We start from the raw sequence: 55,649 nt of genomic DNA, 5'->3' as shown, positions 1-55,649 counted from the left end.
GTCCAGCCGCCCACGTTCGAGCTGGATCTCCGACACTTCCAGCCCCTGCTCGCGCAACAGCGTCTGCACCGGCTCCAGGATGCGTATGCCGGGCTTGGGGAACACGGTGATGCGGCCGTCCAGCGGGTCGACCTCGATCGCGGCGACCTGCGGCAACCGCCCCAGCATCTCCTGCGATACGCCGCTGCCCGGCGCGCTGAACGATACCGCGCCGTGGTAGCGCGACCGCGCCTCCAGTTCCGCGGGCGTGGCATCGGCCAGCAAGGTGCCCTGGGCGATGATCACCACGCGGTTGCACAATGCGTGCACTTCTTCCAGCAGGTGCGTGGAAATGAGGATGGTGCGCTCGCGCGCCATGGTGTCGATCAACTGGCGCACGGCGTGCTTCTGGTTCGGATCCAGGCCGTCGGTGGGTTCGTCCAGCATCAGCACCGGCGGGTCGTGCAGGATGGCCTGGGCCAGGCCGACCCGCCGCCGCAAGCCCTTGGACAACGTGTCGATGCACTGCTCCAGCACGTCATCCAGTTGCAGCAGGTGCACGACCTCGTCGACGCGCCGATAACCGACTTCCGGTTTCAGTTGGCGCATGCGCACGATGAACTGCAGGAATTCGCGTACCGTCAATTCACCGTAGCTGGGTGCGCCTTCGGGCAGATAGCCCAAGGCCCGCTTCGCCTTCAACGGTTCGCGCCGGATATCGTAGCCACACACCCGCGCGGTGCCGGAGGTCGGCGCCAGGAAACCGGCGATCATCCGCATGGCGGTGGATTTGCCCGCCCCGTTCGGGCCCAGCAGCCCCAGCACCTGGCCCGGTTCGGCGCGGATGCTCAACGCATCCACCGCGGTGAGGTGGCCATAGCAACGGGTGAGCTGGTCGGTTTCTATCATGTCCGGTCGACGATCGGGAACAGTGGCTGCGCACGAAGCGCTGCCGTACATCGGAACAATGTACCGCAAGCGGCGAAGTGTCCGGCGATGGCGGGGCCAGCCGCCAAAAAAGAAGGGCTCCTCCGTCAGGAAGAGCCCTTCTTTGCGTGTTGCGGTTGCTGCTTACTCGCCAGCGGGCGCTTCGCTGCTGCTGGCCGGCGCGACGCTGCTTGCGCTGGCCGGGGCTGCCGCCGAGCCGGCGCTGGCCGGAGCCTCTTCCTCAAGCGACGGCGGCTTGATGCCGGCAGCCTGCTCCGGAGTCTGGTCCGGCGCGTTGCTCAGCGGCAGGTAGATCTCGAACTGCGAGTAGGTCTCGACGTTGTCGCCGATCTTGGTCTGGATGTTGTACGGGCGGTTGACCACGTCATCGAACGCGTAGCCATGCGTCTGCGCATAGGCCTTCAGCATGTCGCGGGTCTGCGGCACGCCGGCGAAGGTACCGTTCCACACGCCCTTCAGGGCCGGGCCACCAAAGGCCAGCGTGGCGCGCACATTCCCGTCGACAACCAGGCGACCGAAGCGGTCACGGCTGTCCACGGCCAGCGGGACGCTGTCCGCATCGGCGGCGGCGCTGCTGGACTCGGCGGGTGCACCAGGGGCATTCAGTGCCGGCGGCGTGGGCGGCGTCAGCTGCTCGACCTGACCGTTGACGGTGAGGCTGCCGTTGTCGATCGGCATCGCCACGTCGAAGGTGTAGGTCTGGTCGCCGTAGTTGGTGGTGAACACGACCCGCGGGCCGGTGACGTTCACGCCCAGCTTCTTGGCGGTGGCCTGGATCTGTGCAACCGCCTTGCTGGTCGCCGCCTCGAAGCCTTCCAGGCCGTCCTTGCGGGCGATCGAGGTGGGCACCAGCAGCACCGGGGTCTGCTGCGTCTGCACGATGTACGGGATCAGGTCGGCGTAGTCGATGTTCGGCACCGTCGCCATCACGTTCTGCAGGTTGTTCAGCGTCACGTCCACGAAGGAGTCCGGATCGCCGTGGATGTACAGATTGGCGAAGCGGTTGACCAGGTTCCAGCCGTAGGCAACGTCATAGGACCAGGTCACTTCGGTCAGCTGACCGCGGCTGCCCTGGCGCTCCAGGTCCAGCGTGAAGTGCTTGTCCTGCCCGCGCCAGCTGTTGTCCAGGTTCCAGACGATGCTGGCGGTCTTGGTGGTGCTGGTGATCTGGTCGAACGACGGGGTGGCGCTGGCGATGGTCAGCTTGCCGTTGCCGACCTTCTCGTTGTCGCTGCTCCAGCTCAACTCGGCACCAGGGCCGTAGGCATTGCCCGAGAAGCTGAACTTCGTGTTGCGATCGTACGAGCGCAGCACCGAGTACTCGGGCACGCGGCGAAGATTGTCGAGCACGTCATAGACCTGCCGCATGTCCTTGCCGATTACCAGCGACCGCTCCACGTGACCGTGGCCCGGCATGACCACACCCGCCACCACGCCGACCACGGCGACGATGATCAGGGCAACAAAAAATTCAAGGACACGCATCATTCCAAGGGTCTCCGAACGTCTCTACGCAGTACCAGGATGGCAGTACCAGGATGGTCTCCCCAACCGCGTGGCGCGGTGCCTCCCATGGGTTGCTGCAGGGATGCAAAAGGGGGGTCGGCAATTGCCGAAGCTACGGATGTTACTTGCTCGCGAGCTGGAACGCTATTGCCGGGAACATCCGTATGGATGGCTACGTGAAACGACCGCGCGGCGCCATTCCTGCGGCCGTGGCGAGCCGCGTTCCGGCTCAGACGATGCCCAGCTCCAGCGCCTTCAATACGGCACGGGTGCGGTCGCGGACGCCCAGCTTGGAGAGGATGTTGGATACGTGGTTCTTCACCGTGCCCTCGGCCACTTTCAGCGAATTGGCGATTTCCTTGTTGCTGTAGCCGCCGGAAAGCAGCCGCAGGATCTCGGTTTCGCGCTCGGTCAGCGGGTCGGGCTGCTCCAGGCTGGTGAACTGGTTCTGCATGCGCGCCACCCCGGCCATCAGGCGCTGGGTGACCATCGGCGCCACCAGCGAGCCGCCGCCGGCCACCACCCGCACCGCCTCGACCAGTTGCTCCAGCGACACATCCTTCAGCAGATAGCCGCGCGCACCGGCCTTCAGCCCCTGCAGCACCAGCTGGTCGTCGTCGAAGGTGGTGAGGATGATGGTGGGCGGCAGTTCATCGCGGGACGCCAGCGTCTGCAGCACTTCCAGCCCGCTCATGTTGGGCATGCGCAGGTCCAGCAGCACCACGTCGGGCTTGATCCGCGGAATTTCGCGTATCGCCTGGGCGCCGTCGGCGCATTCGGCCACGACGCGGATGTCAGCAGCGAGATCCAGCAGCGAACGTACGCCCTGGCGCACCAGATTCTGGTCGTCGACGAGACAAACGGAAATCATCGCGCATCCTCAAGCAGTAAGGCCCATGGGGCGGTATCGGCACGACGCATCGCCCCCGTCAGCAGTGCATTCTTGCATGTCTGCGCGGGCCACGGAAAACCCGCGGCGCTGGCCACAATCCCCATCGCCGGCATCGGCGTTCAGGGCATTCGCAGCGCCGGCGGGTCGAATCGCGTGGGCGCATGCGCCAGCGCCGGGTGCTCCCCCAGCGGCAATCGCACCGACAGCGCAAAACCCCGGCTGACGTCGGCATGCAGCGTGACGGTACCGCCAAATTCGGCCAGCCGCTCGCGCATGCCCGACAGCCCGTTGCCTGGCTTGACCTGGGCCGCGCCACGGCCGTCGTCGCGCGCCTCCAGGCCGACCTCGCTGGCTTCGGCGTAGGCGAAATCCAGCCACAGGTTGCGCGCACCGGCATGCCGGGCGGTGTTGGTGATGATCTCCTGCGCGCAACGCAACAGAACGTGTGCCCGCCGCGGATCTTCCACCGTGAAGCGTGGCGGCATCTCCACGTGGATCTTCAGCCCCGGCACACCGTCGGTCAGCGTGCGCAGCGCGCGGGTGAGGTCGATCGCATCGTCCTGGCGCAGCTCGCTCACCGCCTCGCGCACGTCGGAAAGGAGATGCCGCGCCGTGCTCTGCGCCTTGCGCACGTGGGCGCCCGCCGCCTCGTTGGTGAGGTGGCTGGCCACTTCGAGGTTGAGGCTCAGCGCGGTGAGGTGGTGGCCGATCACGTCGTGCAGATCGCGCGCAATGCGCATGCGCTCGGCGATGCGGCTGGACTCGGCCAGCAAGGCCCGCGTGGCGCGCAGTTCCGAGTTGAGGCGGCGCTGCACCTCGCGTTCCTCCGCCTGCTGGCTGGCGATCGCGGAGGTGGTGAATACCAGCACGGAAATACCCAGGTAGACACTAGCCTGCACGAAACCGATCGTGATGCTGTGGTCGTACTCCGGGAACGTGGCGAACACCGCCACCAGGCTCAGATGCTGCAGCACCAGCCACAAGCCGCCCATCCAGAATGGCAGCAGCCAGGGCAGGACCACCGACGCCACCACCATCAACATGGCCGACAGGCCGCTGTGGCTGTACCAGCCCACCGCCACCGCCGCCGCCGTCATCAGCGCCAGCCCCAGCAACTTCAGCGCGGGGTAGCGGCGCGAGCCCAGGTTGCTGGTCAGCAACCAGTACATCAGCCCGAACACCAGGTAGCACAGCGTCCACAGCAACAGCGAGAAACTCGGCCGCTGCAACTGGTTCAGGCGCTCGGCCGCCCAGGTGGTGACCAGCGGCGTCCCGGCCGACAAATAGGTAAAGAACCCCGCGTAACGGAGCAGCAGGCGGATATGGTTGAAGAATGGCCATCGCATGGCGCGCATCATTGGCCGTGCGGGCGCCCAGCGCAATCCACGATAGTCGGTAGAAGCGTGCCGGCCATCGACTTTACAAAGGTTTTACATGGGCTTTCGCCGGTGTACGGGGCATGGCCGCATGGCATAATGGCGACTTTGCGAGGCCGTGCGTTGGCCTTTCCCCGATTCCATCAAGCGGAGCAACGAATGGTTCTTGCCATCCGCGACGTGCGCGAGCACGACCTGGATGCGGTGCTGGCGCTCAACAACGCCGCCGGCCGCTCCATCCTGGCACTCGACTCCGCGCGGTTGCGCTATTTCTACGAGCACGCGGAATACTTCCGCGTGGCCGAGGTCGACGGTCACCTGGCCGGCTTCCTGATCGCCCTTCGCGATGGCGGCGAGTACGACAGCCCCAACTACCGCTGGTTCGGCGAGCATTACCCGCAGTTCATGTATATCGATCGCATCGTGATCGCCAACGCCTACCATCGCCACGGCCTGGGCCGCGTGCTGTATTGCGACGTGCACAGCTACGCCGAAGTGCGCGTGCCGCTGCTCACCTGCGAAGTGCTGCTTGAACCACGCGACGACGTGGTCGTGCTTTTCCACGGCACCTATGGCTTCCAGGAAGTCGGCCAGCAACGCATGGGCAAGGATGGCCCGCAGGTCAGCCTGCTCGCGCTCGACCTGCCCAGTTACGCCTACGTGCGCGAAACCTGGCTCGACAAGGGCGGCCTGCCCGACGTGCCCTGGTTGAGCGAGCGCACCGTGCCGGCATTGGCAGCCACCCCTGCGCGCACATCGGCGGGAAAACAACATTCATGAACGCAAAAACCGAATCAACCGACGCCTGCGACCTGCGCTTCGGCCAGGTAGGCATCGCCTGCGTGCGCGTGCGCCGGGTCGATGCGGCCGCACTGTGCGAGGAGCTTGAGCGCCGCGTGCGCGCCGCGCCGCAGATGTTCTCCCGCGCCGCCGTGGTGCTGGACCTCAGCCACCTGCTGCACCTGCCGGATGACGGCACGGTCGACGCGCTGCTCGAAGCGGTGCGCAGCGCCGGCATGCTGCCGGTGGGGCTGGCCTACGGCACCAGCGAAACCGAGGCTTTGGCCAGCCGCATGGGCCTGCCGCTGATCGCCAAGTTCCGCGCCGCCTATGAGCCGGCCGCGGCCACGCCGGCGGCCGAGACCCGTGCGCCGGAACCCGTGGCGCGGCCGGAGCCGATCTTGGCGCCGCCCGAAGCGGGCCACCCGCTGGGCGCGCAACACCACGACGGCTCGGTGCGCTCCGGCCAGCAGATCTACGCCCGCGACCGCGATCTGATCGTCACCGGTGCGATCGCCAACGGTGCCGAAGTGATCGCCGATGGCAATATCCACATCTACGGTGGCCTGCGCGGACGCGCCATGGCCGGTGCGCAGGGCGACGAGAAAGCGCGCATCTACGTCTCCGATTTCCGGGCGGAACTGGTGGCCATCGCGGGCCAGTACCGCGTGTTCGAACAAATTCCCGACGACCTCGAGGGCCGGTCCGTGCAATGCTGGCTCGAGGGCGAAAAACTGTTGATCGCAAAACTGTGATCAGCTGCAACAACAACCTTGCGGAGATGGGCTCTTGACTGCTGAGATTATCGTTGTCACTTCCGGCAAGGGCGGCGTCGGCAAGACGACCACCAGCGCCTCGCTCGCCACCGGCCTGGCCATGGCCGGCAAGAAAGTCGCCGTGATCGACTTCGACGTCGGCCTGCGCAACCTCGACCTGATCATGGGCTGCGAGCGACGCGTCGTGTATGACTTCGTCAACGTGGTGCACGGCGAAGCCACCCTGAAACAGTCGCTGATCAAGGACAAGCGCTACGAGAACCTGTACGTGCTGGCCGCCAGCCAGACGCGTGACAAGGATGCGCTGACCCAGGAAGGCGTCGAGAAAGTGCTCGACAGCCTGTCCGAGGACGGCTTCGACTACGTCATCTGCGACTCGCCCGCGGGCATCGAGAAAGGCGCCCACCTGGCCATGTACTTCGCCGACAAGGCCGTCGTGGTGGTGAACCCGGAAGTGTCGTCGGTGCGCGATTCCGACCGCATCCTGGGCCTGCTGGCCAGCAAGACGAGGCGCGCCGAGCGCGGCGAAGGCCAGGTCACCCAGCACCTGCTGCTGACGCGCTACAACCCCGCGCGCGTGGCGATCGGCGAAATGCTCAGCGTCACCGACGTGGAGGACATCCTGGGCATCAAGGTGGTCGGCGTGATCCCGGAATCGGAGAACGTGCTCACCGCGTCCAACAACGGCATCCCGGTGATCGTCGACACGGCCTCCCCGGCTGGCCAGGCCTACAGCGACACGGTGGCCCGCATCCTCGGCGAAGAGCGTCCGCTCCGCTTCATCGATGTGCCCAAGAAGGGCTTTCTCCAGCGCGTGTTCGGAGGTTGATCACGATGGGTATTCTTGATTTCCTGAAGCGCCGGCCCGAGCCGACCGCCACCGTGGCCCGTGAGCGGCTGCGCATCATCGTGGCGCAGGAGCGCTCCTCCCGCGGCGCGCCCGACTACCTGCCGATGATGCGCAACGAATTGCTCGAAGTGATCAAGAAATACGTGCACGTCGACATCGAGGCGATCAACATCAACCTGGAGCGTGACAGCGGCCATGAGATCCTCGAGCTGTCGGTGACGCTGCCGGACGGCAAGAAAAAACCGGACGCCGGCGACGCCGCCACGGCCAGCTGAGCGTTCCAGCGGCGGGCCGGCGCATCCGCCCGGCCCTCCCCGCCTCTCGTCACCAAGCCCCCAACATGTCATCCGCACATCCCTCGCCCGCCGGATCGCCTGATACCGTGTTGCGGCTGGCCCAGCTCGGCTTCGACGCGCCCACCGCGCTGCTTGGCCGCTACGGCCTGACGTTGCAACGCGTTGACGATGGCGCGGCCATCCCCGGCAGCTTCTGGGGCGACGAGGAGGCCGGCATCATCGGCACCACGGTCTACGCGCGGGCGGATACGCCGCTGCATTCGCTGCTGCACGAGGCCTGCCACCTGATCGTGATGCCACCGGACAGACGTCTGGACGTCCATACCAACGCCACCGATTCCATCGAGGAAGAGGACGCCACCTGCTACCTGCAGATCGTGCTGGCCGATGCCTTCCCCGGCGTGGGCCGCGAACGCCTGATGGCCGACATGGATGCGTGGGGCTATACGTTCCGATTGGGTTCGACCCGGGCCTGGTTCGAAAACGACGCGGCTGAAGCGCAGGCGTTCCTCGTCGCGCGCGGGCTGGTCTGACGATCAGTCGTCACCGCCAAGGCCACGCGGCTTACCTGACGTGCCACTTGTCGTCGTCGCCTTTCCTGTAATCCTTCTTCACGGCCGACCACGCCACCTTGTGCGCCGTCTCCTCGCGCGACGCATCGCCGCGGCGATCGTCCTTGTCGGCGTACTCGTCCCAGGCGTTGTTGAACGCCTTCTTGTAGATCTCCTGCGCATGCTTCGGCACGTTGTCGCGCACGGAATCAGGCAGGTCGCTAATGGATTTGTAAGGCATACCGAACCTCCAGCAATGCGGTCGCGGCAGTCCGGAAACACCGGACCGATGGCGTCCGCAAAGTCTGGATCGGTCGCGGTCAAGCAGCCGTCAAAAGGCCCGCCCCAACCGACCGAAGCTCACGCAACCGTTGCCGGCATATAACTGCCCACCTCGGTACGGCAGGCCTTCACCAAACGGTTCCAGCCGTTGATGGCGATGATCGCCAACGTCAATTCGACTGTCGCCTTTTCATCGAAGTGCTCGCGCACCTCGGCATACAGCTCATCGGGCAGGTCGTTGGTGGAAACCTGGGTCACCGCCTCGACCCAGCTCAACGCGGCGCGCTCGCGCGGCGAATAGAACGGCGCCTCGCGCCAGGCCGACAGCAGGTACAGCCGCTGCTCGGTTTCGCCGGCGGCGCGCGCCTCCTTGATGTGCATGTCCAGGCAATAGCCGCAGCCGTTGATCTGCGACACCCGCACCTTCACCAGCTCCAGCAGCGAATGCTCCAGTTCACTGCGATGCACAACGGCTTCCAGGCCACGCATCGCCTTGAATGCGTCGGGGACGGCGGTGCGGAAATCAATGCGTGCTTTCATGCGGCTCCTCGCGGCAACGAATGGAATGGAAAGAAAGACAGCTGGACCGCGACGTCAGCGCGGCTCGGTGATCTGCGCCTGCAGTTCGACATCCCGCGCCAGACCCGGCGCCTTCGGCACGCGGCTGATCCGCCCGTACCAGTACCACGACAACACACCGATCAGGGTCAGGGTCGATGAGCCCAGCGACAGCGACAACATGGTCGACGACAGCAGCGGCGACAGCACGCCCGCGACCAGGCTGCTGAGCAGCAGGCTGGCAAACGCCTGCACCGAGGAAATGCCGCCACGCAGGTGGGGGAAGCGATCCAGCAGCAGCAAGGTGAGCGTGGGGAACGCCAACTGCACGCCCACGCCGTGCAGCACCAGCGGCAACATCGACCACGGCAGCCGTGGTTGCGGCAACGCCAGCGCCAGCGATACATGCAGCACGCACGCCAACAGCATCACCGCATAACCCAGGTTGACCGTGAAACGCACGCTGCGCCGATCGGCCAGCCGCCCGGAAAGCCAGGCGCCGCTGATCAGCCCGACCACCACCGGCACGAACAACCAGGGGAAATCCTGCGCCGACAGATGCAGCAGTTCCAGCACGATGCGCGGCGCCGAGGCGATGAACAGGAACAACCCCGCGAAGTTCACCGAGCTGGAAATCAGCAACGGCCAGAACGGCCGGTCACGACCGAACGACAGATAGCCGGCCAGCAGCGGACGCACCGCGAACGTGGTGCGCCGCGCAGGCGGGTGACTCTCCTCCAGCCAGATCGCGACGGCCGCCGACAGCAGCAGCGTGAACAGCAGCAGAAACCAGAAGATGCCATGCCAGCCGCCCAGCGGCAGCAGCCACGCGCCCACCATCGGCGCGATCACCGGTGACACGCCGAAAATCATCATCACCTGCGACATCAACCGCTGCGCGGCCGGCCCTTCGAACGTATCGCGGATCACCGCGCGCCCCACCACCAGCCCGGCACCGGCGCAGGCACCCTGCAGCGCGCGGCAGGCCAGCAGCATCGCGAACGAGGTGGATACCGCCGCCAGCACCGACGCCAACGCATACACCAGCATGCCGGCCACCATCACCGGCTTGCGCCCGATCGCGTCGGAGATCGCGCCGTGGAACAGGCTCATGGCCGCATAGGTCAGCAGGTAGACGCTGATCAGCTGCTGCAAGGCCGCGCTGTCCACCTGGAAATGGGCGCCGATCAGGGGGAAAGCGGGGAAGATCGCGTCGATCGAAAACGGGCCGATCATCGACAACGCCGCCAGCAACCAGGGAAGGCTACGACGTGCCGCGCGCGGGGGTGGGTTCATCGGAGCGGCAACGTCGGGCGGCAACAGGAAGTGCATTGTAGCGAGCGCGTGCCCGGCCTGCGCCATGCGACGGTGCGCCCCCGCCGCGCTTGCGTTTCTATCGCCCCGGCTCCTAGCATGGCCGCTCCGGGAGATGGCATGCCTCCCGTTCCCGCGACGCAAGATCAAGGGAACCAACCGCCCCGCATCACTGCAGGGGCTGATGATGCCTGCACCACCGGCTTCCGGCGGCGCAGGCGTGCCTGCCGCCGCGGTAGCCGGACACTTCCATTCGTCAGGAGACGCGCTCGTGGGTGTAACCGGATTCGTTGCAATTGGCCTCGGCGGCGCCATCGGCTGCTGGTCGCGCTGGTTGTTGGGCATCGCGCTCAACCCGCTGTTTCCCACCCTGCCGCTGGGCACGCTGGCGGCCAACCTCACCGGCGGCTTGCTGATGGGCTGCGTGATGGGCGTGTTCGACCATTTCCAGACGTTGTCGCCGGAGCTGCGGCTGTTCGTGTTCACCGGCTTCCTCGGCGGGCTGACCACGTTCTCCACCTTCTCGGCGGAATCGGCCACCTTGCTGCTGCGCCAGCAATACCTGTGGTTCAGCGGCCACGTGGCGGTGCACGTGGTCGGTTCGATCAGCATGACCGTCATCGGCATCGCCCTCACCCGCAGCCTGCTGCGCCATTGATCGGGGAACCGGCATGAATCAGGACAACCTGCAACAAGGCCTGCATCTGACGTTCTACTGCCACGTGCGCGCGCGCCACGAGGGCATGCTGGTATCGCAATGGCTGCTGGAGCAGGCACGCCGCGACGGCCTCGGTGGCGGCTCGGTGTTTCGCGCCACCGCCGGCTTCGGTCGCCACGGCGTGCTGCGCGAGGAGCAGTTCTTCGAGCTGGCCGACGACCTGCCGGTGAAGGTGGAATTCCTGCTGCGCGAGGACCAGGCCGACCTGCTGCTGGAGCGCGTACGCGCCGCCGGCATCGACACGGTGTATGCACGGACGCCGGCAAACTATGGCGTGCTCGGCAACGGGGCGGCGAAAGCCGGATGACTGCCGCGCGCATCGACGTTGCCGAACGCCGGGAGTCCACCATCCGGCGCTGACGGCTGTTTGTTCGTTCCACTCCGCGAGGAAAGGCATGAGCCAGGACACCTTGAAGGATCGCGCCAGCGAACTGCTGCAGGGCGCCGGCATCACCATCAACGGCGCCGCACCCACTGATCTCCAGGTACACGACGAGCGACTGTATTCGCGCGTGTTCGCCCACGGCTCACTGGGCCTGGGCGAAGCCTACATGGACGGCTGGTGGGACGCCGGCGACCTGCCCGGCATGTTCACCCGCATGTTGCTGTCCGGGCTCGACCAGAAGCTGCACACCTTCGAGGCGGTGGTCGCCCACCTCAAGGCGCGCTTCATCAACCTGCAGCGCGGCGAGCACGCGTTCGAGATCGGCAAGGCGCATTACGACCTCGGCAACGACCTGTTCCAGGCCATGCTGGGCAAGCGGCTGGTGTATTCCTGCGGTTACTGGGCCGCCACCGACAACCTCGACGATGCGCAGGCAGCCAAGCTCGACCTGGTCTGCCGCAAGCTGCAACTGCAACCGGGGCAACGCGTGCTGGACATCGGCTGCGGCTGGGGCGAGGCGCTGAAATACGCGGCGGAAAACTACGGCGTCAGCGGCGTGGGCATCACCGTGTCGCAGGAGCAGGCCGAGTTCGCCCGCGAACTGTGCGCCGGCCTGCCCATCGAGATCCGCCTGCAGGATTACCACGACATCGACGAGCCTTTCGACGCGGTGTATTCCATCGGCATGTTCGAGCACGTGGGCGGCAAGAACTACCGCGCGTATTTCGAAACCGTGGAGCGCTGCCTCAAGAGCGGCGGGCTGTCGCTGCTGCATTGCATCGGCACCAACAGCGCGCCCGCGCAGCCCGATCCGTGGATCGAGAAATACATCTTCCCCAACTCGATGATCCCCGCCGCCACCCAGGTGACCGCGGCCCTGCAAGGCCTGTTCGTGGTCGAGGACTGGCACAACTTCGGCCCCGACTACGACCGCACCCTGATGGCCTGGTACGCCAACGCCGAAGCGGCGTGGGACCACCTGCCGGCGCACTACGACGAACGCTTTCGCCGCATGTGGCGTTTCTACCTGGCCACCTCCGCCGCCGTGTTCCGCAGCCGCCGCGACCAGCTGTGGCAACTGACGCTCAGCGCGCGCGGCGTGCCCGGCGGCTACCGCGTGCCGCGCTGAGTCCGTCGCGTCATTGAGCCACCCGCCCGCACCCGTCACACTCGCGGGCATGAACAAACCACGCCTGCCCGCGCGCCTGCTGATCGCCCTTGTCCTGCTGCTTCCGGCAGCCGCCATCGCAAAACCGGCGCTGTGGGTAACGAAGGATGCCGACACCACGATCTACCTGTTCGGCACCGTGCACCTGCTGCCGAACGACGCCGACTGGCATGACGCCACGCTGGACCGCGCGGTGGCAGACAGCCAGGCGCTCTACATCGAGCTGACCGACGACGACCAGGGCAACATGATGGCGCTGGTGCTGCGCTACGGGCTGGATGCGGCACACCCGCTGTCCAGCCAGCTCGACGCCGATGAACAACAGCGCCTGCGTACGGCGGCGACCGAGGCCGGCGTGCCCGGCGGCATGCAGGCGCTGAACGTGATGCGCCCGTGGCTGGCCGCACTGACCCTCACGACCGCGCCGCTGCTGAAAGCCGGGCTCGACCCGGAGCACGGCGTGGACAAGCAGCTCAAGGCGCAGATGTCCGCCGCCGGCAAACCCGTGTTTGGCCTGGAAACCGCCGAACAGCAGATGCACTTCCTGGCCGACATGCCGCAGGAAGTGCAGCTGGACTTCCTGCGCTCGGCCATGCGCGATGCCGACAAGGGACCCACGCAGCTGACCCGGCTGATCGACGCCTGGAAGAACGGCGACGTCGCCACCATCGCCCGGCTCGAAGACGAAGACATGCGCCAGACCGCGCCCGAGCTTTACCAACGGCTGCTGGTGCAACGCAATGAAGCCTGGGCAACGAAGATCGCCACCCTGCTGCAACAGCCCGGTACCGTCTTCATCGCCGTGGGTGCGGCGCATCTGGCCGGGCCGGACAGCGTGCAGGTGCAGTTGCAGAAGCTGGGTGTCGAAGCGCAGCGCCTGTAGGGGCGCACCCTGTGCGCGATGCTCTTCGTCACGCAACGGAAAGCATCGCGCACAGGGTGCGCTCCTACAAGAATCGGGCGCTTTCTGGCACCATCGACCGGTTAACCGCGCAGCCTGCGCGCCGACCGAATGATGTAACTGCATGATCCTGCAAGCCAATTACGAACAGATCCCGCTGAAGGAGTACGCCGAGCGGGCTTATCTCGACTATTCCATGTACGTGGTGCTCGATCGCGCCCTGCCCTTCGTGGGCGACGGCCTGAAGCCGGTGCAGCGGCGCATCATCTACGCGATGAGCGAGCTGGGCCTGGCGGCCACCGCCAAGCCGAAGAAATCCGCCCGCACCATCGGCGACGTGATCGGCAAGTTCCATCCGCACGGCGACAGCTCCTGCTACGAAGCGATGGTGCTGATGGCGCAGCCGTTCTCGTACCGCTACCCGCTGGTCGACGGCCAAGGCAACTTCGGCTCGCCGGACGACCCGAAAAGCTTCGCGGCGATGCGCTACACCGAGAGCAAGCTCAGCCCGATCGCCGAAGCGCTGCTGGGTGAGCTGGCGCACGGCACGGTGGACTGGGTGCCGAATTTCGACGGCACGCTGGAAGAACCAAGCTGGCTGCCCGCACGCGTGCCGCACGTGCTGCTCAACGGCTCGATGGGCATCGCCGTGGGCATGGCCACCGACATCCCGCCGCATAACCTGCGCGAAGTGGTCAGCGCCTGCATCCGCCTGCTGGACGACCCGGATGCCACCGTGGCCGACCTGTTCGAGCACGTGCGCGGGCCGGATTACCCCACCGAGGCGGAGATCATCACCCCACGCGGCGACCTGCTGGCGATGTACGAGAACGGCACCGGCTCGGTGCGCGCCCGCGCGGTGTATCAGCGCGAGGAAGGCAACATCGTGATCACCGCGCTGCCGCACCAGGTCAGCCCGTCGAAGATCCTGGAGCAGATCGCGTCGCAGATGCGCGCCAAGAAACTGCCGATGATCGAGGATCTGCGCGACGAGTCCGACCACGAGAATCCCATCCGCCTGGTGATCGTGCCGCGCTCCAACCGCGTCGATGCCGACGAGATGATGCAGCACCTGTTCGCCACCACCGATCTGGAAAAAAGCTTCCGCATCAACCTCAACATGATCGGCCTGGATGGGCGCCCGCAGGTGAAGAACCTCAAGCGCATCCTCACCGAATGGCTGAGCTTCCGCACCAACACCGTCACCCGCCGGTTGCAGAACCGGCTGGCCAAGGTGGAGCGCCGGCTGCACCTGCTCGAAGCGCTGCGCATCGCCTACCTCAACCTGGACGAAGTGATCCGCATCGTGCGCACCGAGGACGAGCCGCGGCCCGTGCTGATCGCCCGCTTCAAGCTCAGCGAGGAGCAGGCCGACTACATCCTCGAAACGCGGCTGCGCCAGTTGGCGCGACTGGAGGAGATGAAGATCTCCGCCGAGGCCGACCAACTGGAAGAGGAACGTGCGCGCATCAACGTGCTGCTGAAATCGCCGGCCAAGCTGAAGGGTTTGATCAAGGACGAGCTGCGTGCCGACGCCGCCAAGTTCGGCGACGACCGCCGCTCGCCGCTGGTCGAGCGCGACGTGGCGCATGCGCTGGATGAAAGCGCGCTGGTGGCCAGCGAACCGGTCACCGTGGTACTGAGCCAGAAAGGCTGGGCACGCGCCGCGAAAGGTCACGATGTCGACGCCGAAGGCCTGAACTACCGCGAAGGCGACGGCCTGCTGGCCGCGGTGAAAGCCCGCACCACGCAGCAGGTGGCGTTCATCGACTCCACCGGCCGCGCCTATTCCACGCCTGCACATACCTTGCCCTCGGCGCGCGGCAACGGCGAGCCGCTCACCGGCCGTTTCAGTCCCGCGGCCGGCGCCAGCTTCGACGCCATGATCGCCGGCGACAACGCCACCCGACTGATCCTGGCCACCGATTTCGGCTACGGCTTCGTCACCCGCTTCGAGACCCTCACCAGCCGCAACAAAGCCGGCAAGCAGATCATCAGCCTCAGCGACAAGGCGAAAGTGCTGGCGCCGCAGATCAGCGCCGACCCCGCCCGCGACCGCATCGTGGTGGTCACCACCGAAGGCCATCTGCTGATGTTCTCGGTGGCCGAGCTGCCCGAGCTGGACAAGGGCAAGGGCAACAAGCTGATCGAGATCCCCAAGGCGAAACTGGTCGCCGGCGACGAACGCGTGGCCGGCATCGCCGTGGTCGGCGAAAGCAAGGGCGAAGTCACCCTGTACGCCGGCCAGCGCAAGCTCACCCTGCGCTGGGCCGACCTGGTGGAATACGGCGGCACCCGCGCCAGCCGCGGCGGCTTGCTGCCGCGCGGCCTGCGCCGCGTGGAGCGCATCGAGACCACCGGCTAAGGCAACTCCAACTGTAGGAGCGACTTCAGTCGCGACGCCTTTGCTTTTGCGATTCAATGCAAAAACGTCGCGACTGAAGTCGCTCCTACAAAGTCGACACCGACGGCCCCACAGGAACTTGTCGCCCCCGCACCTTTCCAACCCGGATGTACACGCCAACCGCACCTCGCGCGTTGGTGCTGTTATCAACCCGGAGTACGCATGAACATCAAACGGCTTCTCGTCGCCGCCGCCGCCAGCCTGCTGACCACCACGGCGTGGGCGCAGACCACCGGCAAGCCGCTGAACCTGAAGCTGCCGCCCAGCGACCTGCCCGCCGCCAGCACCACCGCCCCGAAACCGGCCACCCCGAAAACGGCAGGCGATGCACCGGGCGTGTATTACGGCGATACCAGCGGCCGCATGGGCAATACCGAGCCCGTCGCCGAAGCACCCGATTGCGACGACTCCACCTACAACAAGCCGCAAGTCCACGGCAGCGTCGGCACCGGCATCGTCACCGGCAGCCACATGGGCACCGGCAACTGGAATGCGGGCCAGGTGAACGTCAGCCAGGCGTTCGGCAGCTGCGACGAACCTTCCGGCGGCATCAGCATTTCGGTCGGCGGCAGCCGCGGCCATTTCCCCGACTACAACCGCCGGGGGCGCTGAGGCAAGCCTGAATCCGGGTAGGGACTGCGTTGAAAGCCGACCCGGCCCGCTTCCGCCCCACGGCTTGCGTTCGTGACATCTGTCACGGCAGACACCTGTAGGCGACACTGGCTAGCGGCGGGAATACGCGTGATCCTCTGGATCTGATCCAAGGGGAGTTACGCGATGACAACGAACGACGCGCACGCACGTCCATCGGTGGACGCATGGACGCTGGTGGGCCTGGCGCTGTTGCTGTTGCCCCTGCTCACGATGGCGCATGAGCTGCTCGGCCACGCCGTTACCTGCGTCGCCACCGGGCACCAGCCCAGCGAACTGGGCGCCTACTACATCGAATGCCCCGGCACGCAGGGATGGGATCACCGCCTCGTGGCGATGGCCGGTACCTGCGTGGATGTGGTGCTGGCAGCGCTGGCGTATCTGGCATGGCGCCGCTTGCGCGGGCCATTGCCGCGCCTGGTGGCGTGGATCGTGTTCACGGTGAAAGGCATGGTGGCTGCCGGCTACTGGATGTTCTCCGGCGTCACCAACCTGGGTGACTGGGGACCGGACGTGGGTGGCGGGTTGGCGCCGTTGCCATGGCCGTGGCTGTGGCGGGTGGGGTTGTTCGTCGTTGGTCTTGTTGTCTACATCCAGATCGTACGCGTCGCCATTCGCATGCTCGGGGTGATGCTCGGCGGTGGTGAACAGGCCGCTCGCACGAAACGCCGGATCGCGATGACGGTGTACGTGGTCGGCGGCGTGAGCGCGTTGCTGGTCGGCCTGTTCAATCCGCATGGCATGGTGATCACGCTGACGTCAGCGGTGGCGGCATCATTCGGCGGCACGGCAGGCCTGTTCAACGTCGCCTACTCCCACCGCCCCGACCTGCCCGCACAGGATTTCCACATTGGCCGCCACCCGGTGCTGGTGGTGCTTGGCGTCCTGGTGACAGCGGCGTTTGCCGTTGCGCTTGGGCCGACCATTTATTTGCATTGAGCGGCATGTGCGAAGCGATGGGCAGAAGGAAGCCAGGCCCGAAGGCGCTCGGTGTCACCGAGTTCCATCAGACGCCTTCAACGCACCTGCCGAGCGGTTGGACCAGACAAATCCGACAACCAGGACCAACGCGATGCCGACCTGGGCGGCAATGCCTTCCATGGTGGGATAGATGCCCAGCAGCTCCACCCGCGGCCCGCCATTGATCCAGGTGATCGGCAGGTAGCCGGCCTCCTGCAGCGCGGAGACCGCCTTGCCCATCAGCACGACGGCCAGCACCGCCATCAGCACGGAGCTGTAGCGGAAGAACTGGCTGATCGGCAGGCGACGGCTGTAACGCATCATCAACCAGCCGATCACCATCAGCACCAGCGACCCGGCCACGCCTCCGGCGATCACGCTGGTCTTGCTGCCCTGATTCCAGATGGCGACATAGAACAGGATGGTCTCGAAGACTTCGCGATACACGACGACAAAGATCAGGCCCAGCAGAAAAACCCCGGAGGTCTTGCTCAACGCGTGGCCAAGTTTGTCGCGCACATAACGCTGCCAGTTCTCGGCGTGGCTCTTTCCATGCATCCAGATGCCGACCCAGATCAGCACGATCGCCGCCAGCAGCGAGCCAAAACCTTCGGTGAGCTCACGGCTTGCGCCGCTGATGGAAACCACCCAGGTGGCCAGTCCCCACGTCACGGCGCCGGCGCCCAGCGCGGACAGCCAGCCGCCATGCACCCATGGAAGCATTTCCCTGCGGCCCGCCTTGCGCAGCAGGGCAATGATCGCCACGACGATGAGCAGCGCCTCCAGCCCTTCGCGCAGCAGGATGGTGAAGGCGGCAGCAAAGCTGGCCACGGCGGATGTTTCGCCCTGCGCGAGCACCTGCCCCGCTTCAGCGTACAGATCGTCCAGACGATCGACCTGGGTCTGCAGGGTATCGGCATCGACGTTGGCGCCGATGCCCGCACGCACGCCTGCCATCGCTTCCTCGATCTTCGCCATCAACGGTGCATCGCGGGCGGCGAGCAGCGGCTCGACGGGTTCGAACCCATCCAGATACGCGGACAACGCCAGGTCCTTGGCCTGCTTCAGCTGGCCGCCGCGGTAAGCCGCCATGGCCTGCCGGAGCAATTCATGCGACACCGCCAGGGCGGATTCCGCATCCCGCGTTTGCGTCGCCTCCGGATGCCGGCGCACGTAGGCCACGATCGCCGCCGCCTTCTGCGCGGACTGCAGCTCCGTGGCCAGCGTGGCGGGTGTCGTGTCCACGTAGCTCTTGAAATCGAGCCTTGCCCGCAACGCGTCATTTTTCTCCAGCAACTCGCGCCCTGCTTCGGCCTCGGATTCCGGGTAGGCCAAGGCGCCCACATAGGTCGCCAATGCCCAGCGATCCTCGGCCGGCAAGCTGGCAAAGCTGGGCATCGACGTGCCTTGAAGGCCCTGGTCGATCACCTGGTAGAGCGCGAAGATGCTGCGCTCGTCGGCGCGGGCGCGGTCGGTGAAGTCGATCGGCGGCGGGTCCAGACCCGCGGCCGCCGGACCATTGCCGGCACCCGTGGCGCCGTGGCAACTCGCGCATTGCTGTGCGTACAACGTCTGGCCGCGTGCGTACTGCGGCGCGCTGGTCGGCATCAACGGGATGGGGTAAGCCTTGATCAGCAAGGCCGCCACGGCGCGGGCCCGGGTGGCGATCTGCTCCGGCGCGCTCTTGGCCCGGATGGCCTGCTGCAGTGCCGTGGCGCCCTGATTCAACGAGTCCGAGTCAGGCGTGGGCGGCAAGGCCTTGATCGCCGCAGCCGCCGTCGCCGAAAACTCCTGCATCTCCTGGTACTCGACCTGATTGACGACCGCGCCGTCGCGCACCGCCTCGCGGTAGTCCACGGCGATGTAGTCCAGCAGTCGCCAGGTGGTGGGAACCGAGTCCACCGCCGCATGAAGACGTGGGCAGAACAGAAGCGTGGCCAGCAGCAGCGCTGCGAACAGATGTCGTGGAGTCATGGCAGGCAAATGAGAACGAATCTCAATAGTCTACCGCACGCCATCCTGCGTGCAGCACCCGGCACGGTCGGTGTTGATCCGACGCCCGGTTTTTACGGCAGCACGTAGCGAGTATCGCTCTCGTCCACTCGGAAACGAGCTCAGGGAAAACAGAGGCCGGTTGAATGGTTGAAATGGCGGACAGCGACCTTCGAGGCCAAACTTGCGAGTGGCCTCGCCACCTTCAATCGGATTCACCGGGTCAGGCTGGAAGCGAACCTGTCGCCGTTACCGGCCGCCCTGCCTTACGGGGCGCGAGTCTTTCACGCCGTGCCTTCAACAAGGATGGCCCGAAACGTGGCGCCGCCCTGCCGCACGGGGATCGCAGCCTGATACTCCGGACTGTCGTACCAACGCCTTGCCTCGTCCCAGCTCTCGAACTCCAACACCACCACGCCATCCGCCTCCGGACCTTCCAGGACTTCCTGCCTCCCGTAGGCGACGTGGAAATTGACGTTTCGTCCAGCGAAAGTCGGTGGCACCAAAGCCGAGTAACGGGCGAGAGCGTCACCATCGACACTGCGCTCGCGGATAAACACGATGTACGCGGAAGCCATGCTGAGTTCCTTTTGTTGACGCGCCGGATGCGCGATCTGAGGCGCACATTGTGTTGATCCCGACTTTCCCGAAAAACCGTCAAATATCAGAAACACCTACTGACTTTTCATGAAAACAATGGGCTCCATGGCATCCCGATTTCGAGGAACCCAAGGGAACGTGGCCAATTGAACGGAGGCAAAAAAAGCGGCTCAGGTTCCATTTCCGTGTCGGCAAATGAACCCGAGCCCTTGCTTCCTGCTTCAAGCTGGCAATGAGCCTGGCCCGTTACTTCGCCAACGCCGCCTGCTCGATCAGCGCGGCCACTTCGGCCGGATGGGACACCATCACCACATGCGAAGCGCCCTTGATGACCACGGTCTTGCGCGAGTGGGCACGCGTGGCCATGAAGGCTTGCGCCGCGGGTGGAATGTTGAGATCCGCGCTGCCGTAGACGAACCAGGACGGGATGGTTTTCCACGCGGCTGACGTGCTCGCCTCGTGCAGCGCGGCATCGGTGACGGGGCGCTGCCCGGCGGCCATCAACGCGGCCTGCGCGGCAGGGACGTCCGCGGCGAATTGGGCGTGGAACTTGTCCTGGTCGATATACAGATCCTTGCCGCCGTCAGCCAGTTCCACCGGCGGCGCCAGCGCGGGGCCCAGCGAACCACCCGGGAAACGCCCGGACAGTTCGGCCGCGTTCTCGCCCACGTCCGGTGCAAACGCCGCCACGTAGACCAGCGCCTTGACGTTGTCCTGCCCCGTCGCCGCCTCGCTGATCACCGAGCCGCCGTAGGAATGGCCGACCAGCACCACCGGGCCATGAATGGATTTGACGACGCTGGTGACGGATGCGGCATCGCTCTTCACGCTGCGCAATTCATTGGCCGCAGCGATCACGGTGTAGCCCTTGTCGTGCAACTGCCCGATCACGCCGTTCCAACTGGATGAATCCGCAAAGGCACCGTGCACGAGTACCACGGTCGGCCTGGGCGCCGGCGACTTCTGCGCCGACGCCACCAGCGGCATGGACAGCGCGAAGGCACCCAGTGCCAACCATCCGGCAAGCGTGGTGGCAAGACGTTTGTTCGAGGTTTTCATGATCTTCCTTTCGATGGAAATGGGAGGAGCGCCAGGCACGCCTGGCGCTGGAGTTGTGCCATCAGTCGGCGATGCGCAGCGTCACGTCGATGTTTCCCTGCGTCGCGTTGGAATACGGGCAGACCACGTGGGCCTGGTCGACCAGCGACTGCAAGGTGTCGCGATCGATGCCGGGGGCGGCGATGGTCAGTTCGGCCTCGATGCCGAAGCCGGTCGGGATCTGGCCGATGCCAACCTTGCCGGTGACGCTGGTGTCCGCCGGCAGCGCGACCTTCTGTTTGCCGGCGACGAACTTCAGCGCGCCGAGGAAGCAGGCGGAGTAGCCGGCGGCAAACAATTGCTCCGGATTGGTGCCGGGGCCGCCGGCGCCGCCCAGCTCGCGCGGAGTGGACAGCTGCACGTCCAGCACGTTGTCGGACGAGGTGGCGTGGCCTTCACGACCACCGGTGGCGGTGGCGGCAGCGGTGTAGAGGATCTTCTGGATGGACATGGCGGTAGTTCCTGTTGAGTGGGGAGATCCGGGCGGTGTTGCTCGGTGGAGGTATCTTGCCCACCCACCCGGCACTACCGGTGATATAAAATCCTGAAAACTTGATCGAGAGTACGAACATGGCTGACCGACTGGCGGCGCTGATGGCGCATTTCCCGGTGAACGCGCAGGTGTTCAATACCGGTGCGCTGTGCGGCATCAACACGGTGGAAGGCGATGGCACGCACGGGCAGTTGCACCTGGTGCGCAGCGGCGCCGTCGAGGTGCGCTACGGCAAAGGGACCCTGCACGTCGAGCGGCCGAGCCTGCTGCTGTTTCCGCGGCCGCTGACGCACCACTTCGTCACCGACCCGGAACGCGGCGCGGACATGGTCTGCGCGAACCTGTCGTTCGAAGGCGGCGCCGACAACCCGATCGCCTCGGCGCTGCCGGACGTTGTCTGCCTGCCGCTGGAAGACATCGCCGGCGCCGCACCGGTGCTGGCGCTGCTGTTCGAGGAAGCCTTCGAGCAGCGGTGCGGGCGCGTCGCGCTGATCGAGCGTCTGTTCGAAGTGGTAATGATCCAGGTCCTGCGCCAGCTGATGGAAAGCGGCGCCGTGCACGGCGGCCTGCTGTCCGGCCTGTCGCACCCGCGCCTGCGCAACGCGCTGGTCGCCATGCACGAAACGCCGGCGCAGGAGTGGACGCTGGACGAACTGGCCCACGCCGCCGGCATGTCGCGCAGCGTGTTCGCCACCACGTTCCGCGAGACCGTCGGCACGACGCCGGGGCGCTACCTGCAAGGCTGGCGCGTGCGGCTGGCGCAAAAGGCCCTGCGCCGCGGACGTCCCTTGAAGGTGATCGCCTCCGACGTGGGCTACGGCAGCGAGGCCGCCCTCTCCCGTGCGTTCAAGGCGCACTCCGGGCAATCACCGCGGGAATGGAAGGCGCTTGGGGAGAGCGAGGCGGCGAAGGCGTAGGTACGCAAGCGGCGAACCTGCTCGGACAAACTGGAAATAACCCGACTCCGTTTTGGCCCGCCCCGAACCGGGCTGCCGGTTTTCCCTTGCTTCTGAAACGAAAAAGCCGACCGTGGAAAGTCCACGGTCGGCGTGCCGAAGCGGTTCGCTCATTCCTCGAGAAAGGTCAGCAGGTCCTGGTTGAAGCGGTCCTTGTGCGTTTCGGTCAGGCCATGCGGCGCACCGGGATAGACGATCAGCCTGGCCTCCTTGATCTGCGCGGCGGCAGCTTTTCCGGAGATATCGAACGGCACGATCTGGTCGTCGTCGCCGTGGACCACCAGTGTCGGTACGTCGAACTTTTTCAGGTCCTCGCGGAAATCGGTGGCCGAGAACGCCGCGATGGAGTCATAGGTGTTCTTGTGGCCGGCCTGCATGCCCTGCGCCCACCAGCTGTCGATCAAGCCCTGCGAGGCCTTGGCACCCGGACGGTTGAAGCCGTAGAACGGGCCGGACGCGATATCCAGATACAACTGCGACCGGTTGGCCAGCGAGCCGTTGCGCAGCGCATCGAAGGGCTCAACCGGCAGGCCTGCCGGATTGCTTTCGGTCCGCAGCATCATCGGCGTCACGGCGCTGACCAGTACGGCCTTGCGGATGCGATCGGTACCGTAGCGGCCGATGTAGCGGGCCACCTCACCGCCGCCGGTGGAGAAGCCGACCGCGGTGATGTCCTTGAGGTCGAGGGTTTCGATCACGGCCGCGAGATCATCAGCGTAATGGTCCATGTCGTTGCCGTCCCATGGCTGGCTGGAACGGCCATGGCCGCGGCGGTCGTGGGCGATCACCCTGTAGCCCTTGTCGGCCAGGAACAGCATCTGCGATTCCCAGCTGTCCGAGCTCAACGGCCATCCGTGACTGAGCGTGACCACCGGGCCGCCCTTGGGGCCCCAATCCTTGTAGTACAGGCGCACGCCATCAGCGGTGACGATGTAGTTGCCGTCCACGGTGGCACCGGTGGCGCCCGGTTCGGGCGGGGTGGACCGCCGCACGTCGAGCTCGTTGTCAGACGAGGTGGCACGATCGTCGCGCCCACCCGTGGCGGTGGCGGTGGCGGTGGCGGCATTGGGGACTTTCTGGATGGACATGGCGGTAGTTCCTGTTGAGCGGAGAATGCCGGGCGGTGTTGCTCGGTGGAGATATCTTGCGCGTCCCATCAGGACTTTCGGTGACATGAAGTCCTGTAAATTTGATCAGGAGTACGGCGTCGCCAACCGACTTGCGACGCTGGTGGCGCATATCCCGGTGACCGGAAAACATCGCCGGCGCCGCGCCGGAGTTGGCGCTGCTATTCGAGGAAACCTTCGAGCAGCCCTGCGGGTGCATCGCACTGGTCGAGCGCCTGCAAGTCCAGCAAGGCCCGTGCAAATCGATAGGCGGGAGCGGCGCGCCGTTCCCGCCGAAGCGACATCGTTGGAGGCGCCGAGCCATCCAGGCAGAACTGGTCCCACCACTTCACGAATGAACGAGGTAACGCGAAGCGGGCCTGCTGTTCGCGAAATTCGGGCGCATCGCCGCGCGGGCGCTTTCGAAGGCGTGCCACTGTCCGTCATCCGGCAATGAGGGGAGAGTCACCGCTTCCTTCCGGTCGAAGCCGGCCAGGGCCGCGTCCACCAGATCGCCGACTTCCATCAGGCCATCGAGTCGGCTCACGTCCTGGCCCGAGTGGCGCCAGATGTCGGTGCGGGTGGCGCCCGGCAGTACCGCCTGCACGTAGATCCCGGACGGCCCGAACTCATGGGCGAGGGCTTGGGAAAAGGTCAGCAGGTAGGCCTTGGTCGCGCCATAGATGCCGGGCACGAGTTCGGTGGCCAGGCCGACTACCGAACCGATGTTCACGATCGCACCCGCGCCGCGCGCTGCCATGCCGGCCACGGCGGCGTGGGCCAGCAGCGTGGGGGCGGTCATGTTCAGCCCGATCAACCCCTCCAGTTCCGCATCGGCGGCGCCGATGAAACCGGCGGCGGTGTTCGTGCCGGCGTTGTTGATCAGGATATCGATGGGCGTGCCCGTACGGATGCGGTCCGCCACGCCACGAACCTGTGCGGGATCGGAGAGATCCGCGGTGATGGTTTCGGCCTCGATGCCGTATCGGGTGCGCAAGTCGTGCGCGAGTGCATCGAGCTTGCCGGTGCTGCGCGCGACAAGGACGAGATGGTGGCCGCGGGCGGCAAGGCGGTCAGCGTAGACGGCGCCGATGCCGCCAGAGGCGCCGGTAATGAGAGCAGTCGACATCAGGGTTCTCCTTGGGGATGGGGTGCGATCAGGAATTAATTGGATGATGATTGACATCCATTTAGATTATGCATATCATCCACTCAACGCGTCAAGCCAGGAGCACGAACCCATGCGAAACAGCCAGGCCGTGAAGGAAGAAAACCGCCGCCGCATCCTGCAGGCCGCCGCGCCGCTTTTCCGCGAGCGCGGTGTACAGGGCGTGTCGGTGGCCGATGTCATGCAAGAGGCCGGCATGACGCATGGCGGTTTCTATCGGCACTTCGCCGACAAGGACCAGCTCGTTGCCGAAGCCTTGGCCAGCAGCGCGGAACAGCGCGCACACCAGCGTCATGAAACCGGGCTGGGCCAGCTTGCCGCCTACGCCGAGGCCTATCTCTCGCCGGAGCACCGCGAACGGCGGGCCGAGGGCTGCATGTTCGCGGCGCTGGGTTCGGAGATCGTGCGGGGCTCGGACGGCGCGCGGCACGCCATGACCGAGGCGATGCGCAAGCTGGTCGACGCGCTTTCCGAAACCGCGGCCGGGCGCAGTGCACAAGAGCGTCGCCGGGCCGCGCTGGCCAGCTGGTCGGCCATGGTCGGCGCGCTGACCCTGTCGCGGCTCAGCGACGATCCCGAGCTTGCCGACGAGATCCTCGACGCCACGCTCCAGTCGATCCTCACCCGCCAGGTCCGCAAGGCGCCGCCGACCGGTTCGGCGGCTGCCCATGCCTCGTCACCGGCATCACCCAACTCGCCGCGCTGACGCTCACGCGCCCTGCCACGGCTCTCCTTTCAAGAGGCCACAACAATGAATACCTCCGCATTGTTCCGTCCCTTCAGCCACGGTTCGCTCCAATTGCCGAACCGGATCGTCATGGCGCCGATGACACGCCGCTCCAGCCCGGGCGGGATCCCGAACGAGGCCGTGGCGGATTACTACCGCCGCCGCGCCGAGGGCGGCGTCGGACTGATCATCAGCGAAGGCGCCACGATCGGCAGCCCCGCGGCGTCGAACAACACCAGCATTCCCAACTTCCATGCCGCGGAGAGCCTCGCCGGCTGGGCCCGCGTACTCGCCGCAGTCCATGCCGCCGGTGCGCGAATGGCGCCGCAACTCTGGCATCAGGGCCTGTCCCGTGCAGAAGAAACCGGGCCCTGCCCCAACGCGCCATCCGAAGGCCCCTCCCCGATCGACGGGCGCGGCCATGCGATGAGCGACACCGACATCGCCAGCGTGATCGATGCCTATGCGAGTGCCGCCGAAGCCGCGCAATGGCTGGGTTTCGACGCGGTGGAGCTGCACGCGGCCCACGGCTATCTCATCGACCAGTTCCTGTGGGGACAGACCAATCAGCGGTCCGACCGCTACGGCGGCGACGCCGTCGAACGCACCCGCTTTGCGGTGGAGATCATCCAGGCCGTGCGGCGCGCCGTGGGCCCGCGTTTCCCGGTGATCTTCCGGTTCTCGCAATGGAAGACGCAGGACTACACCGCGCGCTTGGCCGAAACACCCGGGGAACTCGAGCGTATCCTCACCCCGCTGGCCGATGCCGGCGTCGACATCTTCCACGCCTCGACCCGCCGCTTCTGGCAACCGGAGTTCGAAGGCTCCCGCCTCACCCTCGCCGGATGGAGCCGCAAGCTGACCGGGTGCCCGACGATCGGCGTCGGATCGGTCGGGCTCGCCGGGCCGGATTTCATGGAAGCCCTGACCGGGCATTCCTCCGCTGCCGGCGTGGGCAGCATCGACGAGCTTCTCGAGCGCATGGCGGCCGATGAATTCGACCTCGTCGCGGTGGGGCGCGCGTTGATCAGCAACCCCGACTGGCCGTCCAAAGTGCACGAGGCGCGCTTCGCCGAACTGAAGTCTTTCGATAAAGCGCAGCTCGCCACCCTGGCCTGAGGCGTCGAACGCCCCGCCGCGATTCGCCCCGCTTTCCCGATCCGTCCCGCACCTCAAGACCCGTCACGCGAGCGCACGACGGCAGCCCATCCAACCCATCCCCGACAGTCCGCACGGTGCGGAGCGACTGCCGGACCACCACGGAGTCGCTTGCATGAAAACCTACCTGATCAACCATCTTCGTATTCCGGGCGACGTGCCCAATCTTTCGGCCCTCGATTACCTGGACCAGGTCGAGGCCACGGTGGCGCCCTACGGCGGCAAGTGGCTGGCGATGGGCCCGGCCACGGTCACCGAAGGCAGCTGGCCGGGCGCGGTCGTGTTGATGGAGTTCCCCAGCCGGGAACAGGCCGACAACTGGTACGCGTCGGACGCCTACCGAAAGATCCTGCCGCTGCGCACCAACAACGCGATTTCCGACATCGTGTTGATCGATGCCTTGCCCGAGGGCTTCACCGTCAAGGGCTGGGCGGCGGATGTGCGGCGCCAGGTCACCGCGGGCTGAGCTGGAAACTGGGACGGAGACGGTTACGTAGAAGAGGTAGCGGCCGGTGCGCTACTCCGGCCTTCCACTAGTTCTTTTGAAAAGTGCGGGCCAGGATGGCCCGCTGCTCTACCCGACGCCCCTGTGCGGCGGTGAGTGGGGGCGACAAGGCCGCGCAGCGGACGAGTTCATGGATGGACCCGTCTTTTCGTGCGGACAGACGACGGCATGGATGCCGGAGTTGAGGCAACGCGGGAGCGGTTGGCCGATGGGTGGCAAGCGCAAGCGAGAGACCTTTCTCTTTGGCCACGCAAGATAAGTAACTCGGCTGCCGCAGGCAGACGAAAGCCATTGCTCCAAGGGTGCACGAAATCAAAGCGTCGCGACTGAAGTCGCTCCTGCAAATGCGCGACGCGTCGGGTTCCTCGATGCTGCCGAACTGCGTTTCGCACGAGGCTAAGCCTTCCCCAGCAACCCCACCAACCGCGCCTCGCACGCCGACAGATCGTGCCCCCGCCGCTGTGACACCACGAACGTCAGCGACCGGATATGCCATGCACGCCGCTCAAGTTCGACGAGCTGCCCACCGGCCAGATCCTCGTCCACGAGATGCCTCGGCAAGTGCCCCCAGCCCAGCCCGGCTTTCAGCAAGTCCCGTTTCGCGCCGAGATCGTTGACCAGCCACTGACGCTTGCCGGCCACGCCCTCCTGGGTCTGGTCCGCTCCGGGCTGGTTGTCGGTGACGATGATCTGGGTGTAGCGGCCGAACTCGTCCACGGGGATGGACTTCGGGGTTGAGGCGAGGGGGAAGGATGGCGCGCATACGGTCACCATCTCCTCCTCGCGCAGCCAGTGGCGTTCGATGGCTTGCGGGTTCACTTCCGGCACGTCGTTGATGGTGATGGCCAGGGCGCACACTCTTTCCAGCACCAGCTTTTCGCCGCCCTGCATGGTGGTGATGCGCAGGTTGATCGCGGCGGTGGGGAACTCCTGCTGCAGCGTGCGCAGGCAGTCGATCAGGTGGGCGCGCGGGAAGTAGGCGTCGACCGCCACCGACACCTGCGGCACGCCGGCCTTCGCGATGGAGCCGGCACGGTTCTTCATTTCCTCCGTGCGCGAGATCACCGCGCGTGCATCGGGCAGGAGGCTGCGCCCCGCGGCGGTGAGCTGCGCCTTGCGCGTGTTGCGCTCGAACAACTCGACGTCGAATGCGCTTTCCAGCGCCTTGATCGCGTGGCTGATGGCCGACTGCGCCCGCGCGAGCTTGCGCGCCGCGCCCGAGAAACTGCCCTGGTCGCACACCGCCACGAACGCACGCAACTGGTTGATGGTGACGTTGTCGAGCATGAGTTATCCAAAAACTAGATGGTATTGAACGATGTTTCGTCAATTGTGTTGATGCGTCAAGCAACCCAGATTGGTTGGGCAACCGGCCCGCAGGGGCCGGAACCACTTCAAACACCTAGTGAAAAGGATCATCGCCATGACGTACGCCATCATCGGTTTCGGCTCCATCGGCCAGGCCCTCGCCCGCGCGTTCGCGCGCAACAATATCGAAGTCACGGTCGCCAGCCGGCGGCCGCCCGAAGAGCTGTTGCCGCAGGCGCAGGCGATCGGGCCCAAGGTCATTCCCGGGACATTGCAGGAAGCCGCCAAGGCGGACGTCATCATTCTCGCGGTGCTGTTCGAGGGGCATCGGGACATCGGCAAGCTGCTTCCGGATTGGAAGGGCAAGACGATCATCGATGCGATGAACTCGAACGACCCCGTCGAAATGCTCGACAACCTTCCCTCCTCCGCCTTCGCCGCCAAGTCGTTCCCCGGCGCCAAATTCGTGAAGGGCTTCAATCACCTGCTGTCGCGCACGCTGGCCACCGACCCGAAGGTCGAGGGCGGCCACCGCGTCGTGTTCCTGTCGAGCGACGACGAAGCGGCCGCGGCGCAGGTCGCGGATGTGGCCAAGCAACTCGGCTTCGCTCCCGTCTACCTCGGCAAGTTCAACGAGGGCGGCAACCTGGTGCAGGCACGCGGACGCGTCTGGGGTCCGCTGATTTTCCAGGACCTGTTCAAGAAGGAGCAATGAGAGGCTGTGAATTCTTCAACCTCAAAATGGGGAAGACATTCGGGCGAACTTGCCAGTCGCGGTATCCGGATAAAACGATCAGTCCCGGGCCTACTGTCACGCCGATCTGGACCAGGCTCACAGGCGCAGCAGGTGAACAGTTGCAGGCCATGGGAAGATGCCGGAGCCAAGTGACAGACGCCAACTTTCAGCAAGAACGGGACCACGTTCACTTGCTGCTTGCGGGGAAGCGAACCTGGCTCCGTCAGGCTTTCGCCGCCGCCGATTCGGCCGCCAACTGTTCGGGGCGCGGGATGTCGTCGCTGAGCGCGCGCATGTAATTCTCGTTGACTCTCAGCCGTTCGACCAGGAAGTCGACGAAGGCGCGTACTTTCGGCGATTGCACCTGTCCGCGCGGAAAGAGCGCATGGAGGTCGACGTCCGGACCGCGCCAGTCGGCCAGTACCCGCTGCACCAGGCCCTGCTCGACGTGGGCCCGCACCATCACGTCGCTGGTCAGCATGATGCCATCGCCGCCCAGCAACACCGCGCGCAGCGCGCTTGGGTCGTTCGAGACCATCACCGGGTTGACCGGGAAGTCGCGCGGCTTGCCGTTGCCATCGCCCAGCGTCCAGGTGAAGGCGTTGGCGTGGCGGTGGTTGGTCTGCGCCAATGCGCGATGGTGGATCAAGTCGTCAGGATGCAGCGGCTCGCCGAAACGCTCGATGTAGCGCGGCGCCGCGTAGACTGCGGGGTGGAACACGCTAAGCCTGCGCGCCGCCAGGTTTGAATCCGCCAGCGTGCCCACGCGCATCGCCACGTCGATCTCGTCGGCGACGATGTCGAGATTGTCGTTGCTCAGCAGCAGTTCCACGTGCACTTCCGGATGGCGTGCGTGGAATTCGCTTAGCAAAGGCGCGACCCAGAAGTTGCCCACCGTGTGCGTTGCGGTAACGCGCAACCAGCCTCGCGGTCCGCTCTGCAACTCGCTTACCGCACTTTCCGCCTCGTCGAGGTCGCGCGCAATGCGTTGGCAATGCGCGAAATAAATGCTGCCCGCCTCGGTCAGTCCGAGCTTGCGGGTGGTGCGATGCAGTAGCTGGGCGCCCAGTCGCGCTTCCAGCTCCTGCACTTTGCGGCTGACCGCGGTCTTGGGCAGGTGCAGCGCCCGGGCGGCGGCGGTGAAGCTGCCCAGCTCGACCACCTTGACGAACACCAAGGTGTCATTGAGATCGCGGCTCATGGTGCCTCCCGGCGATTGTCCCGTTGGCGGGACAATCTTAGTCCCAATTGGCGACTAATCAAACGCCGGCGGCCCGATTAGATTGGGAACCAGGCATCACGAAGCTGCCCCATGTACCGCGATGTCCGTCAACTTTTCCACCGCACCGCGACATGGTTCCGCAGCGACCTGGAGCCCCCGATTAAGTCGAATCACGGGACATTCCGAACACGGGACTGAATGTGCCGGCGATGCGCCCCCAACACATACACACCAAGGACCCAAGACATGACCAAGCTAACTGGAAAAACCGCTGTGATCACCGGCGGCGCTACGGGTATCGGCCTCGCGGCGGCAAAGCGCTTCATCGAGGAAGGCGCGTTCGTCTTCATCTTCGGCCGCCGCCAGGACGCGCTCGACACAGCTGTCGCCGATCTCGGCCCCAATGCCCGTGGGGTGAAGGGATCGGTCTCCGATCTGGCCGACCTCGACCGGCTTTATGCGGCGGTGAAGGCCGAGCGCGGAACCCTCGACATCGTCTTCGCCAACGCCGGCGCGGGCAGCCAGCTTGCACTCGGCAAGATCACCGCCGAGCACATTGACGAAACCTTCGACACCAATGTGAAGGGCACGATCTTCACGGTGCAGAAAGCGCTGCCGCTGATGGGTCAGGGCGGTTCGATCATCCTGACCGGATCAAGCGCCGGCACCACCGGCGCCCCGGGCATGACCGCCTACAGCGCGAGCAAGGCGGCCGTGCGCAACCTCGCCAAGACCTGGGCGGAAGACCTGAAAGGCACCGGCATCCGGGTCAACGTGCTGTCGCCCGGGGCGACGGCGACCGAGCTGGCGAAGGAAGCGCTGGGCGTGGAAGGCCAGAAGGTCTTCGCCGCGATGACGCCGCTGCAGCGCATGGCCGATCCCTCGGAGATCGGTGCGGTCGCCGCCTTCCTCGCGTCGTCGGACAGCAGCTTCATGACCGCCAGCGAGGTTGCGGTCGACGGCGGCCTGGCGCAACTCTGACTTGCTGCGCGCGGCCGGGCACCCGCCGCGCGTTTTCTTCAGGGGTCATGCCGATCGGAAGGAAATTCGCTTTCGCCTCCCCCACATAGCGGGCGACAAAACAGCGGGATTGCCGTCGTGTGCGGCGCGAGTCGCCCGCAGGGCGGGCGCCACTCCGTTCATACCCTGCGGGATGCCGGCATTTCCAATCGAAGGAGAATATGCAAGGCGGGACAGTCGGAAACCGTAACCTCAGCGCATATTCGCGACCGATATTCGTAGGAGCCCGCTCGCAGGCAATGCTTTTGGCGTGGCATCCAGAAAACCGGAAAAGCATCGCCCGCGAGCGGGCTCCTACAACCATGTGGCGACGTCGATGGCGACCACGGCGACCTGCCTGGGTCAACACCGCCAGGCGGCAGCCCATTGCCCTCCTCAAGGGGCGTCGCGTGTTCGATATTGCTGTGCCAGCCAGTCGATGAAGACGCGCAGGCGCGGCGAAAGCTGACGTGTATGGGAATAGAGCGCATGCACCGGCAGGCGCGGCGGCGGGTAATCCGCCAGCAATTCGACAAGCGTACCGTTGGCAAGCTGGGAAACCACACCGTAGCGCGGCACCTGGATGATGCCGAGACCGGCACAGGCCGACCCAATGTTCGTGTCCGGTCCGGTGACCGTAACCACGGTGGGCAGCATCAATTCCTGAACTTTGCCCGCGACGGTAAAGGCGAGCGGCCTGATGGACGGTGAGTCAGGGGCCAGCAGACCCATCATCGTATGGCCGTTGGCGAGATCAGAGAGCGTGCGCGGCGTGCCGAAGCGAGCGAGATAGCCCGGGCTGGCGAAGGTGCCGCGCTTCAACTCGGCCAGCTTGCGGTAATAGAGCGAAGAATCTGTCAGCGTGCCGGCCCGCACGATGCAGTCGAAGCCTTCTCGCACCATGTCGAGCGACTGGTGAAGTTCGCTTATGTGCAAGCTGATGTCGGGATAGCGCGCAAGAAAGTCCGGCAGCCCGGGCAGCAGGAAATAACGTGCCTGCGCACCATGCACATCGACGCGCAGCAGACCCGAAGGCTTGGCACCGCTGAACCCGGCCTCCGTATCCTCAAGATCGGCGATCAGGCGAACGCACCGCTGGTAATAGGCTTCGCCGTCCACCGTGGGCCGTACAACGCGCGTCGTTCTTTCGAGCAGGCGCACTCCCAACCGCTGCTCCAGTTGCTTGACGGCATCGGTGGCAGTCGAACGCGGCAAGCCCAGGTCGTCGGCCGCCAAGGTGAAGCTGCGCCGCTCGGCAACACGAGTGAAGATGCGCATGGCATCGAAGCGATCCATGTCACTTGTTCGCTATTTTCGAATAGTGATGCCAGATCATAGTTGATTATCCGAAGCATCGAAAAGAACAGACTCTCCTTTGTCAGCAACGCATCCCAAAGGAGAACTCGAATGACAACGACCACCCACAAGGTCGCCATCGTCACCGGCGCCTCGCGTGGCATCGGTGCAGCGATTGCCCAACGCCTCGCCAAAGACGGCTTCACGGTCGTGGTGAACTACGCCAGCAATGCCGGCGAGGCCGAGCAGCTGGCAGGCAAGATCGAGGCTGCCGGCGGCAAGGCGCTCACCGCGCAAGCCGATGTCAGCGATGCGGCCGCGGTGGCGCGTCTGTTCGACAGCACGGAAGCCGCTTTCGGCGGTATCGACGTTCTGATCAACAACGCCGGCATCATGCGGCTGGCGACGATTGCCGATGGCGATGACGCCCTCATCGACAGCCTGATTGCCACCAATCTCAAGGGCAGCATCTACACCCTGCGCGAAGCCGCACGGCGTCTGCGCGATGGCGGCCGGATCGTCAATTTCTCGACCAGCGTCGTCGGGCTCAAGCTGGAGACTTATGGCGTCTATGTCGCCACGAAGGCGGCCGTCGAAGGATTGACCGGCATCCTCGCCAAGGAACTGCGCGGCCGCCATATCACCGTCAATGCCATTGCGCCCGGACCGACCGCGACAGCGCTCTTCCTCGACGGCAAGTCGCCGGAATTGATCGAGCGCACGTCGAAGATGAATCCGCTTGAACGGCTCGGCACGCCCGAGGACATTGCGGCGGCCGTCGCCTTTCTGGTCGGGCCCGATGGCGCATGGATCAACGGCCAGGTGCTGCGCGCCAATGGCGGCATTGTCTGATCCTTCAGCCCCTCAATCACGCGCCCAGGATCGCGATCAATTGAAGGGAATACTGTCATGTCCAGGAATATCCGTTGCAACCACGCGCGACCCGGAAAGCTCAGGATCCGCTGCTGCAGCCGCGATCGGACCGGTACAGCTCCCGAAGAAAACAGGCGGAAGCCTTCAAGGCGGGCAGCGTCTTTTAGCCGTCCGTTTCGAATCGCACCAGGATGTCGCCAAGGCGTTACCCGCATTGGAGGGAACAGATCCTCATCGATCTGACCCATGCCTGCGTGCCCCTGAGGTACCGGTAGTACGGCCTTCCTGCAGGAATGGAGTAGTTTGCACACCAGTGTTCGTGCGCATCGTCGTGTGCACGGCGAAGCAAACGTTCAGGAGAACGAGGCAATGGCCGAATCGGCGCCCACACCCCCACCGCTCGTCCGCCCCTTCACCGTCTCGATCCCGGATGCCGAGATCGAGGACCTGAAGCGGCGGCTGGCCAGAACGCGCTGGCCCGCTCAGGAAACCGTCGTCGACTGGTCGCAAGGTGTCCGCCTGGACCATGCGAAATCACTCATCGACTACTGGGCGCGCAAGTACGACTGGCGCCGATTCGAGTCCGAGCTCAATCGTTTCCCGCAATTTCTGACCACGATCGACGGACTGGATATCCACTTCATCCATGTCAGATCAAAGCATCCGAATGCGATGCCGCTCATCCTGACGCATGGATGGCCCGGTTCGATCGTCGAGTTCCTGAAAGTGATTGGCCCGCTGACTGATCCGGTGGCGTTCGGCGGAAACGCCGACGATGCATTTGATGTCGTGATCCCGTCGCTGCCCGGATTCGGGTTTTCCCAGAAGCCCGCCGAAACGGGCTGGTCTGTCTCGCGTATCGCCGCCGCGTGGGTGGAGCTCATGAAGCGCCTTGGCTATACGAAGTGGGCCGCCCAGGGCGGTGATTGGGGTGCCGTCGTCACCTCCGTGCTCGGGGTCATGCAGCCCGAGGGACTGCTCGGCATTCACTTGAACAGCCAATACGCGTTTCCCGCGCAGATACCCGACACGCTGTCGCCCGAAGAGCAATACGCCGTGGATTCCCTCGCCCTGTACAACGGCGACATGGGTGGCGCCAATCACCTTCAGGCCACGAAGCCGGCGACCATCGGCTTCGCCCTGGCGGACTCGCCGGCGGGCCTGGCGGCCTGGATCTACGACAAGTTCCAGGCCAAAACCGACAACCACGGACTCGCCGAGGACGCCCTCGGCACCGATGAGATCCTGGATGCGATATCGCTGTACTGGTTCACCAACACCGCCGCATCGTCCGCGCGCATCTACTGGGAAAACAAGGCGGGCAGCATGGCCGGGCCCAAACTGACGCTGCCGGTCGCGGTGACCGTGTTTCCCCGCGACATCCCGCGCCTGCCCCGAAGCTGGATCGAAGACACCTACACCAACCTGATCCACTACGGCGAGGCCGACAAGGGCGGACACTACGCTGCCTTCGAACAGCCCGGGATACTGGTCAGCGAAATTCGCACCGGCCTGCGGAGCCTGCGCCCCTGAAAACGCAGGTCGGCGAACCTATAACCCCGCATAAGCCACCCAACCCTTGAACGTGAAAGCCGCATAGAACAGCTCCGGTCGCTCGAAGCCCGCCTGCTCCAGCAGGTCGACCTCGGCTTCGGGAGAAAGCGCCGGGAGACGGCTGGTCATCGCTTCGACCGCGGCGATCGGGTCTGCCACCGGCATGCCGTTTGAGGTCATGAAGGCTACGTGCCGCTGCAACCAGCGCCTCTTTTCATCGGGCGCATCGGGAACGCTGTGGTGCGCCATGACCAACGGCGCGCCGGGTTTCAATCGGCACCGCAGCTGGCGCAGCGTGTGCAGGCGCTGCTCGATGGACAGGAAGTGCATGGTGAGCAGGCAAGCCGCGCCATCGAATTCGATGGCCGGAGCCGCATCAATGTATCCCTCCAGCAACTCCACTCCCGGCGCCAGCGGCCCCAGCGTCTGGACGGCCAATTCCAGCATCGGCGCGGACGGATCCACACCTAGCAGACGCCACTGCGGACAGGTCTCGGCAAAGGCCTTGAGTTCCATGCCTCCGCCGGCGCCGAGTACCAGCACACGCCCGTCGGGCGGCACGCGCTCGTGCAGGAGCAGGCCGGCCATCTGGTGGAGCGCATGCAGCCCGGGCACCTGCCGCAGTGGCCCATCCGTGTACCGCGCCACCGCTTGTGGATCATTGAAAGAAGACATGTTGCCCTCGCTGCTTGACACTCAAGCACTAACGTAACATCGTTTGTTACATGAAACGAGACAGCCGACTTTCCGCCGTACTCCACGCTTTGCTGCACATGGCCGAGCGCGATACGCCGATGACATCCGATGCGCTGGCGCAGTGCCTGGGCACGCATCCGGTGGTGGTTCGCCGCACCATGGGCCTGCTGCGGGAGGCCGGCCTGGTCACCGCGGATCGGGGCCACGCCGGCGGCTGGCGCATCTCGGCAGACCTCACCAAGGTCACATTGCGCCAGCTGCACGAAGCGCTGGGCGAACCCGCGCTGTTCGCCGTGGGCAACCGGAGCGAGCATCCATCATGCCTCGTCGAGCAGGTGATCAATGCCGCGCTCGACACGGCGTTTGCCGACGCCGAAGCGCTGCTGCTGCAGCGCTTCGAATCGGTCACCCTGGCCGCACTGGCCGCGGATTTCACGCGCCGTCATGGCGCCCATCGATCGAGGCACCGGCATGAAGCATGACGCGATGAAATACGACGTGATCATCGTCGGTGGCAGCTATTCGGGCATGGCCGCTGCCCTGCAATTGCTGCGGGCACGCCGCAGCGTGCTCATCATCGACGGTGGCAAACGGCGCAACCGCAGCGCCAGCCACTCACACGGATTCCTGGGCAGCGACGGCGTCGATCCTGCCGAGCTGGCCCGCATCGCCCGTGCGCAACTCGAGGCGTATCCCACGCTGACCTGGCAGGACGGCGATGTCGGGCGGGCCAGCGGCACGATGGACGACTTCCAGGTGACCTGCGGCGACACGATCTATACCGCCAGGCGCCTGCTGCTGGCGATCGGCGTATCGGACCGGCTGCCCGCGATCCCTGGCGTGGCCGAACGCTGGGGCAAGAGCATCTTCCACTGCCCGTACTGCCACGGCTATGAACTGCACCAGGGCCGCGTTGGCGTCATCGCCACCGGACCGATGTCGATCCATCAGGCGCAGCTGCTGCCGGAGTGGGGAGACACCACGTTCTTCCTCAACGGCACGTTCGAACTCGACCAGGCCGCCGAGGACGAGTTGATTCGGCGCGGCGTGACGATCGAGACCACTCGCATTCGCCAGATTGACGGGAGCGCCGATGTGGTGCTCTCCGACGGAAGGCGAATGAGCTTCGCCGGCCTGTTCACCGCGCCGCATAACGAACCTTCCACGCCGATCGCCGCGCAGCTCGGCTGCGAAATTGTCGAGACCGTGATGGGCACGCAGATAGGCACCGGCGAAGCCAGGGAAACCACCGTCCCCGGCGTATTCGCCTGCGGCGACGCCGCAAGGATGCCGCACTCGGTGTCGCTCGCGGTGGGTGATGGTGCGTGGGCCGGCGCGCAGCTTCACCGATCACTGGTGTGGCCGACGTCGTAGATGGTGGGCGCCCGGGACCACCAGGCTTGCGGGCATGAGTACCGATTCCGGGCTGCTCGAGGGCCTGCCTGACCGCTCATCCGTCCCTCAGGTTCATTGCGCGAAAAATTTCGCGACAGCGGACGACTCGATCGGGATGTCGCCCCCTCAAAAGGGGAAGATCAGCGTCCCATGACCACACGATGGCGATGCATCGATTCCGCCACCCATTCGCACGCGCGATAATCCCGATCTGTTCCTTCGCGAGGAAAACCGTCGATGCATGGCGAATACAAGATGCCCGGCGGCAAGCTGGTGGTGGTCGATCTCGATGTCCGCGATGGGCGACTGGCCCGGGTGCAACTGAGCGGTGACTTTTTCCTTGAGCCTGACAGCGCACTGCGCACCATCGACGCGGCGCTCGAAGGCCAGCCCGCCGACATGGACGAAGCCGGCCTCGCCCGCAGCATCCGCAACGCGCTCGCGCCCGACGTCATGATGTACGGCATTTCGCCCGAGGCCATCGCCGTGGCCGTGCGCCGTGCGCTGCAAGGGGAGCACCTCGCATGATGCGCACCGAATGGCACGACCACGACTGGCAGCTGATCCACACCGCGCCGCAATCGCCAAGCCTGCACATGGCGCTGGACGACGTACTTACCCACGAGGTCGGCGCCGGTCGCCGCAAACCCACCGTGCGCATCTGGGAGTGGGCATCACCCGCGGTGGTGATCGGCCGCTTCCAGTCACTGCGCAACGAGGTCGACGCCGAGGCCGCGCAACGCCACGGCATCGAGGTGGTGCGGCGCATCTCGGGCGGCGGCGCGATGTTCATCGAGCCGGGCAACACCATCACCTATTCGATCTACGCGCCGCTCTCGCTGATCAAGGACATGTCGTTCCAGCAGGCGTACGCGTTCATGGATGCGTGGGTGATCGAGGCGCTGGGCGAGCTGGGCATCAAGGCCTGGTACCAGCCGCTGAACGACATCACTTCCGAAGGCGGCAAGATCGCCGGCGCGGCGCAGGCACACCGCGGCGGTGCGGTGCTGCACCACGTGACCATGGCCTACGACATCGACGCAGCGAAGATGCTGGACGTATTGCGCATCGGCCGCGAGAAACTTTCCGACAAGGGCACCACCAGCGCCGCCAAGCGCGTCGACCCGCTGCGCAGCCAGACCGGCCTGCCACGCGAGATGGTGATCGAACGGATGATCGCCACCTTCCGCCGCCTGCACGGCCTCACCGACGATACGCTGCGCGCTGACGAACTGACCCAGGCCGAAACGCTCGCACAAACCCGCTTCGGCAACGCGACCTGGCTTGCCGACGTCCCCTGACAGCGCCGCAGCACGCCGGTGCGCATCGCGATCCGCAAAAAATCCGACGCGGCCATCGTGGTTTTCCACCCCGGCGCGACGACGATCACAGCAACGGCAGGATGTTTTCCCGGCTCAGTTGCGCCACCGGCACGTCCGGTGCGGCGGGGTCGATCCAGTGCAGTTCGGCAATCTCGGCCTGCGCGGTGATCGTGCCGGTGACTTGCACCACGTAGACCACCGCCTCGACCACGTAGCCCGGCTCGTTCGCCGCTGGCGCGCTGCAACGGCACAGCAGCGAAGCCGAGCCGGCGACGAGTTCGCAGCCCAGCTCTTCGCGCAGCTCGCGCGCCAGCGTGGCGAGGTCGTCGGCATCACCGGGTTCGCGCTTGCCGCCCGGCTGCTGGAACACCTGTGCACCGTGCTTGCGCACCAGCAGGCTGCGGCCGGCGTGATCGCCGATCACCGCCGCGACGATGTGGATGCGCCTGTCGCTCACAACCGGCTGTACGACCACGACTGCATGCGCCCGTCCTTGTATGGCATCACGCCGTGGAACGGTCGCGGGTCGCCGTCGAACACCAGCGGCAGGAAGTGGCGGTCGCCTTCCCACATCGGCAGTTCCATCAGCTTGTCGCGGGCCACCCAGCGCAGCGTGCCTTCGTGATTGGCGGTGAGCGGCGTGCCGCTGTAGCGGTCGATCACGAAGATGAAACCCAGCCAGTCCTCGCCGTGCTTGCCGAAGCCGGGCCAGTTCAGCGTGCCGCGCAACTGCATCGATTCGCAGCTGATGCCCGCCTCCTCCATGATCTCGCGCCGCATGCAGGTCGCGATGTCCTCGCCTGGCTCCATCTTGCCGCCCAGGCCGTTGTACTTGCCCAGGTGGTGGTCGTCCGGGCGCGTGTTGCGATGGATCATCAACACCTCGCGCTGATCCGGCGACAACACGTAACCGAGCGTGGCGACAATGGGAGCGTACGGAGGCAAGGCGGACATGCGTGAATCGCTGGCGGAAAGCCCACAAGTTTAGCCGCTGCACGGTTCGCCTGCCCGCCGCGGCTTCGGACGGCGCAAGGACGGGCTTGCATGGAGGCAGCCGGGGCGGCGACCATCGGGGGATGTCGTCTTTCCGTTTGCTACCCCATTCACGCATGTCCGGCCCGCACCGCGCGCCCGTCGTGTTCATCGTGCTTCTGCTCCTGACCCTGCTGGCCGGCTGCACCGCGCGGGCGCGCGCGGTGGCCAGTGACGAGCTGGCGTTCGAGGGCCAGAACTATCGCGTGGTGCGGCTGGACCTGCACCGCCATGCGCTGACCCTGCACTGGCGCGAACCGGCCAGCGGCCAGCCGTTCGGCAGCATCGAGACGCTGCGCCGTTGGGGCGAGACACGCGGCCAGCGCCTGTTGTTTGCCGCCAACGCGGGCATCTACGACAAGCAGTTCGCGCCACTGGGCCTGTACGTGGAAAACGGCAAGGCGCTGGTGCCGCTGAACCTGGCCCACGGCAATCCGGCGTCGGGCAATTTCTCGCTGCTGCCCAACGGCGTGTTCGCCGTGTATACGGATGGCCACGCCGCCGTGCGCACCAGCACCGATTTCAAGGCGGATGGCAAACCCGTGCAGTGGGCCAGCCAGTCCGGCCCGATGCTGTTGATCGACGGCAAGCTCAACCCGCAATTCGTGGGTGACTCGGCCAGCCTGAAGTGGCGCAGCGGCGTCTGCGCCCGCGGCCCGTACGAGGTGGTGTTCGCGGTCAGCGAGGCGCCGGTCAACTTCCACACGTTTGGACGTCTGTTTCGCGACAAGCTCGGCTGCCGCGACGCGCTCTACCTCGACGGCAGCATCTCGCAGATGTATGTCGACGACGAGGGTTACGCCGGCGCACCGGCCTTCATGGTCAAGCCATACGCAGGCATCTTTGCCGTGTTCGCCACGCCGTGATGGCGCGGCGACCCAATGTCTGGCGCGGGCTCGCGCTGGCGGTTCCGGCGCTGTTGCTGATCGCCGGCATCGCGCTGTGGTGGGCGCTTGCCGGCAGCCGCGCGCGGCTCGACGGCACGTTGCATCTGGGCGGTTTGCAGTCAGCGGTAAGCGTGCAGCGCGACGCGCTGGGCACGGTGACGCTCACCGGCAAGAGCCGCGCCGATCTCGACTACGCACTGGGCTACGTGCATGCGCAGGAGCGCTTCTTCGAGATGGACCTGATGCGCCGCATGCCCGCCGGCGAATTGTCGGCGCTGGTCGGGCCGGCCGCATTGCCGACTGATCTCAACCACCGGCGCCATCGCCTGCGCGCGGTGGCCGATGCGGCTTACGCGCAATTGCCGCAAGAGCAGAAGCAGCAACTCGACCACTACCGCGACGGCGTCAACGCGGGCCTGGCCGATCTGCGCGTGAAGCCATGGGAATACCTGCTGCTGGGCACGAAGCCGCAACCATGGCAGTCGCCGGACAGCCTGTTGCTGGTTGCCGCCATGTATCTCGACCTCAACGGCGACGGCCTCAACGCGCGCGAGCTGCACATCGCGCAGATGCGTGCGGTGCTGCCCGACGCCCTGGTGGATTTTCTGCTGTCGCCCGATCCGGATTGGGAGGCGCCGCTGCGCGGGCGGCTGTCGCGTTCGCCGGTGGTTCCCGGTGCGGGCGTATTCGACCTGCGCCAGCTGGCGCCCGCCAAGCCGACTGACCTGACGGCCGCATTGGCGCCCGCACTCGATGCGCCGCGCCCCGGCAGCAACAGTTTTGCCGTCGCCGGTGCGCTCACCAGCAACGGTGCGGCGCTGCTCGCCAACGACATGCACCTGGGCCTGCGCGTGCCCAACATCTGGTTTCGCACCCGCCTGCGTTATCCCGACCCCACCGCGCCGGGCGGCCAGCGCGACGTCAACGGCGTGAGCCTGCCCGGCACGCCGGCCATCGTGGTCGGCTCGAACGGCCAGGTCGCCTGGGGTTTCACCAACAGCTATGGCGACTGGCTGGACTGGGTGCGCGTGCAGCGCGATCCGCACGACGCCACCCGCTACAAGGTGCCCGGCGGCTGGGCCACGATCGAGCGCCACGTCGAACACATCCAGGTGAAAGGCCAACCCGACACGCTGCTCACCGTCGAGGACACACGCTGGGGCCCGATCATGGGCCGCGATGTCGACGGCACGCCGCTGGCGTTGCAATGGAGCGGCGCCGCGCCGCGCAACTACAACCTGGCGCTGATGCAGATGGAGCGCGCACCGAGCACGCACGCGGCGCTGGCGCTGGCACCGCAGTTCGGCATGCCGGTGCAGAACATGCTGGTGGCCGACAGCGCCGGGCATATCGGCTGGACGATCGCCGGCATCGGCGTGCCCCTGCGCGGCAACGGCGACCCCAGCATGCCGGTCGACGGCGCGCAGCCGGGCAGCGGCCGGCAGGGCTGGGCCAAACCCGCGCAGTACCCGCGTATCGAGGACCCGGCCGGCGGCCGGCTGTGGACCGCCAACAACCGCACCATCGACGGCGATGCGCTGACCCTGCTTGGCAACGGCGGCCACGACCTCGGCGCCCGCGCGCAGCAGATCCGCGACGACCTGCACGCGCGCACCGGTTTCACGCCCGGCAGCCTGCTCGACATCCAGCTCGATGACCGCGCGATCTTCCTCAGCCGCTGGCAGGGGCTGCTGCAGAACGCGCTCGCCGACAGCAACGATCCCGACCTGCAGCAGCTGCGCAAACTCACCGCGCACTGGCATGGCCATGCCTCCGTCGGCAGCGTGGACTACCGGCTGGTGCACGCGTTCCGCAACGAGGTGACCGCGGCCGTGCTGGCACCGTTCGTCCGTCGCGTGGCGCAGCAACACGGCGACTTCACGTGGCCCGGCGAAAACAGTGCGGAAGCAGCGGTGTGGGCGCTGGTGCATGTGCAACCGCCGTATCTGCTGGATCCTGCCTACCCCGACTGGCACGCCTTGCTGGTGGCCAGCGCCAAACGCGTGGCGACCGAACTGGGCGAGCAGCCCGGTGGCCTCGCCGCCCGCACCTGGGGCGAACACAACCGCAGCAGGATCAACCACCCGCTGTCGGCCGCGCTGCCGGCATGGCTGGGCCGTTACCTCGACATGCCGTCGCAACCGCAAGCCGGCGACAGCAACATGCCGCGCGTGGCCGCACCGTCGTCCGGCGCCTCCGAACGGCTGGACGTGGCACCCGGCCACGAAGACCACGGCATCCTGCAAATGCCCGGCGGCCAGAGCGACCACCCGCTGTCGCCGTTCTACGGCACCGGCCATGCGGACTGGGCCAACGGCAGGCCGACGCCGCTGCTGCCTGGCACCACGCAACACACGCTGACCCTGCAGCCGTTCGCCCGCTGATGCGCTGAACGCCGCACCGACGGAGTTCCGCGGCACGGCGGCCCATTCCTGCGTCATTCGACCGCACGGATCACCCGGGCGAATCTGACTGAAGTCAAAAGCTGTCCTCTGGCGCGCGCGCATGATCCGCACCGTCCACAGGATGCGTTCCATGATCAGCTGCGACACCATCATCATCGGCGCGGGCCCGGTCGGCCTGTTCCAGGTTTTCGAACTGGGTTTGCTCGGGCTGAATACGCATGTGGTCGATTCCATGCCGCATGCCGGCGGCCAGTGCATCGAGCTGTATCCGGACAAGCCGATCTACGACATCCCGGCCGTGCCGGCATGCAGCGGGCGCGAGTTGGTCGAGCGGTTGCAGCAGCAGATCCGGCCGTTCGCGCCGCAGTTCCACCTGGGCCACACCGTCACCGCGTTGGAGCGCATGCAGGACGGTCGCTTCCGGCTGCAGACCAGCGGCGGGCTCGTGTTCGACGCGGGCGCGGTGATCATCGCCGGTGGCCTGGGCGCGTTCGCTCCGCGCACACTGAACCTGCCGGAAGCCGCGCCGCTGGTGGGCCACACGTTGCACTACAAGGTGACCCGGCCTGCGCTGTTCGACGACCAGGACATCGTGATCGCCGGCGGCGGCGACGCCGCGCTGGACTGGGCACTGACCCTGGTCGAGCGCGCACGCAGCGTGGTGCTGGTGCACCGCTCTTCGACGTTCCGCGCGGCGCCGGCCAGCGTGGCGCGCATGCAGGCACTGTGCGACGAAGGCTGCATGCAGTTCTGCGAGGGGGACATCATCGGCATGGAGACGATCGGCGACGCGCTGGCGCAGGTACGCGTGCGCACGCGCAGCGGCATGGTCCAGCGCATCGAGGCTTCGCACCTGCTGGTGTTCTGGGGCATGCACCCGGCACTGGGGCCGATCGCCGAGTGGGGGCTGGCACTGGAACGCCAGCAACTGGTGGTGGACCCAGCGACCTTCCAGACCTCCGTGGCCGGCATCTTCGCGGTGGGCGACATCAACACCTACCCGGGCAAGAAGAAGCTGATCCTGTCGGGCTTCCACGAAAGTGCGCTGTGCGCGTTCGCCGTGCACGCGTACCTGCATCCCGGCGACAAGGTGAACCTGCAATACACGACCACCAGCCCCGCCCTGCAGCGGCGCCTGGGCGTGCGCGACGCCGAGCGCGATGCCGTCGTCGCCGAGCCGCAGCCACGCGTGGCTGCCACGGCCTGACCTCGCCCATCGCACGCGCTCAACCACTCACCCCGGGAGACATCCCATGTACCGCCCCTCCGCCCCCGACGACCTGCGCTCGCCCGACCGCCGGCGCTGGCTGAAGCAGGCCGGCCAGCTCGCCATCGCCGGCGGCCTGCTGGCTGGCGGCGGCTGGGCGGTGCTCAAGCGCAAGCAGAACCTGTGGCAGGTGCGCCGCGAACGCACGCTGATGCAGACGTCCGTGGCGGTGACCTGCCTGGCCGACGACGTGCAGGCGGCCGGCGCGGCGATCGAAGCGGCGTTCGCGCGCATGGCCGCAACCGCCGCGCAGCTGACCCGCTTCGACCCGGCCGGTCCGCTGGCGCAGCTGAACCGCGACGGCCAGCTGGCGCAGGTGCCCGCGCAACTGGATGCGGTGCTGCGCCAGGCACTGGCGCTGTCGCGACTGACCGATGGCGCGTTCGACCCGACCGTGCTGCCGGTGCTGCGCTACTTCGAGACGCTGCGCGGTGCGAGCCACACCGACGCGCACGAGCAGCGCGTGGCCGAAGACCGCGATGCGCTGGTCGGTTACCGCGGCCTCGTACTCGATGCGCGCGGCGCGCGGCTGCTGCGCCCGGGCATGGCCGTCACACTGGACGGCATCGCCAAGGGCCACGTGGTCGACCAGGGCATCGCCGCGCTGCGCGGCGCCGGCATCGAGTACGCCCTGATCGACGCCGGTGGCGACATCCACGCGATCAGTGGCAACGATCCCGCGCGGCACTGGAACGTCGGCATCGTCGATCCACGCGACGTCGGCCGCGTGGCGGCGGTGCTGCAATTGCGCAACGCGGCGCTGTCGACCTCGGGCAACTACCGCGTGTTCTTCTCCGCCGACCGGCGCCTGTTCCATATCGTCAACCCGCGCACCGGCTGGTCGCCGCAAAGCTATTCCAGCGTGACCGTGATGGCGCCGCGTTCGGTACTGGCCGACGGCATGAGCACGGCGGCGTTCTCGCTGGAGCTGCCGCGCTTGTCCGCGCTGATGGACGCGCAGGATCAGCAGTGGCTGGCGTTCTCGCGCACCGGCGAGCAGCGCTGGCGCTCGCGCGAACTGCCGCTGATCGCCGGCACGGCAGAGCGCGTGTGATGCGCGTGCCGCGTCCGCTCATCACCCGCGTGCTGCTGGCGCTGTGCCTGCTGTTGCTGGCACCCGCGACGCTGGCCGGCATCGATGCGAAGCATCCGCAGTTGCACGAGGTGTTTCCGCAGGCCACCCGCTACGGCGACATCGAAGGCACACCGCCGGCGGCCGCCGTTTACCAGGGTGACGAGATCATCGGCTACGTGTTCGAGACGGTGATGGTGGCGCCGGTGCCCGCGTACTCGGGCGCGCCGATCAACCTGCTGGTGTCGATCGGCACCGACGGCAGCATCCGCGACGCGCGCGTGCTGGAGCAGCACGAGCCGATCCTGCTGGTCGGCATCCCGGTGCAGAAGCTGTACGACTTCGTGGCGCGCTACATCGGCCATCGCGTGGACGACCAGATCGTGGTCGGCGGCGGTGCCAGCGGCAGCGTGCGCATCGACGCGATCAGCAGCGCCACGGTGACTTCGATGGTGGTCAACGAGACCATCATGAACTCGGCGCTGAAGGTGGCCGCCTCGCGCAAGCTGATCGCCGACGCGACCGACACCGACGCCAACGCCGCCGCCGTGCGCACCGACTACTACCAGCCGGCCGACTGGGACACGCTGACCGGCAACGGCGCGATCGGCCACCTGCAGCTCAAGCGCCAGGCGATCACCGACGCGTTCAAGGGCCAGCCGGAGAGCGGCATGGTCGACGACGCCACCGCGCCGGCGCCCGGCCACGAGGACGATGTCTTCATCGACCTGTACTTCGCCGACGTCACCCCGCCCACGGTGGGCCGCAACCTGCTCGGCGCGGACGCCCACGCCGACCTGATGAAGCAGCTCAAGCCCGGCGATTCGGCGATCGCGGTGATGGCCAACGGCATCTATTCGTTCAAGGGCGTGGGCTACGTGCGCGGCGGCATCTTCGACCGCGTGCACGTGCTGCAGGACGGCAAGCTGGTGCTGTTCAAGGACACCGACCTGGTGCCGTTGAACGATACCCCGCTGCGCGGCAAACCCGGTTTCGCCGAGCAGGCGATCTTCATCGTGCGCAACGGCGGCAGCGGCTTCGACGCGACCCGGCCGTGGACGCTGCAGCTGATGGTGAATCGCCAGGTCGGCCCGCTGCAGAGCATCTACCACACCTTCACCCGCGACTACCGCATGCCGGCGGTCTACACCACCCGGCCGGAGAGCAGCGCCGAGTCGCAGTCCAGCGCGCTGCCGGCCAACGCCGCGCTGTGGCAGAAGATCTGGTACGGCCGGCGCATCGACATCGCCGTGTTGCTGGCCGGGCTGACCGTGCTCACGTTGATCCTGCTGTTCCAGGACTGGATCGTGAAGTACCCGGTGTGGCTCGAACGCGTGCGCACGGGCTTCCTGATCTACACGCTGGTGTTCATTGGCTGGTACGAGCTGGCGCAGTTGTCGGTGGTGAACATCTTCACCTTCGTGCAGTCGCTGCTGCACGGCTTCCATTGGGAAACCTTCCTGATGGACCCGATGATCTTCATCCTGTGGGTGTTCGTGGCCGCTACCTTGCTGCTGCTCGGGCGCGGCGTGTACTGCGGCTGGCTGTGCCCGTTCGGCGCGCTGCAGGAGCTGGTGGGCAAGCTCGCCAAGCGGCTGCGTGTGCCGCAGTTCGAGTTTCCCCGCGTGGTGCACGAGCGGCTGTGGGCGCTGAAGTACGTGATCCTGCTGGTGCTGTTCGGCATGTCGCTGCAGTCGCTCAACACGGCCGAACATTACGCCGAGGTCGAGCCGTTCAAGACCGCGATCACCCTGCACTTCGCGCGCTCGTGGAGCTACGTGCTCTACGCGGTGTTGCTGGTCGGCGTATCCGCCTTCAACCACAAGTTCTATTGCCGTTACGTGTGCCCGCTGGGCGCCGGGTTGGCGGTATCCGGGCGCTGGCGGCTGTTCGAGTGGCTGCGCCGGCGACCGGAGTGCGGCAGCCCCTGCCAGGTCTGCGCCAACGAATGCGAGGTCAAGGCGATCAGCCCCGACGGCCGCATCAACTTCAACGAATGCCACTACTGCCTGGACTGCCAGGTCACCCGCATCAACGACCACAAATGCCCGCCGGTGGTGCAGCAACGCAAGAAGCGCGAACGCGCTGCGCGACCGCTGCCCACGCCGATCGTGCTGATTAACCCGGCAAACGCGCCGGAAACCCGAGAGCCGGCGCCCGTCGCCGACTGATCCCACGTCACCTGCCCTCTGCGGATGAGAAGCCATGCACGACGAATCGAAGAACAAACCCGACGCGAACGCGGAGGGCGCCGACCCCGCCCGTCGCCACTTCATGAAGAACAGCGCACTGGCCGGCCTCGCCGGTGCGGCGGGACTGGCGCTGGCCGGCTGCGGCCGCAAGGGTGACCTCGGCGGCGCGGAAGGTGCCGCCGGGCACGATGGCGAACGCCAGCGCGAGCACGGCAAGCACGAGGCCGCCTCCGACCACGTGCCGCCCGGCCAGCTCGACGAATACTACGGCTTCTGGAGCGGCGGCCAGTCCGGCGAGGTGCGCGTGATGGGACTGCCGTCGATGCGCGAGCTGATGCGCATCCCGGTGTTCAACCCCGACTTCACCATCGGCTGGGGCATCACCAACGAGAGCAAGCGCGTGCTGGGCGCCAACTTCCCGCCCGGCGGCGACTGCCACCACCCGCACATGAGCCAGACCGACGGCCACTACGACGGCCGCTACATCTTCATCAACGACAAGGCGCATACCCGCGTGGCGCGTATTCGCTGCGACGTGATGCGCACCGACCGCATCATCGACGTGCCGAACGTGCAGTCGATCCACGGCCTGCGCGTGCAGCGCGCGCCGCGCACCGGCTACGTGTTCGCCAACGGCGAGTTCATGGTCCCGGCGCCCAACGACGGCCACGACCTGGAGGACCCGAAGAAATACCAGACCATGTTCAGCGCCATCGACGGCGACACCATGGACGTGGCCTGGCAGGTGCTGGTGGATGGCAACCTGGACAACACCGAGGCCGACTACGCCGGCAAGTACGCGATCTCCACCTGCTACAACAGCGAAGGTGGCCTGGATCTGCCCGGCACCATGCAGGCCGAGCGCGACTGGGCGGTGGTGTTCAACATCGCGCGCATCGAGGAGGCGGTGAAACAGGGCAAGTTCAAGACCATCGGCAGCTCCAAGGTGCCGGTGCTGGACGGTCGCCATGGCTCCTCGTTCACCCTGTACATCCCGATCCCGAAGAACCCGCACGGCATCAACGCCAGCCCCGACGGCAAGTACGTGGTGGCCAACGGCAAGCTCTCGCCCACCGTCAGCGTGATCGAGTGGAGCCGCATCGACGACTGCTTCGCGGGCAAACTGAAGGACCCGCGCGATACGGTGGTGGCCGAGCCCGAGCTGGGCCTGGGGCCGCTGCACACCGCCTACGACGGCCGCGGCAACGCCTATACCACGCTGTTCATCGACAGCCAGATCGCCAAGTGGAACATCGCCGACGCGATCGCCGCCCACGGCGGCAAGAAGGTCAACTACCTGCGCCAGAAGGTCGACGTGGCCTATCAGCCCGGCCACTGCCACACTTCGATGGGCGAGTCGCGCGATGCCGACGGCAAGTGGCTGGTGTCGCTGAACAAGTTCTCCAAGGACCGCTTCCTGCCCACCGGCCCGATGCATCCGGACAACGACCAGCTGTTCGACATCTCCGGCGAGACCATGAAGCTGGTCGCCGACGGCCCGGTCTACGCCGAGCCGCACGACGTGATCCTGCTGCACCGCCGCCTGCTGATCGACAAGGTCAAGAAGAGCTGGGACCGCGAGGATCCGTTCTTCGCCGAAACGGTGGCGATGGCGAAGAAGCACGGCGTCAACGTGCTGTCCGACAGCAAGGTCATCCGCGAGGGCCGCAAGGTGTTCGTCTACATGACCTCGGCCGCGCCGATCTTCAGCCTGGGCAGCTTCAAGGTGAAGAAAGGCGACGAGGTGACCGTGGTGGTGACCAACATCGACGCGGTGGAGGACGTGAGCCACGGCTTCTGCATCGTCAACTACGGCATCAACATGGAGATCAGCCCCGGCGCCACCGCCTCGGCCACCTTCACCGCCGACAAGGCAGGGGTGTTCTGGTACTACTGCACGTTCTTCTGCCATGCGATGCACATGGAGATGAGCGGGCGGATGCTGGTGGAGGCCTGAGCCGTGCCGTGCCGTCGCGCACCCCGCGGCGGCACGGCCGGATCGGCCGCGGCCATGATTACGCTTCGTTGCCTCGCGATCCTGATGCTGGCGCTGGTGCTGCCGGCGCCAGCGCACGCGCGCGAATCACTGGAACAGCTGGTGGCCACGGCGGCGCCCGGTGCCACGCTCAGCGTGCCGGCCGGCGTACACGTGGTGCATCTGAAGCTGGACAAACCCGTCACGCTGACCGGCGAACCTGGCGCCATCCTGGACGGCGGCGGCTACGGCGACATCGTGCGCATCAGCGCCGCCAACGTCACCGTGCGCGGCCTCATCTTGCGCCACAGCGGCAGCGACCTCACCGCAATGAACGCAGGCATCTTCATCGAACGCACGGCGCGCGACGTGGTCATCGACGGCAACCGCATCGAGGACAGCCTGTTCGGCGTCTACCTCGACGGCGCCGCCAACGTGCGGGTGGAACGCAACGTGATCCGCGGCATGCGCGCGCTGCGCGTGGCCGATCGCGGCGACGGCATCCACCTGTGGAACGACACTGGCTGCACCATCGATGGCAACGACATCGCCGGCTCGCGCGACGGCATCTACGTCTACGTCAGCTCGCACAACACCATCACGCGCAATGTGGTGCACGACGTGCGCTACGGCGTCCACTACATGTATTCGCAGGACAACCTGCTGCAGGGCAACGTCAGCCGGGGCAACCTGGCCGGCTATGCGCTCATGTCCTCGCACCACCTCAAGGTGATCGGCAACAGCTCCGCGGACGATGCCTCCTACGGCTTCCTGCTCAACTACATCGCGCACAGCGAGATTGCCGGAAATCGCGTGTATCGCGTCAAGGGTCAGAGCGACGACGCCGGCGGCACCATCGAGGGCACCGAGGGCAAGGGGCTGTTCGTCTACCTGTCGCAGTTCAACAGCTTTCACGACAACCTCGTCGCCGATTCGCAGATCGGCATCCACGTGACCGCCGGCTCGGAAAACAACCGCCTGTGGGGCAACCACTTCGAGGACAACCGCATCCAGGTGAAGTACGTCCAGAACCTGGCGCAGGAATGGTCCGAGCGCGGCCGCGGCAATTTCTGGAGCGATTACCTGGGCTGGGACCTGGACGCCGACGGCATCGGCGACATCCCGTTCCGCCCCAACGACGGCGTCGACGTGCTGCTGTGGAAATACCCTTCCGCGCGCAACCTGATGTCCAGCCCTTCGGTGCTGCTGCTGCGCTATGTGCAGCGCGCGTTCCCGGTGTTCACGCCTCCCTCGGTGCAGGACAGCCACCCGCTGATGAAAGCTACCCCGGCCACCCCATGAACCACCCGATCGAATGCCACGCGCTGGCCAAGCGCTACGGCGAACTCGCTGCACTGGATGGCGTCAGCGCCACCGTGCCGCGCGGCCAGGTGATCGGCCTGCTCGGCCACAACGGCGCGGGCAAGTCCACGCTGATCAAGTTGATCCTCGGCCTGATCGCGCCCAGCGGCGGCCAGCTTGAAGTGCTCGGCCAGTCGCCATGGCGCGCGCACGCGCTGCGCCGGCGCATCGGCTACCTGCCCGAGAGCGCCACCTTCTACGGCAACCTCAGCGGTCGTGAACTGCTCGACTACCTGGCGCGCTTGAAGCAGGCACCACGCACGCAGGTCGCCACGTTGCTCGAACGCGTCGGCCTGGCGCACGCCGCCGACCGACGCGTCGGCACGTATTCGAAGGGCATGCGCCAGCGCCTGGGCCTGGCGCAGGCGCTGCTCGGTTCACCCGAACTGGTGCTGCTGGACGAGCCGACCACCGGCCTCGACCCGCAGGCGACGCGCGAGCTGTACCGCATCGTCGGCGAGCTGCGTGCGGACGGCCGTTGTGTGCTGGTCTCCTCGCACCTGCTGGCCGAACTTGAACCGCACATCGACGGCGCGCTGATCCTGCGCCAGGGCAAGCTGCTGGCTGCCGGCAGTTTGCACGCGCTGGGCGATCAGGCCGCGCTGCCGGCGCAAGTGCTGTTGCGGCCGCGCGAGCAGACGATGCCTGAACTGATCGCACGCCTCGAAACGAACGGACTGTCGGCGCAGGCTCGCCCCGACGGCCGGCTGGAACTGCAGGTGCCGCGCGCCGGCAAGCTGCGCGTGCTGCGCGAGCTGCTGGCCGACCCGGCGATCGTCGACCTCGACGTGCGCGAACCCACCCTGGCACAACTCTACGACTGGCTCGGCGCCGGCCCGCCATCCACCGCGGAGGTGGCCGCATGAACCCGATCCTCACCGTCGCCGCCAAGGAATTCCGCGACGACTTCCGCAACCGCTGGACGATCGCGCTGACCATCCTGTTCGCCCTGCTGGCATTAGGCATCGCCTGGTTCGGCAGCGCGGCGGCCGGGCGCGTGGGCTTCACCTCGTTCGACGCCACGCTGGCCAGCCTGACCACGCTGGGCGCGTTCGTGATCCCGCTGATCGGCCTGCTGATCGCCTACGGCAGCATCGTCGGCGAGCGCGACGACGGCACCTTGCTGCTGATGCTCAGCTATCCACTCTCGCGCGGGCAACTGGTGGCCGGCAAGTTTCTCGGCCACTGCGGCGCGTTGGCCGCCGCCACGCTGGCCGGCTTCGGGCTGGCGGTGGCGATCATGCAGTGGATGCAGCCGCCGGCGCAGACGATGCAGGCGTGGCTGCAGATCGGCCGCTTCATCCTCAGCGCCTCGCTGCTCGGCGCCAGTTTCGTCGGGCTGGCCTGCCTGATCAGCGTGCAGACGGCCGACAAATCCCGCGCCGCCGGACTGGCGCTGGTCGGCTGGCTGGTCAGCGTGGTGCTGTTCGACCTCGCGCTGCTGGCGTTACTGGTGGTCAGCGGTGGCAACCCGCTCGAGCGCGCGGTGTATCCGTACCTGCTGCTGTTCAATCCGGTGGACGTGTTCCGCCTGGTCAACCTCACCGCGCTGGGCGACGGCGCCGGCAACGACCTGCTGACCGGCATGACCGCCCACCACAACTACTCGCCCGCCCTGCTCTACGCACTGTTGCTGGGCTGGGCGGTGGCGCCGTTCGCGTGGGCGATGCTCGCGTTCCGGCGCAAGGAAATCTGAAGGAGTCCGCGCATGCCCTGCCCGCCGATCACCACACTGCGCCGCGCCGCCTTCGTGCTGGCGCTGGCCCTGCTCGCCGGGTGCGGCGGCAGCCCCACACCTGCACATCATGCCGTCGACACCCACGCGGACGATGCCTGCGCGGTATGCGGCATGTACCTGGACGGCTCGCCCGGCCCGCGCGCCGAAGCCTGGGTCAGCGGTCGCGCCAAACCGCTGGTGTTCGATTCCACCCGCGACTTTTTCGCCTACGTGTTGCAACCGGAGAATCAGGCTTCACTGCAGGAACTGTTCGTGCAGGACAGCGCGCGCATCGACTGGCAACAACCCGCTCACGCCGCCGCCAGTTTCATCGACGCGCGCACCGCCTCCTACGTGGCCTGGCAACCGCTGCCCGGCTCGATGGGTCCCACCCTGGCACCGTTCGCCAGCCGCGCGGCGGCGGAAGCGTTCAAGGCCGAACACGGCGGCGCCGTGCTCGGTTTCAGCGAGATCACGCCTGCGCTGGTGGCCAGGCTGGACTACCGTTGCCCAATCCAGGTCGCCGCGAGTCTCGGCACCCTGCAATGCCTCGCGCCGTCCACGCGATCGCTGGGCCTGCTGGTCCACAAGCAACCCGCGTTTCCGCCGACTCAATCACACGACCATCCCTAACGGGGAGCCCCGAACATGCTCGGACTGAACAGTTTTTCGCACTGGATCGTGCTGCTGGTACTGGTACTGCTGTTGTTCGGCACCGGCAGGCTGCGCAACGCGGGCCGCGACCTCGGCGGCGCCATCGCCGGTTTCCGCAGGGGACTCAAGAGCGACGCATCGGGCGATGCCGCCGAACAACCGGCGTCACCGAAAGATCCGCGCTGACGACGACGCGCCTTCGGTGATTACCCCAGCAACCGCTCGCACACCGTGCGATACAACGCCGGCAATTGGTCGAGTTCCGCCACATCCACGCACTCGTCCACCTTGTGGATGGTGGCGTTGACCGGGCCCAGTTCGACGACTTCGGCACCCAGCGGTGCGATGAAGCGGCCGTCGGAGGTCCCGCCGCCGGTGCTCTGTTCCGGCTCGATGCCGCAAAGATCACGGCACACCGCCGCCACGGTTTCACGCAACAGTCCACCAACAGGTGTGAGGAAGGGCTCACCGGAGAGATGCCAGTCGATATGGAAATCCACGCCGTGCCGCCGCAGGATCGCCTCGCTGCGCGCGCGCAGGTCATCGGCGCGGCTGGCCGTGCTGTAGCGGAAATTGAACAGCGCCGTGAGCGTGCCGGGGATGACATTGTTGGCGCCGGTGCCGGCGTTGATGTTGGACACCTGCATCGAAGTGGGCGGGAAATCCACGTTGCCCTCGTCCCAGCGCTCGGCGGTCAACTCGGCCAGGGCCGGCGCCAGCGCGTGGATCGGGTTCAGCGCCTTTTCCGGATAGGCCACGTGGCCTTGCACACCGCGCACGGTGAGCGTGGCCGACAGCGAGCCGCGGCGGCCGACCCGGATCAGGTCGCCCAGTTTTTCCTTCGCGGACGGCTCGCCCACCACGCACCAGTCGATCTTTTCGCCGATCTCGCGGAACCGGTCGGCCACCTTGCGCACACCGTCGATCGCCACGCCTTCCTCGTCGCTGGTCAGCAACAAGCCCACCCGACCGCGATGTTGCGGATGGGCCGCCACGAACTGCTCCAGCGCCACCACCATCGCCGCCACCGAACCCTTCATGTCGGCGGCACCACGGCCGTATAGACGGCCATCCCGAACGGAGGGTTCGAATGGCGGACTTTGCCAGGAAGCTTCCGGACCGCTGGGCACCACGTCGGTGTGACCCAGGAAGGCCAGCGTGGGGCCGGCATTGCCGTGGGTGGCCCACAGGTTGTCGACGTCGCCGTAACGCAGGTGTTCGATGCGAAAGCCCACGCGCTCGAGGCGCTCGGCAATCAATGGCAGGCAACCGGCGTCATCGGGCGTGACCGAGCGGCGGCGGATCAAATCGCAGGTGAGATCGAAGACGGCGGACATGCGCTCTCGCAAAGGCGGCGGAAAAAGGAAAGTCGCAGCATATCAAGCGTGCGACGCGGCGTTGCCTCAGCCGGCCACCACCACGCCCAGTACGTGTCCCACCGCATAGGTGACCGCGGCGGCGGCGGCGGTGATCGCGAACTGGCGTGCGATCGAGAACAGCATGCTGCGCCCAGTGAACAGCGAGGTGCCAATACCGATCAGGGCAAGCCCGGCGGCCGTGGAGCAGGCGCTGGCAAGCAGCGCAGCCCGGCCGCCCAGGAAAAAGTACGGCGCCACCGGAAACAGCGCGCCGCAGGCGAACAGGCAGAACGACGAAATGGCCGCGCCCCAGGCCGAGCCGCCCAGTTCGCTGGGGTCGACGCCCAGATCCTCGCGCACCAGCATGTCCAGCGCCGCGCGCGGGGTTTCGGTGACGTGGCCGGCCAGATGCGCGGCGGCGGCGGGGTCGAGCCCCTTCTCCTGATAGATGCCGGTGATGTGGCGCAAGCCGTCTTCCGGCGACACCGCCAGCCGCTCGGCTCGCTCGGTGATCTGCGCCTGGTAGAACTCACGCGAGCTGTTGACTGAAAGCCACTCGCCGAGCGCCATCGAACAGGCACCAGCAACCAGACCGGCAAGACCCGCCAGCAGCACGGCGCGATCACCCGACGCCGCACCGGCCATGCCCATCACCAGGCTGACGTTGGAAACCAGCCCGTCGTTGGCGCCCAGCACCGCCGCGCGCAACGTGTTGCCACTTTGCGGACGGTCGCGCCGACCGTGCACGCCGTGTTCGTCCCGGGGAATGAAATGATCGCGATGGCGGTTGCGGTCCACCGGCGTGGATTCGTGGTCGGCATGTTCCAGCCGCACCACGGTAGGCATCACGAACTCGGTGCCGAAGCGACGCGCAAACGCGCTCAGGGCGCGAACGCGCAAGCCGACATGTGCCGGGGGCACCGTTTCACCAAGCTCGCGCAGGCGCGCTTCCCAGAAGCCGGCGTTGACGGTTTCGCCCTCGGCAATGCGTCGATAGGCCCGCGCCAGCCTGGCATCGGTGGCCAGCTCGGCCAGCCGTCCATACAGCGCGGCGTTGTCGCGCTCGATGCGCAGGTTGTTGCGATAGCGCCGGACCCGGTGGGTGCTCATATCCGTCAACTCAGAGTTTGTGAGRAAAACCACTTCCTGTGGTTTTTCTCTATCGCGCTTCCGGCACAGGCCCGGAAGCGCTCACGCGGACCAATCACTTGCGTGATCGATCCGCGCCC

The 55,649-nt window shown here is 66.3% G+C and carries 56 protein-coding genes and 1 riboswitch (1 of these 57 running past the window's edge); of the genes, 35 read left to right on the top strand and 21 right to left on the bottom strand.

Annotated features, from left to right (window positions below; translation table 11 throughout):
- From ASD22_RS00905 to ASD22_RS00890, 4 genes are all read right to left on the bottom strand, one after another.
- Positions 1-888 carry the 5' portion of an ABC transporter ATP-binding protein gene (locus ASD22_RS00905; protein WP_056077683.1) on the bottom strand. 45 nt of this gene lie to the left of the window's left edge, so 888 of the gene's 933 nt are visible here — the first part of the coding sequence; it begins with the start codon at positions 886-888; its stop codon lies beyond the left edge, outside the window.
- A gap of 162 nt (positions 889-1,050) precedes the next feature.
- The gene (locus ASD22_RS00900; RefSeq protein ID WP_056077680.1) at positions 1,051-2,415 is read right to left on the bottom strand and encodes a hypothetical protein; all 1,365 of its coding nucleotides are present in this window, start codon (positions 2,413-2,415) and stop codon (positions 1,051-1,053) included.
- Between the two features lie 247 nt (positions 2,416-2,662).
- Positions 2,663-3,304: a response regulator transcription factor gene (locus tag ASD22_RS00895; RefSeq protein ID WP_007079885.1), complete on the bottom strand. Its 642-nt coding sequence runs from the start codon at positions 3,302-3,304 to the stop codon at positions 2,663-2,665.
- Positions 3,305-3,444: 140 nt separating this feature from the next.
- Positions 3,445-4,671 (bottom strand): histidine kinase, encoded by a 1,227-nt coding sequence (locus ASD22_RS00890; protein WP_056080736.1) that lies wholly within the window; start codon positions 4,669-4,671, stop codon positions 3,445-3,447.
- 189 nt (positions 4,672-4,860) lie between these two features.
- Here ASD22_RS00890 and ASD22_RS00885 point away from each other — a divergent pair, with 189 nt between their 5' ends.
- The 5 genes from ASD22_RS00885 to ASD22_RS00865 all read left to right on the top strand — a co-directional run bounded on the left by ASD22_RS00885 (position 4,861) and on the right by ASD22_RS00865 (position 7,936).
- Positions 4,861-5,481: a GNAT family N-acetyltransferase gene (locus ASD22_RS00885; protein WP_056077679.1), complete on the top strand. Its 621-nt coding sequence runs from the start codon at positions 4,861-4,863 to the stop codon at positions 5,479-5,481.
- On the top strand, positions 5,478-6,236 hold the full coding sequence (gene minC / locus ASD22_RS00880) for a septum site-determining protein MinC (RefSeq protein WP_056077676.1): 759 nt from the start codon (positions 5,478-5,480) through the stop codon (positions 6,234-6,236). The genes ASD22_RS00885 and minC overlap by 4 nt, the downstream gene beginning before the upstream one ends.
- A gap of 34 nt (positions 6,237-6,270) precedes the next feature.
- A complete protein-coding gene (gene minD / locus ASD22_RS00875) occupies positions 6,271-7,086 on the top strand; it encodes a septum site-determining protein MinD (RefSeq protein WP_056077673.1) in 816 nt (271 codons plus the stop codon).
- A gap of 5 nt (positions 7,087-7,091) precedes the next feature.
- A complete protein-coding gene (gene minE / locus ASD22_RS00870) occupies positions 7,092-7,382 on the top strand; it encodes a cell division topological specificity factor MinE (RefSeq protein WP_056080734.1) in 291 nt (96 codons plus the stop codon).
- Between the two features lie 65 nt (positions 7,383-7,447).
- A complete protein-coding gene (locus ASD22_RS00865; protein WP_056077669.1) occupies positions 7,448-7,936 on the top strand; it encodes a hypothetical protein in 489 nt (162 codons plus the stop codon).
- A 31-nt stretch (positions 7,937-7,967) separates the two neighbouring features.
- Here the strand turns inward: ASD22_RS00865 and chaB are convergent, their stop codons facing one another.
- The 3 genes from chaB to ASD22_RS00850 form a co-directional block, all read right to left on the bottom strand.
- On the bottom strand, positions 7,968-8,195 hold the full coding sequence (gene chaB, locus ASD22_RS00860; RefSeq protein WP_056077667.1) for a putative cation transport regulator ChaB: 228 nt from the start codon (positions 8,193-8,195) through the stop codon (positions 7,968-7,970).
- Between the two features lie 119 nt (positions 8,196-8,314).
- Positions 8,315-8,776: a carboxymuconolactone decarboxylase family protein gene (locus ASD22_RS00855; RefSeq protein ID WP_056077664.1), complete on the bottom strand. Its 462-nt coding sequence runs from the start codon at positions 8,774-8,776 to the stop codon at positions 8,315-8,317.
- Positions 8,777-8,830: 54 nt separating this feature from the next.
- Positions 8,831-10,090 (bottom strand): multidrug effflux MFS transporter, encoded by a 1,260-nt coding sequence (locus tag ASD22_RS00850; protein WP_056080731.1) that lies wholly within the window; start codon positions 10,088-10,090, stop codon positions 8,831-8,833.
- A gap of 120 nt (positions 10,091-10,210) precedes the next feature.
- Positions 10,211-10,309: riboswitch (Fluoride riboswitch) on the top strand.
- A gap of 70 nt (positions 10,310-10,379) precedes the next feature.
- On the opposite strand from ASD22_RS00850, the gene crcB reads away from it, so the two are divergent.
- From crcB to ASD22_RS00815, 7 genes are all read left to right on the top strand, one after another.
- The gene (crcB, locus tag ASD22_RS00845; RefSeq protein WP_056077662.1) at positions 10,380-10,766 is read left to right on the top strand and encodes a fluoride efflux transporter CrcB; all 387 of its coding nucleotides are present in this window, start codon (positions 10,380-10,382) and stop codon (positions 10,764-10,766) included.
- Positions 10,767-10,779: 13 nt separating this feature from the next.
- Positions 10,780-11,133, top strand: a complete 354-nt coding sequence (locus ASD22_RS00840) for a DUF190 domain-containing protein (protein ID WP_056077659.1) — start codon at positions 10,780-10,782, stop codon at positions 11,131-11,133.
- Positions 11,134-11,221: 88 nt separating this feature from the next.
- On the top strand, positions 11,222-12,340 hold the full coding sequence (cfa, locus tag ASD22_RS00835; protein WP_056077656.1) for a cyclopropane fatty acyl phospholipid synthase: 1,119 nt from the start codon (positions 11,222-11,224) through the stop codon (positions 12,338-12,340).
- 49 nt (positions 12,341-12,389) lie between these two features.
- Positions 12,390-13,262, top strand: a complete 873-nt coding sequence (locus tag ASD22_RS00830) for a TraB/GumN family protein (RefSeq protein WP_056077653.1) — start codon at positions 12,390-12,392, stop codon at positions 13,260-13,262.
- Between the two features lie 142 nt (positions 13,263-13,404).
- The gene (parC, locus tag ASD22_RS00825; RefSeq protein WP_056077650.1) at positions 13,405-15,645 is read left to right on the top strand and encodes a DNA topoisomerase IV subunit A; all 2,241 of its coding nucleotides are present in this window, start codon (positions 13,405-13,407) and stop codon (positions 15,643-15,645) included.
- 201 nt (positions 15,646-15,846) lie between these two features.
- A complete protein-coding gene (locus ASD22_RS00820; RefSeq protein ID WP_056077647.1) occupies positions 15,847-16,296 on the top strand; it encodes a hypothetical protein in 450 nt (149 codons plus the stop codon).
- Between the two features lie 165 nt (positions 16,297-16,461).
- Positions 16,462-17,274 (top strand): hypothetical protein, encoded by an 813-nt coding sequence (locus ASD22_RS00815; RefSeq protein WP_056077644.1) that lies wholly within the window; start codon positions 16,462-16,464, stop codon positions 17,272-17,274.
- Positions 17,275-17,328: 54 nt separating this feature from the next.
- Here ASD22_RS00815 and ASD22_RS00810 read toward each other — a convergent pair whose 3' ends face one another.
- The 4 genes from ASD22_RS00810 to ASD22_RS00795 form a co-directional block, all read right to left on the bottom strand.
- The gene (locus tag ASD22_RS00810; protein WP_056077641.1) at positions 17,329-19,269 is read right to left on the bottom strand and encodes an FTR1 family protein; all 1,941 of its coding nucleotides are present in this window, start codon (positions 19,267-19,269) and stop codon (positions 17,329-17,331) included.
- A 302-nt stretch (positions 19,270-19,571) separates the two neighbouring features.
- Positions 19,572-19,865, bottom strand: a complete 294-nt coding sequence (locus tag ASD22_RS00805; protein WP_056077638.1) for a DUF1330 domain-containing protein — start codon at positions 19,863-19,865, stop codon at positions 19,572-19,574.
- Between the two features lie 268 nt (positions 19,866-20,133).
- Positions 20,134-20,946 carry an alpha/beta hydrolase gene (locus ASD22_RS00800; protein WP_082520077.1) on the bottom strand — a complete coding sequence of 271 codons (813 nt, stop codon included), beginning with the start codon at positions 20,944-20,946 and terminating at the stop codon, positions 20,134-20,136.
- A gap of 61 nt (positions 20,947-21,007) precedes the next feature.
- Positions 21,008-21,436, bottom strand: coding sequence for an organic hydroperoxide resistance protein (locus tag ASD22_RS00795; protein WP_056077636.1), 429 nt, complete (start codon positions 21,434-21,436; stop codon positions 21,008-21,010).
- 119 nt (positions 21,437-21,555) lie between these two features.
- Here ASD22_RS00795 and ASD22_RS00790 point away from each other — a divergent pair, with 119 nt between their 5' ends.
- Entirely contained in the window at positions 21,556-22,395 is an 840-nt protein-coding gene (locus ASD22_RS00790; RefSeq protein ID WP_056077633.1) for an AraC family transcriptional regulator, read from the top strand.
- Positions 22,396-22,544: 149 nt separating this feature from the next.
- On the opposite strand, the gene ASD22_RS00785 is transcribed toward ASD22_RS00790, so the two are convergent.
- Both ASD22_RS00785 and ASD22_RS00780 read right to left on the bottom strand, forming a co-directional pair.
- Positions 22,545-23,522 (bottom strand): alpha/beta hydrolase, encoded by a 978-nt coding sequence (locus ASD22_RS00785; protein ID WP_082520076.1) that lies wholly within the window; start codon positions 23,520-23,522, stop codon positions 22,545-22,547.
- Positions 23,523-23,889: 367 nt separating this feature from the next.
- Positions 23,890-24,726, bottom strand: coding sequence for an SDR family oxidoreductase (locus ASD22_RS00780; RefSeq protein WP_235577462.1), 837 nt, complete (start codon positions 24,724-24,726; stop codon positions 23,890-23,892).
- A gap of 55 nt (positions 24,727-24,781) precedes the next feature.
- Here ASD22_RS00780 and ASD22_RS00775 point away from each other — a divergent pair, with 55 nt between their 5' ends.
- The 3 genes from ASD22_RS00775 to ASD22_RS00765 all read left to right on the top strand — a co-directional run bounded on the left by ASD22_RS00775 (position 24,782) and on the right by ASD22_RS00765 (position 27,059).
- Positions 24,782-25,414, top strand: a complete 633-nt coding sequence (locus tag ASD22_RS00775) for a TetR/AcrR family transcriptional regulator (protein WP_082520075.1) — start codon at positions 24,782-24,784, stop codon at positions 25,412-25,414.
- A 45-nt stretch (positions 25,415-25,459) separates the two neighbouring features.
- A complete protein-coding gene (locus ASD22_RS00770) occupies positions 25,460-26,554 on the top strand; it encodes an NADH:flavin oxidoreductase (protein WP_056077627.1) in 1,095 nt (364 codons plus the stop codon).
- Positions 26,555-26,708: 154 nt separating this feature from the next.
- Positions 26,709-27,059 (top strand): DUF1330 domain-containing protein, encoded by a 351-nt coding sequence (locus tag ASD22_RS00765; RefSeq protein ID WP_056077624.1) that lies wholly within the window; start codon positions 26,709-26,711, stop codon positions 27,057-27,059.
- Positions 27,060-27,494: 435 nt separating this feature from the next.
- On the opposite strand, the gene ASD22_RS00760 is transcribed toward ASD22_RS00765, so the two are convergent.
- Positions 27,495-28,385 (bottom strand): LysR family transcriptional regulator, encoded by an 891-nt coding sequence (locus ASD22_RS00760; RefSeq protein ID WP_056077621.1) that lies wholly within the window; start codon positions 28,383-28,385, stop codon positions 27,495-27,497.
- Between the two features lie 70 nt (positions 28,386-28,455).
- Between ASD22_RS00760 and ASD22_RS00755 the strand changes: the two genes are divergently transcribed.
- Positions 28,456-29,121 carry an NAD(P)-binding domain-containing protein gene (locus ASD22_RS00755; RefSeq protein ID WP_255357393.1) on the top strand — a complete coding sequence of 222 codons (666 nt, stop codon included), beginning with the start codon at positions 28,456-28,458 and terminating at the stop codon, positions 29,119-29,121.
- A gap of 244 nt (positions 29,122-29,365) precedes the next feature.
- Here the strand turns inward: ASD22_RS00755 and ASD22_RS00750 are convergent, their stop codons facing one another.
- Positions 29,366-30,343 carry a LysR family transcriptional regulator gene (locus ASD22_RS00750; RefSeq protein WP_056077614.1) on the bottom strand — a complete coding sequence of 326 codons (978 nt, stop codon included), beginning with the start codon at positions 30,341-30,343 and terminating at the stop codon, positions 29,366-29,368.
- Between the two features lie 267 nt (positions 30,344-30,610).
- Between ASD22_RS00750 and ASD22_RS00745 the strand changes: the two genes are divergently transcribed.
- Positions 30,611-31,345: an SDR family oxidoreductase gene (locus ASD22_RS00745; protein WP_056077611.1), complete on the top strand. Its 735-nt coding sequence runs from the start codon at positions 30,611-30,613 to the stop codon at positions 31,343-31,345.
- A gap of 414 nt (positions 31,346-31,759) precedes the next feature.
- Here ASD22_RS00745 and ASD22_RS00740 read toward each other — a convergent pair whose 3' ends face one another.
- Complete coding sequence (locus ASD22_RS00740; protein ID WP_056077609.1) at positions 31,760-32,659, bottom strand: LysR family transcriptional regulator; 900 nt, start codon at positions 32,657-32,659, stop codon at positions 31,760-31,762.
- Positions 32,660-32,770: 111 nt separating this feature from the next.
- Here ASD22_RS00740 and ASD22_RS00735 point away from each other — a divergent pair, with 111 nt between their 5' ends.
- Positions 32,771-33,511: an SDR family oxidoreductase gene (locus ASD22_RS00735; RefSeq protein ID WP_056077607.1), complete on the top strand. Its 741-nt coding sequence runs from the start codon at positions 32,771-32,773 to the stop codon at positions 33,509-33,511.
- Positions 33,512-33,901: 390 nt separating this feature from the next.
- Entirely contained in the window at positions 33,902-35,065 is a 1,164-nt protein-coding gene (locus ASD22_RS00730; protein WP_056080724.1) for an epoxide hydrolase family protein, read from the top strand.
- An 18-nt stretch (positions 35,066-35,083) separates the two neighbouring features.
- On the opposite strand, the gene ASD22_RS00725 is transcribed toward ASD22_RS00730, so the two are convergent.
- A complete protein-coding gene (locus tag ASD22_RS00725) occupies positions 35,084-35,761 on the bottom strand; it encodes a class I SAM-dependent methyltransferase (protein WP_056077605.1) in 678 nt (225 codons plus the stop codon).
- 50 nt (positions 35,762-35,811) lie between these two features.
- Between ASD22_RS00725 and ASD22_RS00720 the strand changes: the two genes are divergently transcribed.
- The 4 genes from ASD22_RS00720 (at position 35,812) to ASD22_RS00705 (ending at position 38,478) form a co-directional block, all read left to right on the top strand.
- Positions 35,812-36,264 (top strand): Rrf2 family transcriptional regulator, encoded by a 453-nt coding sequence (locus ASD22_RS00720; protein ID WP_056077602.1) that lies wholly within the window; start codon positions 35,812-35,814, stop codon positions 36,262-36,264.
- A gap of 4 nt (positions 36,265-36,268) precedes the next feature.
- Entirely contained in the window at positions 36,269-37,156 is an 888-nt protein-coding gene (locus ASD22_RS00715; RefSeq protein WP_056080722.1) for an NAD(P)/FAD-dependent oxidoreductase, read from the top strand.
- Between the two features lie 258 nt (positions 37,157-37,414).
- Positions 37,415-37,705, top strand: coding sequence for a hypothetical protein (locus tag ASD22_RS00710; protein WP_056077599.1), 291 nt, complete (start codon positions 37,415-37,417; stop codon positions 37,703-37,705).
- A complete protein-coding gene (locus ASD22_RS00705) occupies positions 37,702-38,478 on the top strand; it encodes a biotin/lipoate A/B protein ligase family protein (protein ID WP_056077596.1) in 777 nt (258 codons plus the stop codon). The genes ASD22_RS00710 and ASD22_RS00705 overlap by 4 nt, the downstream gene beginning before the upstream one ends.
- A gap of 85 nt (positions 38,479-38,563) precedes the next feature.
- Here the strand turns inward: ASD22_RS00705 and ASD22_RS00700 are convergent, their stop codons facing one another.
- Together ASD22_RS00700 and ASD22_RS00695 are read right to left on the bottom strand one after the other, a co-directional pair.
- Positions 38,564-38,956: an NUDIX domain-containing protein gene (locus ASD22_RS00700; protein WP_056077592.1), complete on the bottom strand. Its 393-nt coding sequence runs from the start codon at positions 38,954-38,956 to the stop codon at positions 38,564-38,566.
- Positions 38,953-39,453: an 8-oxo-dGTP diphosphatase gene (locus tag ASD22_RS00695; protein ID WP_056077590.1), complete on the bottom strand. Its 501-nt coding sequence runs from the start codon at positions 39,451-39,453 to the stop codon at positions 38,953-38,955. The genes ASD22_RS00700 and ASD22_RS00695 overlap by 4 nt, the downstream gene beginning before the upstream one ends.
- A gap of 155 nt (positions 39,454-39,608) precedes the next feature.
- Here ASD22_RS00695 and ASD22_RS00690 point away from each other — a divergent pair, with 155 nt between their 5' ends.
- The 11 genes from ASD22_RS00690 (at position 39,609) to tatA (ending at position 53,248) form a co-directional block, all read left to right on the top strand.
- A complete protein-coding gene (locus tag ASD22_RS00690) occupies positions 39,609-40,397 on the top strand; it encodes a phosphodiester glycosidase family protein (RefSeq protein WP_056077587.1) in 789 nt (262 codons plus the stop codon).
- A complete protein-coding gene (locus ASD22_RS00685) occupies positions 40,397-42,802 on the top strand; it encodes a penicillin acylase family protein (protein ID WP_056077584.1) in 2,406 nt (801 codons plus the stop codon). Before ASD22_RS00690 ends, ASD22_RS00685 begins: the two co-directional genes overlap by 1 nt.
- Before the next feature lie 151 nt (positions 42,803-42,953).
- Entirely contained in the window at positions 42,954-44,030 is a 1,077-nt protein-coding gene (locus tag ASD22_RS00680; protein ID WP_056080719.1) for an NAD(P)/FAD-dependent oxidoreductase, read from the top strand.
- A gap of 46 nt (positions 44,031-44,076) precedes the next feature.
- A complete protein-coding gene (locus tag ASD22_RS00675; RefSeq protein ID WP_056077581.1) occupies positions 44,077-45,144 on the top strand; it encodes an FAD:protein FMN transferase in 1,068 nt (355 codons plus the stop codon).
- Positions 45,144-47,333, top strand: a complete 2,190-nt coding sequence (locus ASD22_RS00670; protein ID WP_056077578.1) for a NosR/NirI family protein — start codon at positions 45,144-45,146, stop codon at positions 47,331-47,333. Before ASD22_RS00675 ends, ASD22_RS00670 begins: the two co-directional genes overlap by 1 nt.
- Before the next feature lie 34 nt (positions 47,334-47,367).
- Complete coding sequence (nosZ, locus tag ASD22_RS00665; protein ID WP_056077575.1) at positions 47,368-49,311, top strand: TAT-dependent nitrous-oxide reductase; 1,944 nt, start codon at positions 47,368-47,370, stop codon at positions 49,309-49,311.
- A 54-nt stretch (positions 49,312-49,365) separates the two neighbouring features.
- Entirely contained in the window at positions 49,366-50,631 is a 1,266-nt protein-coding gene (locus tag ASD22_RS00660) for a nitrous oxide reductase family maturation protein NosD (RefSeq protein WP_056077574.1), read from the top strand.
- Positions 50,628-51,557, top strand: coding sequence for an ABC transporter ATP-binding protein (locus tag ASD22_RS00655; RefSeq protein ID WP_056077571.1), 930 nt, complete (start codon positions 50,628-50,630; stop codon positions 51,555-51,557). The genes ASD22_RS00660 and ASD22_RS00655 overlap by 4 nt, the downstream gene beginning before the upstream one ends.
- Entirely contained in the window at positions 51,554-52,387 is an 834-nt protein-coding gene (locus tag ASD22_RS00650) for an ABC transporter permease subunit (RefSeq protein ID WP_056077568.1), read from the top strand. The genes ASD22_RS00655 and ASD22_RS00650 overlap by 4 nt, the downstream gene beginning before the upstream one ends.
- Positions 52,388-52,399: 12 nt before the next feature.
- Positions 52,400-53,041 (top strand): nitrous oxide reductase accessory protein NosL, encoded by a 642-nt coding sequence (locus ASD22_RS00645; protein ID WP_056077563.1) that lies wholly within the window; start codon positions 52,400-52,402, stop codon positions 53,039-53,041.
- A gap of 15 nt (positions 53,042-53,056) precedes the next feature.
- A complete protein-coding gene (gene tatA / locus ASD22_RS00640) occupies positions 53,057-53,248 on the top strand; it encodes a twin-arginine translocase TatA/TatE family subunit (RefSeq protein ID WP_056077560.1) in 192 nt (63 codons plus the stop codon).
- A gap of 20 nt (positions 53,249-53,268) precedes the next feature.
- On the opposite strand, the gene dapE is transcribed toward tatA, so the two are convergent.
- Together dapE and ASD22_RS00630 are read right to left on the bottom strand one after the other, a co-directional pair.
- Entirely contained in the window at positions 53,269-54,399 is a 1,131-nt protein-coding gene (gene dapE, locus ASD22_RS00635; RefSeq protein ID WP_056077557.1) for a succinyl-diaminopimelate desuccinylase, read from the bottom strand.
- A 66-nt stretch (positions 54,400-54,465) separates the two neighbouring features.
- Positions 54,466-55,530, bottom strand: coding sequence for a VIT1/CCC1 transporter family protein (locus ASD22_RS00630; protein ID WP_056077556.1), 1,065 nt, complete (start codon positions 55,528-55,530; stop codon positions 54,466-54,468).
- Positions 55,531-55,649: the final 119 nt, after the last annotated feature.

It is taken from the genome of Rhodanobacter sp. Root480 (genome assembly GCF_001426645.1).
In the GTDB taxonomy this organism is placed as follows: Bacteria; Pseudomonadota; Gammaproteobacteria; order Xanthomonadales; family Rhodanobacteraceae; genus Rhodanobacter; species Rhodanobacter ginsenosidimutans.
The sequence above is the reverse complement of the archived record's forward strand: the minus strand, read 5'-3'. Positions and strand labels throughout refer to the sequence as shown.

Excerpts from the sequence above, each read along its gene's own strand:
- ASD22_RS00900 (WP_056077680.1), bottom strand. The coding sequence starts at position 2,415 with ATGATGCGTGTCCTTGAATTTTTTGTTGCCCTGATCATCGTCGCCGTG.
- ASD22_RS00675 (WP_056077581.1), top strand. The coding sequence starts at position 44,077 with ATGTACCGCCCCTCCGCCCCCGACGACCTGCGCTCGCCCGACCGCCGG.
- ASD22_RS00820 (WP_056077647.1), top strand. The coding sequence starts at position 15,847 with ATGAACATCAAACGGCTTCTCGTCGCCGCCGCCGCCAGCCTGCTGACC.
- ASD22_RS00885 (WP_056077679.1), top strand. The coding sequence starts at position 4,861 with ATGGTTCTTGCCATCCGCGACGTGCGCGAGCACGACCTGGATGCGGTG.
- ASD22_RS00655 (WP_056077571.1), top strand. The coding sequence starts at position 50,628 with ATGAACCACCCGATCGAATGCCACGCGCTGGCCAAGCGCTACGGCGAA.
- ASD22_RS00815 (WP_056077644.1), top strand. The coding sequence starts at position 16,462 with ATGACAACGAACGACGCGCACGCACGTCCATCGGTGGACGCATGGACG.
- ASD22_RS00790 (WP_056077633.1), top strand. The coding sequence starts at position 21,556 with ATGGCTGACCGACTGGCGGCGCTGATGGCGCATTTCCCGGTGAACGCG.
- ASD22_RS00695 (WP_056077590.1), bottom strand. The coding sequence starts at position 39,453 with ATGTCCGCCTTGCCTCCGTACGCTCCCATTGTCGCCACGCTCGGTTAC.
- tatA (WP_056077560.1), top strand. The coding sequence starts at position 53,057 with ATGCTCGGACTGAACAGTTTTTCGCACTGGATCGTGCTGCTGGTACTG.
- ASD22_RS00865 (WP_056077669.1), top strand. The coding sequence starts at position 7,448 with ATGTCATCCGCACATCCCTCGCCCGCCGGATCGCCTGATACCGTGTTG.
- ASD22_RS00780 (WP_235577462.1), bottom strand. The coding sequence starts at position 24,726 with ATGTCAATCATCATCCAATTAATTCCTGATCGCACCCCATCCCCAAGG.
- ASD22_RS00705 (WP_056077596.1), top strand. The coding sequence starts at position 37,702 with ATGATGCGCACCGAATGGCACGACCACGACTGGCAGCTGATCCACACC.
- ASD22_RS00890 (WP_056080736.1), bottom strand. The coding sequence starts at position 4,671 with ATGCGATGGCCATTCTTCAACCATATCCGCCTGCTGCTCCGTTACGCG.
- ASD22_RS00840 (WP_056077659.1), top strand. The coding sequence starts at position 10,780 with ATGAATCAGGACAACCTGCAACAAGGCCTGCATCTGACGTTCTACTGC.
- ASD22_RS00690 (WP_056077587.1), top strand. The coding sequence starts at position 39,609 with ATGTCCGGCCCGCACCGCGCGCCCGTCGTGTTCATCGTGCTTCTGCTC.
- ASD22_RS00765 (WP_056077624.1), top strand. The coding sequence starts at position 26,709 with ATGAAAACCTACCTGATCAACCATCTTCGTATTCCGGGCGACGTGCCC.
- ASD22_RS00710 (WP_056077599.1), top strand. The coding sequence starts at position 37,415 with ATGCATGGCGAATACAAGATGCCCGGCGGCAAGCTGGTGGTGGTCGAT.
- cfa (WP_056077656.1), top strand. The coding sequence starts at position 11,222 with ATGAGCCAGGACACCTTGAAGGATCGCGCCAGCGAACTGCTGCAGGGC.
- ASD22_RS00785 (WP_082520076.1), bottom strand. The coding sequence starts at position 23,522 with ATGTCCATCCAGAAAGTCCCCAATGCCGCCACCGCCACCGCCACCGCC.
- ASD22_RS00810 (WP_056077641.1), bottom strand. The coding sequence starts at position 19,269 with ATGACTCCACGACATCTGTTCGCAGCGCTGCTGCTGGCCACGCTTCTG.
- chaB (WP_056077667.1), bottom strand. The coding sequence starts at position 8,195 with ATGCCTTACAAATCCATTAGCGACCTGCCTGATTCCGTGCGCGACAAC.
- ASD22_RS00725 (WP_056077605.1), bottom strand. The coding sequence starts at position 35,761 with ATGTCTTCTTTCAATGATCCACAAGCGGTGGCGCGGTACACGGATGGG.
- ASD22_RS00770 (WP_056077627.1), top strand. The coding sequence starts at position 25,460 with ATGAATACCTCCGCATTGTTCCGTCCCTTCAGCCACGGTTCGCTCCAA.
- ASD22_RS00630 (WP_056077556.1), bottom strand. The coding sequence starts at position 55,530 with ATGAGCACCCACCGGGTCCGGCGCTATCGCAACAACCTGCGCATCGAG.
- nosZ (WP_056077575.1), top strand. The coding sequence starts at position 47,368 with ATGCACGACGAATCGAAGAACAAACCCGACGCGAACGCGGAGGGCGCC.
- minC (WP_056077676.1), top strand. The coding sequence starts at position 5,478 with ATGAACGCAAAAACCGAATCAACCGACGCCTGCGACCTGCGCTTCGGC.
- ASD22_RS00735 (WP_056077607.1), top strand. The coding sequence starts at position 32,771 with ATGACAACGACCACCCACAAGGTCGCCATCGTCACCGGCGCCTCGCGT.
- ASD22_RS00760 (WP_056077621.1), bottom strand. The coding sequence starts at position 28,385 with ATGCTCGACAACGTCACCATCAACCAGTTGCGTGCGTTCGTGGCGGTG.
- ASD22_RS00740 (WP_056077609.1), bottom strand. The coding sequence starts at position 32,659 with ATGGATCGCTTCGATGCCATGCGCATCTTCACTCGTGTTGCCGAGCGG.
- ASD22_RS00775 (WP_082520075.1), top strand. The coding sequence starts at position 24,782 with ATGCGAAACAGCCAGGCCGTGAAGGAAGAAAACCGCCGCCGCATCCTG.
- ASD22_RS00670 (WP_056077578.1), top strand. The coding sequence starts at position 45,144 with ATGCGCGTGCCGCGTCCGCTCATCACCCGCGTGCTGCTGGCGCTGTGC.
- ASD22_RS00685 (WP_056077584.1), top strand. The coding sequence starts at position 40,397 with ATGGCGCGGCGACCCAATGTCTGGCGCGGGCTCGCGCTGGCGGTTCCG.
- ASD22_RS00715 (WP_056080722.1), top strand. The coding sequence starts at position 36,269 with ATGAAATACGACGTGATCATCGTCGGTGGCAGCTATTCGGGCATGGCC.
- ASD22_RS00895 (WP_007079885.1), bottom strand. The coding sequence starts at position 3,304 with ATGATTTCCGTTTGTCTCGTCGACGACCAGAATCTGGTGCGCCAGGGC.
- ASD22_RS00855 (WP_056077664.1), bottom strand. The coding sequence starts at position 8,776 with ATGAAAGCACGCATTGATTTCCGCACCGCCGTCCCCGACGCATTCAAG.
- ASD22_RS00730 (WP_056080724.1), top strand. The coding sequence starts at position 33,902 with ATGGCCGAATCGGCGCCCACACCCCCACCGCTCGTCCGCCCCTTCACC.
- minE (WP_056080734.1), top strand. The coding sequence starts at position 7,092 with ATGGGTATTCTTGATTTCCTGAAGCGCCGGCCCGAGCCGACCGCCACC.
- dapE (WP_056077557.1), bottom strand. The coding sequence starts at position 54,399 with ATGTCCGCCGTCTTCGATCTCACCTGCGATTTGATCCGCCGCCGCTCG.
- ASD22_RS00660 (WP_056077574.1), top strand. The coding sequence starts at position 49,366 with ATGATTACGCTTCGTTGCCTCGCGATCCTGATGCTGGCGCTGGTGCTG.
- ASD22_RS00645 (WP_056077563.1), top strand. The coding sequence starts at position 52,400 with ATGCCCTGCCCGCCGATCACCACACTGCGCCGCGCCGCCTTCGTGCTG.
- ASD22_RS00745 (WP_056077611.1), top strand. The coding sequence starts at position 30,611 with ATGACCAAGCTAACTGGAAAAACCGCTGTGATCACCGGCGGCGCTACG.
- ASD22_RS00795 (WP_056077636.1), bottom strand. The coding sequence starts at position 21,436 with ATGTCCATCCAGAAGATCCTCTACACCGCTGCCGCCACCGCCACCGGT.
- ASD22_RS00800 (WP_082520077.1), bottom strand. The coding sequence starts at position 20,946 with ATGAAAACCTCGAACAAACGTCTTGCCACCACGCTTGCCGGATGGTTG.
- ASD22_RS00750 (WP_056077614.1), bottom strand. The coding sequence starts at position 30,343 with ATGAGCCGCGATCTCAATGACACCTTGGTGTTCGTCAAGGTGGTCGAG.
- ASD22_RS00830 (WP_056077653.1), top strand. The coding sequence starts at position 12,390 with ATGAACAAACCACGCCTGCCCGCGCGCCTGCTGATCGCCCTTGTCCTG.
- parC (WP_056077650.1), top strand. The coding sequence starts at position 13,405 with ATGATCCTGCAAGCCAATTACGAACAGATCCCGCTGAAGGAGTACGCC.
- ASD22_RS00720 (WP_056077602.1), top strand. The coding sequence starts at position 35,812 with ATGAAACGAGACAGCCGACTTTCCGCCGTACTCCACGCTTTGCTGCAC.
- ASD22_RS00680 (WP_056080719.1), top strand. The coding sequence starts at position 42,954 with ATGATCAGCTGCGACACCATCATCATCGGCGCGGGCCCGGTCGGCCTG.
- ASD22_RS00850 (WP_056080731.1), bottom strand. The coding sequence starts at position 10,090 with ATGAACCCACCCCCGCGCGCGGCACGTCGTAGCCTTCCCTGGTTGCTG.
- ASD22_RS00805 (WP_056077638.1), bottom strand. The coding sequence starts at position 19,865 with ATGGCTTCCGCGTACATCGTGTTTATCCGCGAGCGCAGTGTCGATGGT.
- ASD22_RS00650 (WP_056077568.1), top strand. The coding sequence starts at position 51,554 with ATGAACCCGATCCTCACCGTCGCCGCCAAGGAATTCCGCGACGACTTC.